The 57,671-nt window shown below is 37.5% G+C and carries 56 protein-coding genes and 2 riboswitches (2 of these 58 cut by a window edge); of the genes, 52 read left to right on the plus strand and 4 right to left on the minus strand.

Annotation, left to right across the window (positions count from 1 at the left end):
* The 32 genes from katG to QBE53_04705 form a co-directional block, all read left to right on the plus strand.
* Positions 1-17: the 3' portion of a catalase/peroxidase HPI gene (gene katG / locus QBE53_04550; protein ID WZL82380.1), read on the plus strand. The gene continues 2,167 nt to the left of window position 1, outside the view; the window shows 17 of its 2,184 coding nt (coding positions 2,168-2,184); the start codon falls outside the window, past its left edge; its stop codon occupies positions 15-17.
* A gap of 94 nt (positions 18-111) precedes the next feature.
* Positions 112-453 carry a zinc ribbon domain-containing protein YjdM gene (locus tag QBE53_04555; protein WZL83263.1) on the plus strand — a complete coding sequence of 114 codons (342 nt, stop codon included), beginning with the start codon at positions 112-114 and terminating at the stop codon, positions 451-453.
* 15 nt (positions 454-468) lie between these two features.
* Positions 469-1,395: a helix-turn-helix domain-containing protein gene (locus QBE53_04560; GenBank protein WZL82381.1), complete on the plus strand. Its 927-nt coding sequence runs from the start codon at positions 469-471 to the stop codon at positions 1,393-1,395.
* Between the two features lie 246 nt (positions 1,396-1,641).
* Positions 1,642-3,045 (plus strand): extracellular solute-binding protein, encoded by a 1,404-nt coding sequence (locus QBE53_04565; GenBank protein WZL82382.1) that lies wholly within the window; start codon positions 1,642-1,644, stop codon positions 3,043-3,045.
* Positions 3,046-3,101: 56 nt separating this feature from the next.
* Positions 3,102-3,995 carry a sugar ABC transporter permease gene (locus tag QBE53_04570; GenBank protein ID WZL82383.1) on the plus strand — a complete coding sequence of 298 codons (894 nt, stop codon included), beginning with the start codon at positions 3,102-3,104 and terminating at the stop codon, positions 3,993-3,995.
* Positions 3,992-4,834 carry a carbohydrate ABC transporter permease gene (locus QBE53_04575; GenBank protein ID WZL82384.1) on the plus strand — a complete coding sequence of 281 codons (843 nt, stop codon included), beginning with the start codon at positions 3,992-3,994 and terminating at the stop codon, positions 4,832-4,834. Before QBE53_04570 ends, QBE53_04575 begins: the two co-directional genes overlap by 4 nt.
* A 39-nt stretch (positions 4,835-4,873) precedes the next feature.
* Complete coding sequence (locus tag QBE53_04580; GenBank protein WZL82385.1) at positions 4,874-6,655, plus strand: glycoside hydrolase family 2 TIM barrel-domain containing protein; 1,782 nt, start codon at positions 4,874-4,876, stop codon at positions 6,653-6,655.
* A gap of 143 nt (positions 6,656-6,798) precedes the next feature.
* Entirely contained in the window at positions 6,799-7,911 is a 1,113-nt protein-coding gene (locus tag QBE53_04585) for an ABC transporter substrate-binding protein (GenBank protein WZL82386.1), read from the plus strand.
* A 60-nt stretch (positions 7,912-7,971) separates the two neighbouring features.
* On the plus strand, positions 7,972-9,681 hold the full coding sequence (locus tag QBE53_04590; GenBank protein ID WZL82387.1) for an iron ABC transporter permease: 1,710 nt from the start codon (positions 7,972-7,974) through the stop codon (positions 9,679-9,681).
* A gap of 9 nt (positions 9,682-9,690) precedes the next feature.
* The gene (locus QBE53_04595; protein ID WZL82388.1) at positions 9,691-10,758 is read left to right on the plus strand and encodes an ABC transporter ATP-binding protein; all 1,068 of its coding nucleotides are present in this window, start codon (positions 9,691-9,693) and stop codon (positions 10,756-10,758) included.
* A gap of 15 nt (positions 10,759-10,773) precedes the next feature.
* Complete coding sequence (locus tag QBE53_04600; protein WZL82389.1) at positions 10,774-11,463, plus strand: MgtC/SapB family protein; 690 nt, start codon at positions 10,774-10,776, stop codon at positions 11,461-11,463.
* Positions 11,464-11,542: 79 nt separating this feature from the next.
* Complete coding sequence (locus tag QBE53_04605; protein WZL82390.1) at positions 11,543-12,580, plus strand: extracellular solute-binding protein; 1,038 nt, start codon at positions 11,543-11,545, stop codon at positions 12,578-12,580.
* Positions 12,581-12,601: 21 nt separating this feature from the next.
* Positions 12,602-14,281 (plus strand): histidine kinase, encoded by a 1,680-nt coding sequence (locus QBE53_04610; protein WZL82391.1) that lies wholly within the window; start codon positions 12,602-12,604, stop codon positions 14,279-14,281.
* Between the two features lie 9 nt (positions 14,282-14,290).
* Positions 14,291-15,094: a response regulator gene (locus tag QBE53_04615; protein ID WZL82392.1), complete on the plus strand. Its 804-nt coding sequence runs from the start codon at positions 14,291-14,293 to the stop codon at positions 15,092-15,094.
* Between the two features lie 80 nt (positions 15,095-15,174).
* Entirely contained in the window at positions 15,175-15,612 is a 438-nt protein-coding gene (locus QBE53_04620; GenBank protein ID WZL82393.1) for an OsmC family protein, read from the plus strand.
* Between the two features lie 57 nt (positions 15,613-15,669).
* Positions 15,670-17,364 (plus strand): dihydrolipoyl dehydrogenase, encoded by a 1,695-nt coding sequence (lpdA, locus tag QBE53_04625; protein WZL82394.1) that lies wholly within the window; start codon positions 15,670-15,672, stop codon positions 17,362-17,364.
* Entirely contained in the window at positions 17,361-18,284 is a 924-nt protein-coding gene (locus QBE53_04630) for a lipoate--protein ligase (GenBank protein ID WZL82395.1), read from the plus strand. The genes lpdA and QBE53_04630 overlap by 4 nt, the downstream gene beginning before the upstream one ends.
* 86 nt (positions 18,285-18,370) lie before the next feature.
* A complete protein-coding gene (locus tag QBE53_04635) occupies positions 18,371-18,802 on the plus strand; it encodes a MarR family transcriptional regulator (protein WZL82396.1) in 432 nt (143 codons plus the stop codon).
* 187 nt (positions 18,803-18,989) lie between these two features.
* Positions 18,990-19,106, plus strand: a riboswitch (molybdenum cofactor riboswitch).
* A gap of 8 nt (positions 19,107-19,114) precedes the next feature.
* Positions 19,115-20,899, plus strand: a complete 1,785-nt coding sequence (locus tag QBE53_04640) for an aldehyde ferredoxin oxidoreductase C-terminal domain-containing protein (GenBank protein WZL83264.1) — start codon at positions 19,115-19,117, stop codon at positions 20,897-20,899.
* Entirely contained in the window at positions 20,877-21,239 is a 363-nt protein-coding gene (locus QBE53_04645) for a MoaD/ThiS family protein (protein ID WZL82397.1), read from the plus strand. Before QBE53_04640 ends, QBE53_04645 begins: the two co-directional genes overlap by 23 nt.
* Positions 21,239-21,463, plus strand: coding sequence for a MoaD/ThiS family protein (locus tag QBE53_04650; protein WZL82398.1), 225 nt, complete (start codon positions 21,239-21,241; stop codon positions 21,461-21,463). The genes QBE53_04645 and QBE53_04650 overlap by 1 nt, the downstream gene beginning before the upstream one ends.
* A complete protein-coding gene (locus QBE53_04655) occupies positions 21,460-22,146 on the plus strand; it encodes a HesA/MoeB/ThiF family protein (GenBank protein ID WZL82399.1) in 687 nt (228 codons plus the stop codon). Before QBE53_04650 ends, QBE53_04655 begins: the two co-directional genes overlap by 4 nt.
* Positions 22,147-22,150: 4 nt before the next feature.
* A riboswitch (molybdenum cofactor riboswitch) is annotated at positions 22,151-22,265 on the plus strand.
* 51 nt (positions 22,266-22,316) lie between these two features.
* On the plus strand, positions 22,317-22,805 hold the full coding sequence (locus tag QBE53_04660; protein WZL82400.1) for an FMN-binding protein: 489 nt from the start codon (positions 22,317-22,319) through the stop codon (positions 22,803-22,805).
* Between the two features lie 3 nt (positions 22,806-22,808).
* Positions 22,809-24,392 carry a hypothetical protein gene (locus QBE53_04665; GenBank protein WZL82401.1) on the plus strand — a complete coding sequence of 528 codons (1,584 nt, stop codon included), beginning with the start codon at positions 22,809-22,811 and terminating at the stop codon, positions 24,390-24,392.
* Positions 24,393-24,947, plus strand: coding sequence for an ECF transporter S component (locus QBE53_04670; GenBank protein WZL82402.1), 555 nt, complete (start codon positions 24,393-24,395; stop codon positions 24,945-24,947). It abuts the gene before it with no gap.
* On the plus strand, positions 24,937-26,325 hold the full coding sequence (locus QBE53_04675) for an alkaline phosphatase family protein (protein WZL83265.1): 1,389 nt from the start codon (positions 24,937-24,939) through the stop codon (positions 26,323-26,325). The genes QBE53_04670 and QBE53_04675 overlap by 11 nt, the downstream gene beginning before the upstream one ends.
* Positions 26,318-26,839, plus strand: coding sequence for a molybdopterin-dependent oxidoreductase (locus QBE53_04680; protein ID WZL82403.1), 522 nt, complete (start codon positions 26,318-26,320; stop codon positions 26,837-26,839). Before QBE53_04675 ends, QBE53_04680 begins: the two co-directional genes overlap by 8 nt.
* Positions 26,839-27,459, plus strand: coding sequence for an ABC transporter ATP-binding protein (locus QBE53_04685; protein WZL82404.1), 621 nt, complete (start codon positions 26,839-26,841; stop codon positions 27,457-27,459). Before QBE53_04680 ends, QBE53_04685 begins: the two co-directional genes overlap by 1 nt.
* A gap of 11 nt (positions 27,460-27,470) precedes the next feature.
* Entirely contained in the window at positions 27,471-28,136 is a 666-nt protein-coding gene (locus QBE53_04690; GenBank protein WZL82405.1) for an ABC transporter ATP-binding protein, read from the plus strand.
* The gene (locus QBE53_04695; protein ID WZL83266.1) at positions 28,120-28,848 is read left to right on the plus strand and encodes an energy-coupling factor transporter transmembrane component T; all 729 of its coding nucleotides are present in this window, start codon (positions 28,120-28,122) and stop codon (positions 28,846-28,848) included. The genes QBE53_04690 and QBE53_04695 overlap by 17 nt, the downstream gene beginning before the upstream one ends.
* Before the next feature lie 4 nt (positions 28,849-28,852).
* Entirely contained in the window at positions 28,853-29,614 is a 762-nt protein-coding gene (locus tag QBE53_04700) for a molybdopterin-guanine dinucleotide biosynthesis protein MobB (GenBank protein ID WZL82406.1), read from the plus strand.
* Entirely contained in the window at positions 29,601-30,185 is a 585-nt protein-coding gene (locus tag QBE53_04705; protein ID WZL82407.1) for a hypothetical protein, read from the plus strand. The genes QBE53_04700 and QBE53_04705 overlap by 14 nt, the downstream gene beginning before the upstream one ends.
* 16 nt (positions 30,186-30,201) lie before the next feature.
* On the opposite strand, the gene QBE53_04710 is transcribed toward QBE53_04705, so the two are convergent.
* On the minus strand, positions 30,202-30,696 hold the full coding sequence (locus QBE53_04710; protein ID WZL82408.1) for a DUF308 domain-containing protein: 495 nt from the start codon (positions 30,694-30,696) through the stop codon (positions 30,202-30,204).
* Between the two features lie 265 nt (positions 30,697-30,961).
* Here QBE53_04710 and QBE53_04715 point away from each other — a divergent pair, with 265 nt between their 5' ends.
* The 12 genes from QBE53_04715 (at position 30,962) to QBE53_04770 (ending at position 41,843) form a co-directional block, all read left to right on the plus strand.
* Positions 30,962-32,548 carry a diguanylate cyclase gene (locus QBE53_04715; GenBank protein WZL82409.1) on the plus strand — a complete coding sequence of 529 codons (1,587 nt, stop codon included), beginning with the start codon at positions 30,962-30,964 and terminating at the stop codon, positions 32,546-32,548.
* 86 nt (positions 32,549-32,634) lie between these two features.
* Positions 32,635-33,180 carry a DUF2202 domain-containing protein gene (locus QBE53_04720; GenBank protein ID WZL82410.1) on the plus strand — a complete coding sequence of 182 codons (546 nt, stop codon included), beginning with the start codon at positions 32,635-32,637 and terminating at the stop codon, positions 33,178-33,180.
* A gap of 106 nt (positions 33,181-33,286) precedes the next feature.
* A complete protein-coding gene (locus QBE53_04725; GenBank protein ID WZL82411.1) occupies positions 33,287-34,141 on the plus strand; it encodes a YitT family protein in 855 nt (284 codons plus the stop codon).
* A gap of 12 nt (positions 34,142-34,153) precedes the next feature.
* Entirely contained in the window at positions 34,154-35,824 is a 1,671-nt protein-coding gene (locus tag QBE53_04730) for a GGDEF domain-containing protein (protein ID WZL82412.1), read from the plus strand.
* A gap of 108 nt (positions 35,825-35,932) precedes the next feature.
* On the plus strand, positions 35,933-36,298 hold the full coding sequence (locus QBE53_04735; GenBank protein WZL82413.1) for a BlaI/MecI/CopY family transcriptional regulator: 366 nt from the start codon (positions 35,933-35,935) through the stop codon (positions 36,296-36,298).
* Between the two features lies 1 nt (position 36,299).
* Positions 36,300-38,144, plus strand: a complete 1,845-nt coding sequence (locus tag QBE53_04740) for a M56 family metallopeptidase (GenBank protein ID WZL82414.1) — start codon at positions 36,300-36,302, stop codon at positions 38,142-38,144.
* Positions 38,137-39,516 carry a hypothetical protein gene (locus QBE53_04745; GenBank protein WZL82415.1) on the plus strand — a complete coding sequence of 460 codons (1,380 nt, stop codon included), beginning with the start codon at positions 38,137-38,139 and terminating at the stop codon, positions 39,514-39,516. The genes QBE53_04740 and QBE53_04745 overlap by 8 nt, the downstream gene beginning before the upstream one ends.
* Before the next feature lie 78 nt (positions 39,517-39,594).
* On the plus strand, positions 39,595-40,086 hold the full coding sequence (locus QBE53_04750; GenBank protein WZL82416.1) for a GNAT family N-acetyltransferase: 492 nt from the start codon (positions 39,595-39,597) through the stop codon (positions 40,084-40,086).
* Positions 40,087-40,116: 30 nt separating this feature from the next.
* Positions 40,117-40,494 carry a BMC domain-containing protein gene (locus QBE53_04755; GenBank protein ID WZL82417.1) on the plus strand — a complete coding sequence of 126 codons (378 nt, stop codon included), beginning with the start codon at positions 40,117-40,119 and terminating at the stop codon, positions 40,492-40,494.
* A 16-nt stretch (positions 40,495-40,510) separates the two neighbouring features.
* Positions 40,511-40,957 (plus strand): EutP/PduV family microcompartment system protein, encoded by a 447-nt coding sequence (eutP, locus tag QBE53_04760; protein WZL82418.1) that lies wholly within the window; start codon positions 40,511-40,513, stop codon positions 40,955-40,957.
* Positions 40,958-40,978: 21 nt separating this feature from the next.
* On the plus strand, positions 40,979-41,362 hold the full coding sequence (locus QBE53_04765) for a DUF2500 domain-containing protein (GenBank protein ID WZL82419.1): 384 nt from the start codon (positions 40,979-40,981) through the stop codon (positions 41,360-41,362).
* Between the two features lies 1 nt (position 41,363).
* On the plus strand, positions 41,364-41,843 hold the full coding sequence (locus tag QBE53_04770) for a pyridoxamine 5'-phosphate oxidase family protein (GenBank protein WZL82420.1): 480 nt from the start codon (positions 41,364-41,366) through the stop codon (positions 41,841-41,843).
* Here the strand turns inward: QBE53_04770 and QBE53_04775 are convergent.
* The gene (locus QBE53_04775) at positions 41,840-43,411 is read right to left on the minus strand and encodes a response regulator (GenBank protein WZL82421.1); all 1,572 of its coding nucleotides are present in this window, start codon (positions 43,409-43,411) and stop codon (positions 41,840-41,842) included. The two genes, QBE53_04770 and QBE53_04775, sit on opposite strands and share 4 nt — an antisense overlap.
* Positions 43,389-45,158 carry a sensor histidine kinase gene (locus QBE53_04780; protein ID WZL82422.1) on the minus strand — a complete coding sequence of 590 codons (1,770 nt, stop codon included), beginning with the start codon at positions 45,156-45,158 and terminating at the stop codon, positions 43,389-43,391. Before QBE53_04780 ends, QBE53_04775 begins: the two co-directional genes overlap by 23 nt.
* Positions 45,159-45,352: 194 nt before the next feature.
* On the opposite strand from QBE53_04780, the gene QBE53_04785 reads away from it, so the two are divergent.
* From QBE53_04785 to QBE53_04800, 4 genes are all read left to right on the plus strand, one after another.
* Complete coding sequence (locus QBE53_04785) at positions 45,353-46,744, plus strand: extracellular solute-binding protein (protein ID WZL82423.1); 1,392 nt, start codon at positions 45,353-45,355, stop codon at positions 46,742-46,744.
* Between the two features lie 78 nt (positions 46,745-46,822).
* Positions 46,823-47,704, plus strand: a complete 882-nt coding sequence (locus QBE53_04790; protein ID WZL82424.1) for a sugar ABC transporter permease — start codon at positions 46,823-46,825, stop codon at positions 47,702-47,704.
* Between the two features lie 14 nt (positions 47,705-47,718).
* The gene (locus tag QBE53_04795; GenBank protein WZL82425.1) at positions 47,719-48,576 is read left to right on the plus strand and encodes a carbohydrate ABC transporter permease; all 858 of its coding nucleotides are present in this window, start codon (positions 47,719-47,721) and stop codon (positions 48,574-48,576) included.
* A gap of 4 nt (positions 48,577-48,580) precedes the next feature.
* Positions 48,581-50,491 (plus strand): beta-N-acetylhexosaminidase, encoded by a 1,911-nt coding sequence (locus QBE53_04800; protein ID WZL82426.1) that lies wholly within the window; start codon positions 48,581-48,583, stop codon positions 50,489-50,491.
* A 77-nt stretch (positions 50,492-50,568) separates the two neighbouring features.
* Here QBE53_04800 and QBE53_04805 read toward each other — a convergent pair whose 3' ends face one another.
* On the minus strand, positions 50,569-51,135 hold the full coding sequence (locus QBE53_04805; GenBank protein ID WZL82427.1) for a TetR/AcrR family transcriptional regulator C-terminal domain-containing protein: 567 nt from the start codon (positions 51,133-51,135) through the stop codon (positions 50,569-50,571).
* A gap of 157 nt (positions 51,136-51,292) precedes the next feature.
* Here QBE53_04805 and QBE53_04810 point away from each other — a divergent pair, with 157 nt between their 5' ends.
* From QBE53_04810 to QBE53_04825, 4 genes are all read left to right on the plus strand, one after another.
* Positions 51,293-52,609 carry an efflux RND transporter periplasmic adaptor subunit gene (locus QBE53_04810; GenBank protein ID WZL82428.1) on the plus strand — a complete coding sequence of 439 codons (1,317 nt, stop codon included), beginning with the start codon at positions 51,293-51,295 and terminating at the stop codon, positions 52,607-52,609.
* Positions 52,590-55,643 (plus strand): efflux RND transporter permease subunit, encoded by a 3,054-nt coding sequence (locus QBE53_04815; GenBank protein ID WZL82429.1) that lies wholly within the window; start codon positions 52,590-52,592, stop codon positions 55,641-55,643. Before QBE53_04810 ends, QBE53_04815 begins: the two co-directional genes overlap by 20 nt.
* A 76-nt stretch (positions 55,644-55,719) precedes the next feature.
* Positions 55,720-56,763: an RDD family protein gene (locus QBE53_04820; protein WZL82430.1), complete on the plus strand. Its 1,044-nt coding sequence runs from the start codon at positions 55,720-55,722 to the stop codon at positions 56,761-56,763.
* A gap of 19 nt (positions 56,764-56,782) precedes the next feature.
* Positions 56,783-57,671 carry the 5' portion of an NAD-dependent epimerase/dehydratase family protein gene (locus QBE53_04825; GenBank protein ID WZL82431.1) on the plus strand. 152 nt of this gene lie beyond the right edge of the window, so only the first 889 of its 1,041 coding nucleotides appear in the window; the start codon lies at positions 56,783-56,785; its stop codon lies beyond the right edge, outside the window.

A 57,671-nucleotide genomic window follows, 5' to 3' on the forward strand; every position in this document is an offset into this window, starting at 1 on the left:
GCTTTGATGTTTGCTAAAGGTACATGAAAAGCTAGGTGAACTTGACAGTTACAGGATAAGGGTATATTATATACGCGATTGATCAAAAGAATGTAATGTAAGGAGAACATGATGAATAATTTACCTAATTGTCCAAAATGCAACTCAGAGTATACCTATGAAGACGGAATGCTTATGGTATGTCCGGAGTGTGCTTACGAATGGTCTTTGACAGCATCAGAAGAAGCGGATGATGCGATTAAAGATGCGAAGGGCAATCTGCTTAGTGATGGAGATGCGGTGACCGTCATACGGGATCTGAAAGTTAAAGGAAGCTCATCTGCAATTAAACAAGGGACAAAAGTAAAAAGTATACGCCTTGTTCCAGATGCACCAGATGGACATAATATTGATTGTAAAATCGATGGTTTTGGCGCGATGAAGTTAAAGTCAGAATTCGTTAAAAAAGCATAAAAAGTTTTTGGAGGGATGAAGGTGTCAAAATTTTTAGAGCTGGATATGGAGGATCAAGAACTCATATGTAATGTTGGGAAAGCATTGTCGTCACCGATTCGTATTGAAATTTTAAAGCTGCTGTATGGAAAAAGCTTAATTATAGGTGAAATTGCCAATGCACTAGATATTCCGGCTTCGAGTGCTGCGATGCATGTTCGAACATTGGAAGCAGCTCAATTGATTCGTTTTGAAGAATTGCCGGGAACTAGGGGCAAGACAAAGCTTTGCCATCGAAAGCCCGATTTTATCAATATTAGTCTGTTAAGTAAAGACAGGAATGTGGATGAAATCGTTAGCGTTGAAATGCCTGTTGGCGCCTTTTGTTCTTGTGATGCTGTTCCAACATGTGGTTTAGCTGATATTGACGGAGTGATAGGAACAGAAGATGTCGTAAGTAGTTTTTATCTTCCGCAACGGGCGAATGCACAGTTACTATGGAGCTCGGGTGGTGTGATTACCTATCGTTTTCCAAACTTAGTGCCAAAAAAATACACACCTAAGCGGCTAAATCTAACGATGGAGATATGTTCTGAGGCTCCAAACTATCGGTTGGGTTGGAAGTCGGATATTACACTTTGGGTTAATGGAATTGACTGCGGATATTGGCAAAGTCCAAGTGACTATGGTGCTAGACGTGGTCGATTAAATCCGGCAAAATGGCCGGATGGCTCTACACAATATGGTGTCTTAGTGAGTTGGGAAGTCAATGAAAATGGCATATACATTAATAACGAACATATTCGTTCTTTAGATTTTGAAGCACTTAATATTATGGAGCAAGAATATATAGAAATCAAAATTGGCAATAAAGCCGATGCGCAATATGTGGGTGGATTTAATATCTTCGGAAAAAGATTCGGTGACTATGCGCAAGATTTGATTTTAAGTATTGAGTATTAAAAAGAGCCTAGTGAAAGCTGGGCTCTTTTTTTAGAATATTATAACAATAAAATTGTTGTAAAAATAAATAAAAAGAAAATAATAGGTGAAAAAATGTTGTAAAAGCATAAAAAGATTAAAGATGTACTTGACTTAATTGTATAATTATACTAATGTATAAAATATAAAAACAATATTATTGTTTATATATGCCGGCGATATAGGTCACTTGTCAATATCATACAATGTAAATAAAGGGAGGACAACATGAAGAAAAAAAGTATGTTTTTTTTAGTAATAGTATTCGTTATGTTATTCATCGTAGGTTGTGGGTCACAAAGCAATGATACAAATGCGTCAGGGAATGATTCGAGTGTTGATAGTGGAACGTCAGAATCAGATACATCCAAGACGCAAGATGAAACCTCAGAAAATGATGCTGATGTAAATGAGGACGGGACGGTTAATAATCCTGAAAATGTAGAAATAAAAGAAGGTAATCTAGTTTTTTGGTCTTTGTTTAGCGGTGGTGACGGCGGATTTATGGATGAGATTATCACAGACTATAATGCCACGCAACCAACTATGCAGGTGCAACCTATTATGCTGGTATGGGCTGATTACTATACAAAGCTTCAAACCGCAGTGGCGGCAGGAAAAGGGCCGGATATTGGAGTGGCACATGCATCGAAACTACCTGAGTTAGTAGAACAAGGCGCAGTAGTTCCTATTGATAGCTATCTAGAAGATATAGGTATCTCGATGTCAGATTTATACACACAAGGGTCTATCAACAGTGTGACCTTTAGCGAGCAGACATATGGCGTTCCATTAGATACACATGCAGAGATTATGTATTATAACAGAGATATCTTAGCCGAAGCAGGCGTTGAGTTAAACGCGGAAGGTAAGTTGGATATTCAAAGTGCTGATGCATTCCTTGCCATCTTAGATAAGATAAAAGCGGTTATTCCAGAAGGTTCTTCAGCCCTTGCGCTGACAAATTCAGGAGATGATCCATATCGTGTTTGGTGGGCGACCTATTTTCAAATGAACGGAACAGCAATACTTAGTGCTGATGCAACAGAAGTGACCTTAGATAAGAATGTTGCTATGGAAGCGGCAGAATTTGTTAAACGTTTGTATGAAGAAGGATATGTTCTTGAAGGTATCGATGACCATCAAGCCTTTTTCCAAAGTGGAAAAGCGGGGATTTTGTTTGGAGGAACATGGGCAACAGGAGCGTTTGAAAAAACAGATGGCTTAAACTTTGGTGCGCAAAACTTTCCAAAGCTATTTGACCAAGATGCGTGCTGGGCAGATGCGCATATAATGATGATTCCGTATTCAAAAGAACGCACAGATGAAGAAACCCTTGAAGCGGTTAGATTTATCGTTGCAGCAGCATCGGATGGAGGCGTAACATGGGCAAAGTCCGGTCAGATTCCATCCAATATTAATGTCGTCAATAGTCAAGAATATGCAGAGCTTGATTATCGAAGTGACTACAAAAATGCTTTGAATACAGCAGTGCTTCCGCCTCAAAGCTCAAGTTTTTATGCGATGAAAGCAGGGATGATTGATTCGCTTAATGCATACTGGACAGGGCAAAGTGATGTTGAGACAGCAATCAATGATTTATATAGTGAACTTGCATCAAACATATTCTAAATAAAACGATAAGGGAGTTTTATGCTCCCTTATTCTTTTAGAAAAGGAGCATAAGAATGGAGATTAAAAAGAAAAAAATCAGAGCTTATCTGACGCCTATAGGATTTATATTTCCTTTTTTTGCACTATATACTGTTTTTACCATATGGCCCGTTGTTCAAGGTATATATGTTAGCTTTCATCGATGGAGTTTGATGGGGAAGTTAGGTTTTGTTGGCTTTGAAAATTACTCGCGCTTTTTAGGGGATAAAAATTTTATAGGAGCGCTAAGCAATACGTTAAAATTCGTTATAATCACAGCACCTGCATTGGTAGTAGTAGCACTTGTTTTAGCTTTATTAGCTAATCGGGAATCGCGATTAAAAAAAATTCTTCGTATCAGTTATTATTTACCTAGTGTGTTGTCCGTTGCAGTGGCCTCGTTTATTGCACAATATATGTTTGCACCGTACCGAGGTTTTATTAATGGTTTTTTACATGCGATAGGTTCTTTGCCTGCAAATCAAGAGCTGCAATGGCTACAAGACCCTAGCTTGGTTTGGGTGACGATTACATCAATGACTGTATGGTGGACCGTTGGATTTAGTATGATGCTTTACTTGTCAGCATTACAAGACATCTCACCGCAAGTTTTGGAATCTGCAGAAATCGATGGTGCAAATGGCCGACAACGTTTGTTTTTTATTGTTATTCCCTTGTTAAAACCTACTACCTACTTGGTGTCATTGCTACAGCTTATTGCGTGTTTTAAAGTGTTTGGACAAATTTATCTCATAACAGGTGGAGGACCGGCTTCTTCAACACGTCCCATGATTCAATATATTTATGAGACCGCATTTACAAAAGGGCGAATGGGTTATGCAGCATCGATGTCGTATGTTCTTTTCGCGATTTTGGTCCTTTTGTCTCTTGTTCAGCAAATTATGCAAAAAAGGAGTGAAAAGGTATGATGCAATCATCAGGCATAAAAAAAAGACGTGTTGGAAATACGGCGTTGACAATAGTTTCAGGTGTGTTTGCACTGGTATTTTTGGCACCTATACTTTGGTCGTTAGCGGTGTCTTTTCAGATAGAGGGAAGGCAAATCCTAAGTGTGTGGGACTGGTTTAAACCACCATATACATTGCAAAATTATCCGGAGATTATTCTTAATAGTGAAGTACCGCTTTGGATGTTTAATAGCTTGTTTATTGCAGTTGTTGCGACAGTACTTACAGTATTTTTGTCGGCGATGGCAGCCTATGCAATTGCAAAAATTGAATTTAAAGGAAGTCGTTTGCTATTATTTTATTTTTTGCTGGGGCTAATGGTGCCTGGAGAAGCAACGATTGTTCCCCTATTTATAACCGTCAATGGGTTTGATTTAATTGATACATATCCTGGGTTGATTTTTCCTGCGATTGCAGGCTCTATGAATTTAATCATCATGGTTACATTTTTACGCAATATACCGAACGAATTAATTGAAGCAGTTAAAATAGATGGAGGCAACCATATGACCATTTTCTTTAAGATTGTATTGCCTTTATCAAAAGCTGTTTTGTCGACAGTAAGCATTTTTGCATTTATAGGAAGTTGGAATAATTATTTGTGGCCATTGCTATGTGCAATGAGCAGCTCAAAATTTACGCTTCCAATTGGAATACCAACGTTTGCAGGTACATACACCGTTGATTATGTGAAACCATTGACGGCTAACATGGTGGCATCCATACCAATGATTGTATTGTATATCATTTTTGAAAAACAAATTGTTCAGGGAATTACAATGACTGGAGTTAAAGGGTAGAAAATCTACGAACTAAAATATTATTACGGAGGAACGATTATGAAGACGTATATCAAAGATTATCCTAGACCACAAATGGTTAGACCACAGTGGGAGTGTTTGAACGGAGAATGGCTGTTTGCTTTTGATGATCAAAATATAGGTGAGCAAGAGGGGTGGAATCATGGCTTATCCAGTGATTTAAAGATTGTGGTACCTTTTACATATGAAACTCAATTGAGTGGTATTAACGCGCAAGAGCCTCATGAAGTGGTTTGGTATCAACGCAGCATATATTCAAAAGAACAAAAGCCAAGGCAGCGACAGCTATTGCACTTTGAAGGGAGCGACTATATTACAAAGGTGTGGGTCAACGGGCAATTTATTGGCAAGCATCAGGGCGGATATGCGAGGTTTTCATTTGATATTACCCACGCACTCCAGGAAGGGGAGAATATTCTTGTAGTAAAAGTTGAAGATACATATGATGTTCGTCAACCTCGTGGTAAGCAGCGATGGAAAAAATACAATTATGGATGTTGGTATGTTCAAACGACAGGGATTTGGAAAACGGTATGGTTGGAGAGTGTGTCCAGTGAACATATTAAAAAAACAAAAATCACACCGGACCTAGAAAAAAAAGAGATTGAACTTGAAGTTGAGTTTATTAAAGGAGAAGAACCGCTAAGAATAGAGACGCGTATAGAATTTGACGGTGTTTTGGTTAATACATCTTCCGCTCAAGTTTTTGATAATTATATAACCCTGCATTTGAATGTGCTATCTCTTGAGGTGAGTGAATGGGGAATAAAGACATGGTCGCCGAATGAACCTAACTTATACGACTTAAATATTCGCTTGATACAAGGGGATAAGATTATTGATGAAGTCGATTCATATTTTGGTATGAGAGAGATTCGAATTGAACATAGTGAAGTACTACTTAATGGGCAGCCCCTATATCAAAGATTACTGTTAGATCAAGGGTACTGGGAAAAATCTCACTTAACGCCTCCAAGCGAAGAGGCACTAATTGAAGATATTGATAAGACGTTGGAGCTTGGTTATAATGGAGTGCGAAAACATCAAAAGACAGAAGATGAGCGATTTTTATATTGGTGTGATGTGAAGGGGCTATTGGTTTGGAGTGAGTTTCCGGCGGCATATCATTTTACAGATTATGCAGTTGAATGTATGACTGGTGAATGGATGGAGATTGTCACGCAAAACTATAATCATCCAAGTATTATTACGTGGACGCCTTTTAATGAATCATGGGGGATTGCAGATATTAAAACCAATACAACGCAGCAAAAATTCACAGAGGCTATCTACTACTTTACAAAAACACTTGACCCTTACAGACCGGTGATTGTGAATGATGGTTGGGAACACACGATTTCAGATATTATTACGTTACATGATTACGAAGAATCAGGAGAAGTGTTTTATAATCGTTACAACGAATACAAGCAGGAAATTCTCGAAAATCGTACGTACCATAGTCGACATAAATCAGCGTTTGCTAATGGATATGGCTACAAAGGACAGCCGGTTTTAATTAGTGAGTATGGGGGGATTGCCTTCGATAATGACGAAAAGGGATGGGGATATGGCAACAAAGTAGCAACAGAAAAAGACTTCATTCAACGCTTTGAAGAAATAACAGAAGCGATAAAAAAGACACCTTACATATGTGGTTTTTGTTATACGCAACTTTCAGATGTGCAGCAAGAAATCAATGGATTAATGGACATCAAAAGAAACTTTAAGGTCGATCCGCAGCGAATTAGCGAAATAAATAAGCGGCAGACAGGGTATTGGAGAATGGATAATTATTAATAACAAAAATTAAAAGCGGTGTGCATTGAATATGCACCCGTTTTTTTATGTGATGTTTTTGTCTTTTTGTGGGATTGTTGAAATAGAAGACTAGGCGTAAGATTAAAGATGTTAATATCAATGAATATAGAGGAGGTTTTGTAATGAAAAAGTTATTATCTATGTTTTTAGTTGTTGCGTTAATCTTTAGTTTAACTGCATGCGGTAGTGAAGAGGCAGGGGAAGATCAAGGGGCAACAACATCGGGGGAAACAGAGCAAGCAGAAGAGACGACCAACGAACAAGACCAAGAGATGACAGAGAAAAAAGATCTTAAACTCACAGTATATGCAGGACTTCAAGAAGACCACGCTGCATTAGCTGTCAAAGAATTTGAAAAAGCAACAGGGGTTAAGACAGAGATGGTTCGTATGAGTGGTGGAGAAATTTTTGCACGTATCAAAGCAGAAAAAGATAATCCATCAGCTAGTATATGGTATGGTGGTGGAGCGTTAACATTTATGGCGGCAGATAATGAAGGGCTGCTTGAGGAATATAGCTCTCCGGAAAGTGAAAATATTGATGATCAGTTTAAAGACGCTGAAGGAGCTTGGACAGGTATTTATACAGGTATTCTTGGAATAGAAGGGAATCAAGCATGGCTTGAAGACAATAATCTTGAGCTTCCGACAACATGGGATGAACTATTAAAACCTGAATTTAAAGGCAATATTGTTATCGCACATCCAGCGTCTTCGAGTACGGCGTATAACTTTTTAGCGACTATTTTACAGTTAAAAGGGGAAGAAGAAGGATTTGCATATCTTCAAAAATTTAATGAGCAAGTCAGACAATACACAAAATCAGGAAGTGCACCTGGACGAATGGCAGGTCTTGGTGAAGCGCCGATTGCTATCGGGTTTTTACATGATGCGATTAAATATCAAGAAGAAGGATATAAGGATTTGATCTTTACAGCGCCAGAAGATGGAACAGGTTATGAAATCGGTGCTGTTGGAATTATTAAAGGTGGACCGGACCAAGAGGCAGCTAGAATGTTTGTGGATTGGAGTTTGTCAAAAGAAGCGCAAGAGTTAGGTAAAACTGTTGGTTCGTTCCAATTCTTAACCAACAATACTGCGGAACCGCCAGAACAAGCAAAATCACTTAAAGGTGCTAACCTCATCGACTATAAGTTTCAATGGGCAGCAGATAACCGAGAAGAATTTTTAGAAAAATTTATTGAACTGACAAAAAGTGAACCACCAACAGAATAGTAAGCTTGTTGCACCCTATCTGCAAGGCTTGATAGGGTGCAACCTTTAAGGAGGATTATTTTGAAAAAAAATACGAAGGTGGAAAAAACATATGGACTTCGCCTTGCGGCAGAAGTGAAAAATATGCGAAAAGTCTTTACAGATCCTATTCTTGTGGTGAGCATTCTCATTGTACTAGCGGTAGTTACCTTGTTCATCGTTATGCCGTTAGTCAATATATTAAAAGAAAGCTTTTTAAAAGATGGACAGTTCTCACTGGAACACTATAAAAAGATTTTTCGACTTTCATATAATTTAGAGATTATATTAAATACATTAAAACTCGGAGTTACAGTCAGTATCTTATCAACCGTCATAGGATTTATTTTTGCCTATGCATCAGCCTATGTAAAGATTGCCAACAAAAAAATCATGAATGCCATTGCAATTCTACCGATTATCTCACCGCCATTTGTCATTGGGCTTTCAGCTATTTTGCTCTTTGGACGAACAGGCTTGATTACGAGAAATCTCTTGGGTATGCAAAATGCAGAAATCTATGGATTTCATGGGCTCGTTTTAGTACAGACATTAACTTTTTTTCCGGTAGCTTATTTGGTTATGGTTGGACTTTTACAACGTATCGATCCATCCGTTGAGGAAGCGGCAAGAGACCTTGGGGCTTCAAGGTGGCAAGTCTTTAAGACAGTTACGTTACCTCTTATGGCACCCGGAATTGCTAATGCCGGATTACTTGTTTTTATCCAATCGGTTGCAGACTTTGGTAATCCAATGGTTGTTGGAGGCAATTACACGACCATGGCAGTCCAAATCTATATGCAGGGGATTGGAAGCTTAGATATGAGTGGAGCGACAGCGTTAGCCATTCTTTTGTTGTTAATCTCAGTATGCGCCTTCCTTTTTCAAAAATATTATATCGGGAAGAAGACATATATTACAGTAACTGGAAAAGTATCAAGAGAACGAGTTCTTATCGATGAACCGTATATAACCAAGCCTTTATCAGCCATTGTTATTTTGATTAGTATTTTTGTCGGTATGATGTATATTCTTATTCCGATTGGATCCTTCATCAAGTTATGGGGCGTAGATTATTCGTTTACATTAAATCATTTTAAATATGTATTTAATCTGGGAATAGAACCTATTGTAGATACACTGAGCTTAGCCTTAATTGCAACACCCATTACGGGAGTGTTATCAATGGTTATTGCATATCTAATTGTTCGAAGAAAATTTATTGGACGTGGATATATTGATTTTACAACGATGCTATCGATTGCTATACCCGGTACAGTTATTGGACTAGGATATGTATTGACCTATAATAAACCACCGATTGTTTTAACAGGGACAGGGATAATCTTAATTATCGCCTTTATTATGCGTTCGATGCCGGTAGGTATTCGCTCAGGGATTGCTTCACTTCATCAAATCGATCCATCGATTGAAGAGGCTGCCAATGTTCTTGGAGCTTCAAGTAAAAAAGTGTTTACATCGATTACATTACCAATGATTCGCCCGGCATTTTTCAGTGGATTGGTATATGCTTTTTCTAGAAGTATGACACTGGTCAGTACAATTATTTTCTTAGTATCTGCAAAATACAGTCTGTTGACGGTAGCGACAATGAGCCAGATTGATCAAGGTAGAATCGGCGTTGCCAGTGTATATTCCACACTACTTATTATCATTGTTGGCACAGGGATTGCCTTGATGAAGTTTATTTTAACGAAAATGGGAGCCAGTGCAGAGGATATAAAACTATAGGAGGCAAAGATGAAAAAAGGTATTTCAATAAAAAACTTATCCAAGATATTTGTCATTGACAGTACGTCAAAAGTTGTTGCAGTCAATAAGGTTAATCTAGAAATAGAACCGGGAGAATTTGTTACGTTACTTGGACCCTCTGGTTGTGGTAAGACCACGCTTTTGCGTATGGTTGCCGGTTTTGAAACATTGACAGAAGGCGAGATATATATAGGCAAGGAAAATGTAGCGTCATTGACACCGGATAAAAGGGACACATCGCTGGTTTTCCAAAACTACGCACTGTTTCCCCATATGAATGTATACAATAATATTGCCTATGGCTTAAAGTTGAAAAAACTGCCAAAAGCTGAAATTGATCAACGGGTACAGCGTATTCTTGATTTGATGAAGATGAATGATTTTGCACATCGAGTACCATCCCAAATGTCTGGAGGGCAACAACAACGTGTGTCACTTGCCAGAGCCTTGGTAATGGAACCGGGAGTGCTGTTATTTGATGAACCTCTTTCGAATCTGGATGCAAAACTTCGGGTGCATATGCGTGATGAAATACGTAAACTACAAAAAGAAGTAGGGATTACATCCTTATATGTAACCCATGACCAATCCGAAGCTATGGGATTATCCGACAAAGTCGTTATTATGAAAGATGGTAATATTGAACAGATTGGTAGTCCACGTGAAATCTATCAACAACCCGCCAATTCTTTTGTGGCTAACTTTATCGGTAAAGCCAATATCGTTAAAGGCGTCGTTGAAGGTGAAGGTGAAGATGGAGTGTATCAAGTCAATATTATGAATGTCATGTATATGGTGAGGTCGGAGCTGAAACTACAAAAAGACCAACGGGTTCAGCTGGTTATTCGACCTGAGAGCATTATCGTTGGAAAAAAAGATTATCAGACAAAAGTAACCAAAAGTATCTTTATGGGAGAATACCATGAATATGAAAGCGACTGGTTTGGACAAAACCTACAGATTTCAGATGAAAATCCCATCGGCAAAAAAATCTATGATGTAGAGGATACCATGTGGATTGGTTTTGACGACTCTGCACTACATATTATTGAGTAACAGGAGGTGTAAGTGATGGGCGTTGGTCAAATAACGCTTCGTATTCTATTAGCGATTGTTGTCGGAGGAAGTATTGGATACGAGCGAGAAATGCGAAATCGACCGGCTGGATTTATCACACACACACTGGTATGCGTCGGTGCAACGGTTGTTTCTCTTATGCAAATGGAGATGGTTCATCAGACAATTCTACTTATTGAAGCTAATCCTGTACTTGCACAATCGATGAAGGCTGACCTTGGTCGAGTTGTTGCACAAGTGGTTACAGGTGTCGGATTCTTAGGTGCCGGAACAATTATTGTTGATAAACGTTCAGTAAAAGGGTTAACAACAGCTACAACCATATGGGTTGTAGCTTGCATTGGTTTAACCATTGGTATGGGGTATTATGCGATTGCAATTATTGCAACCGTTAGTATCTTTTTTGTGATGATTACTCTTCGTCGATTTGAGAGTATGGCAAAGGATAGGATGTACCAAGTCAAACTTACGGTTTCATATAAGGACCAAGAGTTTTTAGAAGAGCTTCTTCAATTTATCCACAAAAAGAAAGTGCAGATACGTGATATTAAGACGGATACCGAGCCTGAAAAAGGCTTGTTTCAGTGTAAGTTGATCTTGTACTTTGGGATGAGTCAAAAGAGGGAGCGGTTTTTTGAAGAGTTGGTCAGCTATGAAGAAGTGGTTTACATAAAACGGGGATAAGCGTCTTTTCGATTAGATGATGAAGGAAAAGTTGCAATTGCACATAAATGGCTATATAGTGTAATAAGGAGATGAAGTTATGAATAAACGTAAAAATTTCTTTGGAGGGCTATGGCTTTTCATAATTATTAGCTTTGTGGCTGTTGCATGTGTTGATGACGAACCAAAAGAACGAGGACTCGTCATCTATTCCCCGCATCCTATTGAATTTATTGACCCGATTATTGCAGAATTTGAAAAAGAAACGGGTATTCTTGTGGAGATTGTTCGAAATGGTACGGGAGAATTAATCTCAAAAATACAACATGAACAAGAAGAAGAAAATTATATTGGAGATGTGCTATGGGGTGGATCAATAGCTACGTTGATGAATAAAAAAGAGGTCCTGTTTGAACCCTACCAATCACAAAATGAAGCTTTTTTGCGGTTTAAAAATACGGATGGATATATGACGCGGTTTTCACTTATGCCAAGTGTTATTATGGTTAATTCTCACTTGGTTGGTCCAGGTGAAATACAAGGATATCAAGATTTGCTTAAGCCGGAGTATAAAGGGGAGATAGCTTTTGCTAATCCGGAGCTATCAGCATCTTCATATGAGCAGTTGCTTAATCAGCTATGGGCAATGGGGGATATGGAACCGGATGCTGGATGGGACTATGTAAAGGCTTTAATTGATCAACTGGATGGTCAACTTCAAAGCCGTTCGCAAGATGTCTATAATGGGGTCACAGAGGGCAAGTATAAGATTGGATTAACTTTTGAAGAACCGGCAGCTAAGTTTAAGGACAATGGAGCTCCGGTGGAACTGATTTATCCTATTGAAGGGACAATAGTCAGACCGGATAGTGTTGCCATAATTAAGCATAGTGATAAAGTGGACGAAGCGAGACAATTTATCGATTTTGTCACAAGTTATGAGATTCAAGAGCTTATCGCCACAGAGTTGAGTCGAAGACCTGTGCGACAGGATGTGGAGGCGTCGGCAACATTGTTAGATTTTGACGCTATGATTGTGATTAATGATGACCTGGATTGGTCTGCAAGCCAAAAAGAAACGCTGGTGAATCGATTCCTAAGCTTATATGAAGAGACGCTAAGTTCCAAAGAACAATAAGTCGGCAAGGATGGTGCCCATTTGAAAAAGCATATATATCGCGATGAGCTTCGCCATTTGCTAATTACATATACCATTGTTTTTATTCTCGTGAGTATAGTGCTGATGATTATTTTTGTTGGTGTTTATACTAATATTATTGTGCGTAGACAAACCGTTGAATCCAATGATGCCATTAGCGAGGTGTTAACTTATGAGATGGAAGCGTATGTTCAATTTTTGGAAAATGTGGATGCCCATTCAAGTGTTGTTCAATTATTTGAAGACGGACGTACGGAACCGATTTATGAAAGCTTATATGACTTTAATAACAGCCGCGAGATTCAAAGCGTCTTTTATATTGTAAACCCAGCCGGAGAAACAATCATCTCCAATAACAACAATAATTCACCCTATAATTCTATCGATATTTTTTTGTCGGGCATTTTTAAAGAGATGTCAGAGACAAGGGATATCGTCTTTGATAATAACAAAGTACAAATTGATTTATCAAAGCGTACGGTATATTCTCTTGGAAAAGCGATATACATAGATGATACGCTGCAAGGGTATCTTTTGTTTGAATTAATCGAGCAAGATCTTTTGAATAACATCGAAAACTTATCTGTAGATATCTTTACCATTACAGACCAATATTATAACAGCATACTAACGAACAATGCTTCAATTCTAGATGATATCGGTAAACTTACGATTGTGAAAAAATATGAAGATAAGATTACATTTAAAAATACGGATTATTATTTTTATGAAGCTCAATACTTAGAGTATAATATTCGGGTATTTACCTTTTCACAACTGAATTTTATCAATGAATTGCTGGTGACAACGTCACTTTTTATGATGTTGGCTATGATTATTGTGGTAATAATTGTTGTCAAAATCTCGGATATTTTAGCCCAAAGAAAAACAAAATCTATTCAAGAGATTATCCAGTTTATTGATATTGTCAAGGAAGGGAACTTAGATGCACGGATTGAGCTTAAAACTAACGACGAGTTTGAGATTATTGCTAATCAACTTAATCGCATGCTTGAACGCATAGGGCGCCAAGTCAAGGTGAACGAAGAACTGGGAGAGCGCAATAAGACGGCGGTTATCAAGCAGTTAGAAGCACAGTTTAATCCACACTTTATTTTTAATACATTAGAAACATTAAAATATTTAATCCAATTTGATGCGGGAAAATCGATGGAAATGATTATTCATTTTGCCAAAATCCTTAGATACAGCATTGATTATGAACAGGACAACATACAGCTAAAAGATGACCTAGATTATCTGCGAAGCTATTTGCAGATTCAAAAATATCGCTATAATAAACGACTGACATATACTATTAAATATGATGATGAATTGGCTCAGGCAATTGTACCGAAGTTAATTTTACAACCGATTGTAGAAAACTGTATTGTACATGGGTACAAAAACAAAGAAAACCTACACATTGACATTATGATTGAAGAAATCGATAAAGCCATGGTGATGTATGTAAAAGATAATGGGGATGGTATCAGTGAAGAGTCCATGCAACAGATCAAAGCCAATATACAGCAGGTAAATAATCATTCGAGTAGCATTGGCGTGAATAATGTCCACCAACGTTTGCAATTATTGTATGGTGGAAATTATGGAGTGGACATTAAGAGCGTGTTTGGAGAAGGTACTATAGTCGTTGTTCGTATTCCGATAGAAATGTAGGGGGTTAATATGATAAAAGTGCTGATAGTTGAAGATGAAGATCTTATTCGCAAGGGATTAGCCTATGCCTTTGATTGGCTAAAATATGATTGTGTCATTGTTGGGGAAGCGACCAATGGTCAACAAGGGATTGAGCGGATTAAAGAATGTCAACCGGACATTGTTATCACAGATATCCGTATGCCGATTATGGATGGCCTGGAAATGATCAAGTATTTTACAGATAGAAAGTTTGAAGTGGTCATTGTTAGTGGATATGCGGAGTTTGAATATGCAAAAAAAGCAATCGAATATAATGTGAGCGAGTATCTATTAAAACCAATCGACCATAGTAAGCTTGAAGAAACAGTTCAGCTTTTGGTTGAACAGATTAACAAAAAAAAGATTATAGAGCATATCCAGGAAAGAATGAGAAAAATTGAAGAATTTCAATTAATGGATATGGAGATTTATGTTTCTGCCAATAAACATATTCATAAAGAAACAAATGAAATTATTGCATATATCAAAGAAAACTATTATAAAAAAATATCACTTGATCAACTTGCAGAAGGTATCGAGATTAGCACATCAAAAGCAAAGGCGATATTTAAAGAAGATACAGGACATACGTTTAATGATTTTTTGAATAAATATCGAATTCAAATGGCTTTAAAGCTAATCAATGAATCTAGCTTAAAGATATACGAAATAGCCGATGAGGTGGGCTTTGCAGAGTACAAATACTTTTCCAAAGTCTTTAAAAGTTATACGGGATTTTCGCCAAGTGAATTTTTAAATCAAAAGGTTATTCTACATACATTGAATCAATAAAAAACTTGCTTAGCTAACTATTGATTTTTTCATATAGCTATGTTATTATTATAACAAACATATGAAAAGGAGATAAAACCATGGAAACTTTTAAGGCAGTAGTGAAAAAAACAAAAACAGGATTACAGTGTGAAGCAAATTCAAGAGGATTCAAAATGATCTTAGATGAGCCAGAAGAATTAGGCGGAACAGACACAGGAATGAATCCAGTAGAAGCAGTTATCTGTGCACTTGGTGGATGCCAAGCAATTGTTGCAGCAGCATTTGCAGAAGGCGAAGGCTTTGAGTTTGAAGAGTTTTATGTTGAGATAGAGGGAGATCTTGATCCAGCTGGATTTATGGGAGATGAAAGCATCCGACCTGGATATCAAGAAATTCGTTACAAAATGCACTTTAAAACAAATGAAACACAAGAACGTGCAGAAGAATTTGCAAAATTCATTGAAAAAAGATGCCCAGTTGGTGATTGCTTAACTAATGGTGTCAAGATGGTATCTACAGGGGTAGTAAGAGACTAAAGAGATTTAAGGGGATTGCAGATGCAATCCCCTTCAGTTTGAAGGAGATATGGCGTTATGGAAATAAAAATGACAAAAATTCCAGGTGGAAAAAAAGGTACTGTTGGTAAGATAAGCGTTAAAATTGGTGAAACGGTTGAACCCGGAGCGGTATTAGCTCAAGTAGAAACCGCTAAAGGCAATAAGCAAGTTAAAGCTGCTGAGGCTGGAAGTATCGTAGAGATTTTTCATGAAGAAGGACAAGAGGTCGCGTCAGAAGAGACCATGTTTATCATGCAAGCAGATGTAGCTGCACAAGATACAGAAGTATCCCCAGTTTTAGATGAAGAGACAGCTAAGACAGGAAACGCTGCAGAAGAAGTAAAAGCAGATGTATTGATTATTGGTGGTGGCCCAGGAGGCTATGTGGCAGCTATTAATGGAGCAAAGCGTGGCTTAAAGGTTATCCTTGTTGAAAAGGATAGTTTAGGTGGAACCTGCTTAAATCGAGGATGTATCCCTACAAAAGCCTTAGTAAAATCTTCGGAAATCTGTCACAATGTAAAACATGCTGAACTATTTGGCATTGAAGGGGAAACGTCACCGATCGTTAATATGAAAAAAGTGATAGCCCGTAAAAATGATGTTGTCGATAAATTGGTCTCAGGTGTTGAATATTTAATGGAAAAAAATAGTATTCAAGTGATTAAAGGACATGCTCGGTTCATATCCGAGACTTTAGTAGCAGTCTCAGGAGAAAAAGACTATACAATTGATGCAAAGGATATTATCATTGCCACCGGTTCAAAATGCTCAAAAGTAAATATTCCTGGAATCGATCTTCCTTTTGTGATGAACAGTACGACGGCTTTAGAATATGATGAATTACCAAAATCCATAACAATTATTGGTGGTGGAGTTATTGGGATGGAGTTTGCATTTATTTATCGTAATTTTGGTGTAGAGGTACATGTTATCGAATTTATGGATCGATTATTGACAATGGTCGATGAAGAAGTTTCAGAAGAAATTAAAAACATTGCGATTGAAGCAGGCATTGATGTATGTACAGGAGCAAAAGTTACGAATATCCAGAACTCGACAGATGGAAAAGCCGTGGTAACGTATGAATGTAATCAAGGTAGCAAGCTTGTCGTTAGTGAAAAAGTTATTGTAGCTATTGGACGCGAGCCAAACATTGAAGGGCTTGACGTTGAAAAAGCAGGGGTTAAGTTCAATGGAAATGGTAGAGGTATTCAGGTAGATGGACATATGCGTACCAATGTAGAACACATCTATGCAATTGGTGACGTGAACAATATCATGCAATTAGCCCATGTAGCTTCACATCAAGGAATAGTAGCTATTGATAATATACTTGGTGAAGATAAGTCAATGGATTATACAGCTGTTCCCAATGTTATCTTTACTGAGCCAGAGATTGCAAGCGTCGGATTGACAGAAGATGTATGCAAAGCGCAAAGCATAGACTATAAAGTAGGGCGATTTGACTTTATGGGAAATGGGAAAGCCTTGACAATGGAACAAACTAAAGGTTTTATCAAACTAATTAAAGATAAAGAGACAAATAAAATTATCGGAGGAACAATTATTGGAGCAGAAGCTTCATCCCTTATCTCTGCGGTGACAGTTGCTATTGCCAATGGATTGACCGATGAAAATATTCGTGAGACAATTTTTGCCCATCCAACAACAGCAGAAGTGATTCATGAAGCTGCATATGGCCTTGGAATAGGAGTGTTGCATCAGTGATTGGACGTATCTATATATCCGATGAAAATGACCCATACTTTAATGTGTCGAGTGAGCATGCACTGTTTTTAAAATCAACAGAAACAACGCAATTATATTTGTGGCAAAATAGCTCATGTATAGTCTGCGGACGTAATCAAAATGTTCATGCAGAGTGCAACATGGAATTTTTGAAGAAAAATAATATCTTGCCTGTGCGAAGATTTTCAGGTGGTGGTGCGGTTTATCATGACCTTGGTAACCTAAACTTTACTTTTATTACACGAGAAAAAAATGCAGATGTAGATAAGTACCTTCGTGTTATTAAGAAAGCGATGCATTCTATAAATGTTCACTGTGAATTTAGTGGAAGAAATGACTTGCTTACGGATGGAAAGAAATTTTCAGGGCATGCATATTACTCCGATGAGGGGAATTATCTCTATCATGGCACGATTATGGTAGATGTGGATATGGAGACGTTAACTCAGGCGCTTAATCCTTCAAAGTTGAAGATGAAGTCCAAGGGAATTGATTCTGTTCGAAGCCGTGTCGTTAACTTAAGACAAATCCGTGAAGACATTACAATTGATACCGTTAAAAATGCTATGATTCAGGCTTTTCAAGAGATTTTTCACGGAGAATACAACCTAGAGCACATCAACAAAGACAATTTTACACCACCATTGTATGAAAAAATACAAAGCGATGGATGGATTTTTGGTGAATCGCCTGAATTTAGTCTTGGAGTCGAGCGTAAATTAGCTCAGGGCAATGTAGCTATTTCTGTAGATGTTTTGGACGGGAAGATTAATCATATGACCATTCAGACAGACAGTCTAGAGCCATATGACTTTGCAGATTGCATAAACGGGTTAATAGGAACTTTTTATGATGAAGATCTTGTATTTGAACATGTAGAAAACTTCATGATGCAGTAGTTAAGTCGGTGGTGGATTGTTAATAAATGAAAAGTATGATAAAATAAGTAACTAGATTAACAAAGATTAGTTTGGTTGGTGAGAATATGTTTAATTTAGATGATTGCTTTGCTCTTATTATCAGTCGTAGTGGAAAAGTATTTGCAGAAGCTTTAGAAAAAGATTTAAAACCCCATAATATTACAAGACCTCAATGGATTGCTATGTACTATATCTACGATAGCACTACCTTAACACAAAAACAACTTGCAGATAAGATGGCAACAAAAGAACCCACAGTTGTTCGTTTATTGCAAAAGCTAGAATATGAAGGAATGGTTCGAAGAGAGACGAGTAAGGAAGATAAGAGGGTTAATTTTATTTATCTTACTGAAAGCGGAACAAAACTATGTGTCAAACTGACACCTATCGTTGAAAAGTTCAAGGATAATATCATTCGCGGAATCAGTTTAGATGATCTTGAGATTCTTAAAAGATCTTTGGATAAAATGGTTGAAAATGCGACTAATGATGTATAGCTTTTACAACGGCATAAGAAGGACAAGCGAACAAAGATGCAAAATCCCATACGCAGTTATCTGCGTATGGGATTTTTATGTACTAAATGATATTAATTATTCATATATTTACATTCAAAAACATGAAAAAAATGAACATATTGCACTAAAATAATTGAACTTGGAGTATAAAAATGTTATAATTATATCAAGTGAACAAATCCGAGTTAGCGTATCTAAGGCTGTGCTATGAGCGTTAACCGATGGGTATTAGAGAAATCGAATTGCCTCCCGCTATTTGGAAAGGGTTTGATTGACGGTGTTGTTTTTTCAATGTCGTTTATTCGGCTGTCTTTTAAATTAAAGGAGGTATTTTTTGTGAACAAATTTATTCGGGTTAACATGGAGACACTAGAAGTAACCGTTGGAACAGTGCCCGAGAAGTACGCGGGACTGGGAGGAAGAGCGTTAACATCCAACTTTGTTAATGATGAGGTAAAGCCAACATGCCATCCACTAGGAAAAAATAACAAGGTGATTATTGCTCCGGGATTATTAAGTGGAACCACAGCGCCAAACTCAGGAAGGCTCTCAGTAGGAGCAAAAAGTCCGTTGACAGGAACCATCAAAGAATCCAACACAGGAGGATCTTCATCACAAATGCTGGCTAAGATGGGAATTAAGGCTTTAGTCATTGAAGGAATGCCTAAAGAAGATAAGTTCTATATTATTAAGGTCACCATGGATGGAGTTACTATTGAGGAAGCCCCTAGCCAAATACTTGGTGGATGTGGCAATTATGAAGCGATTAAAGTGCTCAATGAAAAGTATGGCAACCATGTGGGTATGGCATTAACGGGACCGGCAGGAGAGTATCGTCTGCCATCAGCTAACATATCATTTAAAGATCCTGATGGAAATATTCGTAGTGCCGGACGTGGTGGTTTAGGTGCAGTTCTTGGCTCGAAAAAGGTGAAGGGAATCGTCATTGATTCTACAGGAGCTTCTTCAGTACCTATCGCTGATCCGGAAAAATTCAAAGCAGCATCCAAAGTCTTTGCAAAAGCATTGCTAGACCATCCGGTTGCGGGACAAGGGCTAGCCGCATATGGAACCGATGTACTTGTTAATATTTTAAATGAGGCAGGAGGTCTTCCGGCGAACAACTTTACAGCAGGTCGTATTGATCATAATGACAATATATCCGGCGAGACAATGAACGCAACGATTACAGAACGAGGTGGAGAAGGAAAAGTCTCCCATGGATGTCATAAGGGATGTATTATTCGATGCTCCCAATGGTATCCGGATAAGCAAGGAAAATACATCACCAGTGGTTTTGAATACGAGACCATTTGGGGATTAGGTGCTGATGGCGGAATTAAAGATTTAGATATTATTGCCTATATCGACCGGGCAATGGATGATGTCGGAGTCGACAGTATTGAGACAGCTGTAGCGGTAGCAACTGCAATGGACGGAGGCTTGATTCCTTGGGGGGATGGAGAGGCAGTTCTTAAAATTGTTCAAGAGATGGCAAAGCCAACACCGCTTGCACGAATTATTGCCAGTGGAACGTCTGTGGTAGGTAAGGTATGTGGATTATTTAGAGTTCCTGTGGTTAAAGATCAAGGAATACCCGCATATGACCCACGTTCAGTCAAAGGGATTGGATTAACATATGCCACAACAACAATGGGAGCCGATCATACGGCAGGTTATTGTATTTCAGGGAATATCCTAAAAGTTGGTGCAGACATTGATCCGCTAAAAAAAGAAGGTCAAGTTGAATATGCAAGAGCCATGCAGATTGGAACAGCGGCAATTGACAGTTCGGGAATGTGTCTATTTGTATACTTTGGAATCGCAGACAATCCGGGTGGATATCAAGCATTGATTGATATGATTAATGCCCAATATGGATTGGAATTGACTGCCGATGATTTGGATACATTAGGAAAAGCTGTACTTAAAGTAGAAAAAGATTTTAATACACGTGCCGGGTTTACTAATCATCATGATCGACTTCCTGAATTTATGGAGTATGAGCCTTTGCCACCACATAATGAAGTGTGGAACTTTACACCGGAAGAGATTGACGAAGTCTGGAACTTTTGACCCAATGACCGATGAAAAAAAACAATTGGAAATTCGTGGGTTTTTGCAATTAGATGCTTTTCTTAAAAAGAAATATGGAACAATGCCTGTGTTTTATGAGATTGACGGACCGATAACAGGAATAGAATTGGCAAAAGAACTGGGAATTAAACGAGAAGACATCGAAGTGATTTTTGTTAATGGGTTTGTCCAGGAGGTGAACTATACCTTAAATCCCGGAGACCGTATGGCTTTTTTACCTCCGGGGTGTCCTGGACCCTATAGAATTGCACTGGGATTTTATGGTAAGAATCAAGACAATGCAGCAAATTTTAAGATTCAGCGAAAGGATTCCAAATAATGAAGATTACAGTCAAGCTATTTGCAACCTTAAGAAACTATGGTGAGAACATATGTGAGATGGAGGTTAGTGACGATGCAACGCCGTTATCGGTGATGCATATGATGCGCATCCCTCCTCAGGAAGTATCGATTGTCATGATTAACGGCAAGCGAGTGAACGAACAGACGCCGTTAAAGCAGGCAGATACCGTTGCGTTATTCCCACCAGTAGGAGGTGGATGATGCGCTATGCTCGTAATGGTATCTTCACAGAGCAAGAGATGGTACGACTAAAGCATGCCCGTGTATGCATTGTCGGATGTGGAGGTCTGGGAGGATATATACTTGAGATGATGACGCGAGTGGGCGTTGGATATCTTAGGGTTATTGATGGGGATTGCTTTAGTCCAAGTAATCTTAACCGTCAAATACTCTCACGAGAAGATAATATGGGGCAGGCAAAAGTACATGCTGCAAAAGAACGGGTTCAAGAGATTAACAAAGAAGTTGAGATTGACTGTATCGCAGACTATCTGGATGAGCAAAATGCAGAGACAATGCTAGAAGGGCATGATCTTGTTATGGATGCACTGGATTCTATAGCAAGTAGATATGTATTACAAAAAACTTGTGAAGCATTAGAGATTCCTCTGGTCCATGGAGCTATTGCCGGATGGTATGGTCAAGTTGCAGTTATCTTTCCAGGCGATAGACTATTAGATTTAGTCTACAAAAGTCCGTTTGATGGAGTACAGCCCCCCGGAATAGAAACAAAACTTGGCAACCCTTCCTTTAGTCCGGCGACGATAGCATCTATTCAAGTATCAGAAGGATTAAAGGTTTTGCTTCAGAGGGGGACGGTTTTAAGAAAAAAATTATTGTATATTGATCTTTTAGATAATGAATTTCATATTATAAACTTATAGTAATTAAATAGTATAATTCCGAGTCAGCGACCCTAAGGGAAACTATGGATCGATGACCTGGGTTAGGGGAGAAATCCGCTAGCCTCCCGTGTTTGGAAAGGAAGACTTGTTAAGGGTACTTCTATGTCTGAAGTACTCTTTTTCTTTATATTATAGGAAGGAGGAGTGTGTTGAAACGAGGGATATTCATAATAATCTGTATACTTTTGGGTCTTTGGACAACAGGGTGCCAACAACAAGAAGACTTTGGCAACAATACGGTGAATACATATATATTAGACCTTGATGAAAACTTTGAGCGTGTAGAAGAAAAAGAAGATGAAAATATTTTAAGAGTATATGACTTAGGCAAGCAGACATATAGTGTTGTAACTAAGGTTATGGGATTTGAAGGCATGATTTTCATAGATGTGAGACTGGAAGACCAAGCAATCCATGAAGTGAAGATTATTCATGAAAATGAATCGGAAGGTTATGGACATTATATTGTTGAATCTTGGTTTTTGGAACGGTTTCAAATATCTGGTTATGAAGAACTTAAGTTGACAAAGTATTTTAAAGAGCAGGAAGATGAAGTTGTTGCAGTTACAGGTGCGACAATTTCAAGTCAAGCGGTACTTGATGCAGTTAATAATACATTGGATATTATAGGAGGGTAGTCTATGCAAATGGGTAAGAAGGTACTAATCATATTTTTTACGATGGTGTTGATAATGACAGGATGTAAGTCAGGCTCAGCAGAACAAGAAGCGATAACAGATGTGGATCAAGGGTCGGCTAGTGGAGGACAAGAGCAGGAACAGGCGCTAACATATGAGGGAGAACTGTCTTTTGAAGGAGAAGCTGAGTTTTCCATAGCATATGATGAGATTTATGGAATGGACGCAGTGGAAAGAACCGTCAAACATATTTCCTCGAGTGGAGAAGAGACCACCAATACGGTAAAAGGGGTCTTGCTTTCGGAGATTCTATCAGCGCATGGAATTGACCAGCAAATGTTGGGCTCCATACGATTTAGTGCAGGTGATGGGTATGCAATTGATGTTCCTCAAGATATTGTTCGCGAAAAAGAGATTGTATTAGCGTGGATGTTTGATGGAGAAATGCTTGATGAACGAAAAATGCCTCTTCGTGTGGCAATTGATGATGTGCGCTCTATGTATTATGCTTCGAATTTATCCAAAGTAATCCTTGGAGAAGCAAAAGAAGTTGTCGAAGAACAAAATGAAGCAATAGAGAAAAAAATCGTGATGCTCGATACGGCCATCGCAGGCTTAGAAAAACTTCCATATGTATATTATGAGAGTCAAGACATGGCGATTAATGTCAAAGAGCTTTTTGGTGCATTTAGTTCAAACCCCTCGGATACAGTGTCTTTTGTTGCCATAGACGGATATGAAAAAACAGAAAGTTATGATGTGGTTAGTGAAGGGTTCATCAAATATACAGGTGAGGACGCACCACTTTTTACAGGACGAGATCTTCCCAAAGGAATGAATGTAAAATATATCTTATCTCTTAGTACAGAAGATGTAACCTATCTATCTGTAATGGGGGCTATGGATAAGCTAAACGTCGAGATGATTGATGGGAATATGGGCGTTAATCTAAAAGAAGTCGTGGACTTGATTGGGTGGTCGGCACAGACATATATTTTGACAGCGGCAGACGGCTATGAAAAGCAAGTGAGTGCACAAGATCTTGAGATAGGCATCGCATACCTTGAGGAGGATGCAACGGTAACAGCCATATTTAATGTGGATAATCCGGGAAAATCAAAGGTCAAGGAGCTTATATCTATTCGAGCAGAAAATAGTGAAAAAGCTGACACTTTAACAGAAGATGAGAATCAGATGGAAGGTGTCAATTGGGTCGTTACCATTGATGGATTAAGCGATGGTTCCTTTGAATTTGATCGAGAACGAGCTGAACGAAAATTAACATTAATTGACCTCCATACAGAAAAAATGAAAAATGATGAAAAAATTCCTGAGGACTGGCAGGGATATCGAGTTTTAGACATCCTTGAATTTTTAAAGGTAGACGATTTTGAGAGCATTGTTGTTACTGCGCAAGATGGATATGAAGTAGAACTATCTAAAGATTTAGTGGATGGCGAGACGATTCTTGCCGTTGTAAAAGATGGAGAAGCGATGACTGAAGAAGATAATTTGGTTCAGTTGGTACAAAACACAGAGTTTGCAACAACTTGGGTGAAGGGTGTTGCAAGGATTACGGTCAAATAAATGATAAATCTAAAACGTTTTTCAGTTTTTGAACTTGTAGTTATGGCCTTGCTTGCGTCCATTGGTCTTGCTGCAAAACCAGTTGTTGTACCCTTAGCACATATGATTACAGTACCTCTGGGAATTCCCGGAGGTGCAATTGCCGGGGGGCTATATATGTTTTGGATTGTACTGGCAGGTGGTTTGGTAAAAAAAAGAGGCGCAGCGACAATAACGGCTTTCACCCAAGCAATTATTGTTATGGTGACGGGACTTATGGGAAGTCATGGGCTATTAAGTATTATTACCTATACATTGCCCGGTTTAATCATTGATGTGTACTTAATTATTTTTCGAAGACACTTAAGTACGTCAACAGATTTTTTTGTTGCAGGTATCCTTGCTAATATGGCGGGAGCCTATATGACGATATTAGTATTTTTTCGCTTACCTTTAATTCCTACGTTAACTAGCCTTTCAGCAGCTGTTTTTTCTGGAGGGATTGGCGGTTTGATTGCCTATCGGCTATATCTAAGTATTATGAGTACGGGGGTGATTTCAAGTGATGATACGTAAGTTTTTAGGTCTTATGCTATTGGCCGGGCTACTAACGGGATGTCAAAGGGAAGTTGCAACAGAGCCATTTGAGGTTAAAGGGGATATCGAAACATGGACAATTATTGAAGATACAACGAAGCCTCTAGATACCATGGAGTTGATTAACGCACTGACGCCTTTATATGGGACATTTGATCTGGTGATTAGTTCAAGAGATGGATTTTCCATCCGATTAAGTGGAGAGACCATTGATAATACATCCCTTAAGTATTCACCTTCAACAGGCTGGATGTTTGTCTCTGAGCATCATCCGGTCAATAGCCGCGTGAAGTGGATTAGTGAAGTTATCGTGGTCAAGAAAAAACAGGAGGAGCCTAACTTTAGCGCAGGTCTTAATATTATCCGAGACGATCAAAACATCCATAAATCTTTAGGTGAGCTTTTATCAATGGAGTATGGTATGCGCTTTCATATTGACGGAACAACAGAGCAAGAAGGCAATTCAATTGATGTTATGAAGAAAGTGCGTTTTTTCCCGTTAAAAACATGGATAGAAGAAGGCTATGACTGGCTTTTAGTTATGGATGGAAGTGGAGAACATCACTATATCCGAGAAGGGGACTACTCGATCGAAATGCAAAATAGGCAATTGAACTTACGCGGTGTTCATGGACAGGAGATAGAGGATGTGGTTGGAGTCATCGTTGACCCACCTGCACAGACAGTGATGGATAATTATTATGATGCAATGAATTATATAGAAAAAGGGATTCCCGTGCTCACAATCTTTATTGATGGATTTGCTTTTGAACAATGGGAACAAGTAAAAGAAGAATATCCAAGCTTATACATATCCAAGCAGAAATTTTCAAAAGCGAGTACAGTATATACACCGGTAACAAATGCGGGATTTGCAGCGATGATATCTGGACAAGTTCCAAAGCAAACAGGAATTATGGACCGTTCGGTTCGTCGTCCGGCATGTGATACGATATATAATCAGGTGGAAGAAGGTGTTCTTATAGATGGTCTTGTCAAAATTCTAGATGTTCCTTGTAAACTATATTTAGAAAATGATGAAGATGATGATGGGTACACAGATGAAGAAGTATATGTAAAAGCCCTGGATATTCCAAGTGAGAAATATATGCTCGTACATTTTAATGGTGTTGATGAAGCGGGACATGATTATGGACCGTATGATGAAAAAACAATAAATAAAATTATTGAAGTGGATGGTTATGTCGAGGAACTTGCCAATCGCTGGCCTGGAAAAGTGATTATCCTTGCAGACCATGGCATGCATAAGACAAGTGAAGGCGGCGATCATGGGGAGTTTCGAGTGGAGGATATGTTTATTCCTTATCTGATAATTGATGGAGGACAATATGAGTAAACAGATGAAAGGTATTGTGATAGTTTTAGTTATCGTAGGGCTTGTATTAGGGGTAAGCATCTATATGGGCAAGGACGATTTGGCACTTAGGACACAATTAAATAATGATGCAGTATTTGAGATTTTTGACCAAGGCAATGCGGTAGCTACGTATACAATGGAAGAGATAGAAGCATTAGGCGCATCAGAGTTTAAGGCGCATCTAAAATCTAGTGGTCAGGCTGCAGTTGAATATACCTATCAAGGGGTTCTGATGAAAACGATTTTAGAGGATGCAGGAGTGGATTTTGAAGGAAAAGATTCAGCCATCGTTACAGCGGTAGATGGATATGCTGTATCGGTTGGCATGGATAAGTTAATGGATGATGATAATGTATATCTAGCATATATGCGTGAAGGGGAACTGCTTGGAACGTATGAAGATGGCGGAAGGGGACCTTATATGATGATTATACGTAAAGACCAGTTTAGCCAATATTGGTGTAAGTATGCCTACCGAGTGGAGTTACAATAATGATTGTACTTAATAGAGTTGCTTTTTCATATAAAAAAGTACAACCGCTTTTGCGAGAAATCAATCTTGTGATTAATCGAGGTGAGCATATTGGTATAATGGGCTCAAGTGGTTCGGGTAAGTCAACACTTTTAAAAATCATTAATGGAACGATTGACATTCAAAGGGTTCAAGGAGAATATCATCGACCGGATGAGCTGACCTTTGGAAGTGTGTATCAAAATTTAGATAACCAGATTATTTTTCCCAACGTGTTGGATGAGATTGTATTTGGCATGGAGAACTTGTGTTATTCGAAGAAGCAAATGGATGAAAAACTCATTGAAGTTACACAGATACTTGATATTGAGCATTTGCTCGCAGAAGAGACGAGGCATTTATCCGGGGGCGAAAAGCAATTGGTTATAATGGCATCGATTCTTTGTCTAGATGTAGATGTACTGATTTTAGATGAATGCATGAGCCAAGTAGATGAACGAGGCAAGGCATTGATTTTAAAGGCGATTGATGCACTAAAAATAAAGGCAACGACGGTTATTATGGTGGATCATGAGAAGGCGCATCTAGAAAATATGGACCGGTTGTACCAAGTGAAGGATGGCCAGTTAATGATTATATGAGAGGTGTATATATGGAAGCAATCATCCGATTAGATGGAGTATCCTATAGAGTAAAAGAAAAAGATATCTTATCGAATATCAACCTATCCTTATATAAAGGAGAGATTGTTGCTTTGACAGGTCCTAATGGTGCCGGTAAAACTACGCTCTCAAAAGTTATGATGGGGGTATTACAGCCAACACAAGGAAAAGCATATATTGAAGAGCAAGATTTAGAGACGATGAAGCTATTTGAAGTAGGGCGTAAGATAGGCTATATGTTTCAAAATCCTACACACCAGATTTTTATGGCGACGGTGAAAGAGGAACTGAGTTTTGCTATGCGATATAACAAGTGCTCCAAAGAGAAGATAAGAGAAGAAACAAATACTATGATGAACGTATTTAACTTGAATATCATACAAGAGCATTTGACCTATCATTTGAGTCAAGGGGAAAAGCAGCGTGTAGCGCTTGCAACAATATTGATGAACAGACCACAATACCTAATACTTGATGAACCGTTTAAAGGATTAGACGAAGAACATAAACATCAAATGATAAACTACTTAAAGACAATCCATAGACAGGGGGTTGGGATTTTGATTATTACCCATAATCAATACATCATTAAGACATTGGCAGATCGAGTGCTTTTTATGGGAGGTGGTTACATTGAGCATGACAAAAGTGTTTGATCCTCGAACAAAGATTATTTTCGTCTTTTTCTTTACAGCGGTTGCGATTTTCTTTGGAAATATGATGGTGTTAAATATTACCTTAGTGATTGGCGTTTGCTTTGCATTATTTTTTCGCGTTCGCCTTGTTCCTCTGTTCAAACGTATGCAGAAGTTCCTTCGCTTTTTTTTGGTATTGATTATTATTCAAAGTATTTTTGTTGCCGAAGGAGAGGTCATCTTTCGGCTCTTTGGCGTGAAACTATTGACGGATGTGGGGATTATCCGTGGTGTTCAGTATCTTTATCGGATGTTGGTAGTTATCCTATCTGGAGCCATTATCTCAACATCAGGTCTTAAAGATAACTTACAAGCCTTAGTCCAGCTAGGACTTCCCTATGATGTAGGGTTTATGTGTGCTATTGGCATTCGATTTTTGCCGATTTTCATGGAAGATATTAAAAATACTCAGATGGCTCTAGGGTTACGAGGGATTGATTTTGAATCGTTAAAGCTTACGGACCGTATTCAAATGGTCACGACACTTTTTTTGCCAACGGTTGTAGGTGCACTACAAAGAGCCAAAGAACTATCATTATCAGCAGAGGCTAGAGGCTATAAGATACAAAGCAAGCGAAGCTATTATCGATGGTTGAAGTTTTCGGCCATGGATTATGGAATGATTGTGATGGTTATGGTTCTATTTATTGGTTTAGTGGTTTGGAAAGGATAAAAAGATGAAGGTGTTTTCAGTATGTGGATTTACATCAACAGGAAAAACAACAACAGTTGAAGGAATTATCAAAGAACTAAAGCGACGTAACTATTCAGTAGGCTCGGTCAAAGATATTCATTTTGAAGACTTTCGAATAGATACTCAAGGAAGCAATACCCATCGACATCGTATGGCAGGTGCAGAACTAGTGACAGCTAGAGGGCTTCACGAGACGGATATTTTATTTCCAAGGCAGTTGAATATTTATGAGATACAAGCGTTTTATGATGTGGATTATTTGGTAATAGAAGGAATGTGTGATGCAAATATTGCGCATATACTTACAGGTAAGACAAAGCAGGACTTAGAGAATAAGTATAATGACCGCGTCTTTATGATTTCAGGGAAAATAGCTGATACGATTACAGAATATAAAGGACTTCCGGCAATAAGTATTTTTGATGACCCTAAGAGAATGGTAGACTTGATTGAGGAAAAAACGTTTGAATTGTTGCCTGATTTTGATGAAAAATGTTGTGGAGCTTGTGGAATGGATTGCAGACAGTTTTGTGCATCTGTAATACACGAAAATAGAGATATAAGAGAGTGTGTGCTTTATTCTAGTGATGTTCAGATGAAAATTAATGGTCAGTCCATAGAGATGGTTCCCTTTGTACAGAAAATATTAAAAAATGCTGTGATAGGTGTTGCAAGTGAACTTGATGGATGGACGTCTAATGGCAAATTAGAGATTACTATAGGTAGGGATTATGCAGATAGATAAAAACTTTCATTCTAAAAGAAACTGTGTTAGGCTAATTCAAGATAATGAACATATATATGTAGAGAAGAAGTTTTTTAACCTCATGGATTATAGAACAGAGTGTGAATGGTATATGATGCTTAGAAAAAGGGGGTTTTATATTCCGAAGCTTCTAAACAGCAACACAGATACATTGACACTTCAGATGGAATATATTCAAGGGATAACGTTATTAGAACATTTGGAGATTCTGGAAGCTATGAATGACCAAGAAGGTGCCATACTTTGGATGAGTCGTTTGTTTGAGAACTTTAAGAGGCTTAACCAACAAGTGGGATGCTATTATTCAGATGTGAACTTGCGTAATTTTTTAGTTCTTGGGGATCGATTATATCTTTTGGACTTTGAAGCGATCCGTAGTGGTAAAGAATTGCCCATTGCAAAGACATTAGCATTTTATCTTTTATATAGACCGATGAAGACTTCATTTAAGCAAAAGGTAGTTAAAATGTGCCTTTGCAATAACATGCAAGGGCACATAGAACCCAAAGTGTGGGAATGGGTTGAACATATAGAACAAAGGCGTCTGTGAGGTGACCTAAGTTATATTATACTTTCGTTAGTTTGTGTTCGGATATTATGTAGGATACGCCGTTAATGATGACAAAAACAGCAAGAATTTTTGCCAATGTATTGGCAGCAGTGATCGGTCTAAAGAGCATAATAAAGCCATAAAGGACAGCTAAGCTTGCAATGATGATATAGAGAATATTGGTTTTTTCCCTGTTATGCATAAAATTATAAAGAGATAAAATGGAAGTCGCTAAAAAGGCAAAGATAAAAATCCAAAGAATAATTCCTAGAGATAGTAAAGGCAACGAAAGGATTACGATGCCTATGAGTGCAGATATTATAATGCTGGCATATGGAATCGGCTTCATTTTATTGGTAACAAAAACAATGAGGGCTACAATGGCTGTCGTAAGTTGAATAAGACCAAGATATAGTGAGTATGATATGAGTGTTTCAGCAGGATGTGTCCACAAATAAATACCAAAAATGATAAAAAGTGCACCAACGATGATTCGTAATAATTTTAACATATTATCCTCTCCTTTAATCAATATCATGGATGTTGACAGGCAGTATTTTATTACTATTTTCATTTTATAGCATAATAAAAAGCGAGAATATAGGTATATATGTCTATATATGTACTAGAAAAGACTTAATGTAAAAAAGTATAGTCGAATAGACATTTACACGTATATCTTAAAGTGGTAGAATGATTTTAGCAATTTCATGTGTGTTATTAAAATTTATCTGTAGGCAAGAGTGCACATAATTATTTAGCGGAGGTAAGCCTAGATGAAGATATATCAGTTAAAATATTATATAGGTTCATTTGTGGTGTTTTTTATACTGTCTTTTTTTGTGCTATTTTTTTTAGAGCAAGAAGTACGTAAAGCCCATATTGAAGAGTTACAGAACCATGAAATCAATGTCGTCAAATTAGAAAGTGATTTTTTAGGACGAGAATTTGGTATGTTGGTTTCAGACTTAAACTATCTACATCATGCGTATAACGAACAGTTCATTGGAGGTAATAGCTTTGATGAGTTGACGAATCATTGGATTGAGTTTTCAACACATAGACGTGTCTATGATCAGATACGCTATATTGATGTTCATGGAGATGAAAAGATACGCATTAATTTTGATGGTAACCATGGATATGCAGTACCAACACAAGAACTTCAAAATAAAAGTGATCGAACGTATTTTACAGAATCTATTGGTCTTGAAGAAAACCTTGTCTATATCTCTCCGGTGGATTTAAATATAGAACAAGGACAGGTGGAAGAGCCCTATAAACCGATGATACGACTAGCGACGCCGATATACGATGATATGAAGAATGTACAAGGTGTGCTTGTATTAAACTATCTTGCAGAAAATACGTTGTTAAACTTTAGACAATTAGCAGAAAACAGTCGTGGCGAACTTATTTTAATTAATTCCGATGGATACCGATTATCTTCAGCCGATCCGATCCAGGATTGGAATTTTATGTTTGAAGAAAAAAAGGGCGACACTTTCAAAAAAGAGTATCCAAAGGAATGGGAATGGATTGAGACAAACAGTGAAGGACAGACCAATACAGACAATGGTTTGTTTACAACTATGGAAGTTGACTTGAGTCAAAAATACGCAATCAATTCAAAAAACATGACGGAGAGTGGCGTTGTATTTGGGGATGGAAACTGGCAGATCGTGTCTGTTTTTTTGCGAAATGAAGAAAATAGTGCCTATTTTAATGACAATGCGCTAATGATTATGCGTGATGTATTGAAGCAAAATATGTCCTACTTTATATTATTGGCGCTTGCCTCTGGCGTGATCGGGTTTTTAATTCACGTCAATCGAAAGACTTATCTACGTATAAAATACTATTCAGAGTATGACCCATTAACCAAAGCGTTGAATCGGCGGGCCGGAATCGCTAAACTGCAAAAACTAACTCCTGTCAGTGAGCGAAGGGATATTCAAGTTAGTTTGTGCTTTTTAGATATTAATGGATTAAAAGAAGTTAATGATACATTAGGGCATGCCATAGGAGATGAGCTGATAAAAAGTGTCTCGGATACCATTTATTCAGAAATACGCGAACAAGACTTTTTGATTCGCTTAGGTGGAGATGAATTTTTAATTGTCTTTGAAGGAATTGGTGAAGACAAAACAGAAATTATATGGAAACGTATTGTCAACTGTTATGACCAGATTAACCAAAATGAAGCAAGAAAATATAACATTAGTGTCAGTCACGGAATCGTGGTCTTTGAAGGTAAAGGTAAAACCCATTTGGATGATTTGATTAGCGAAGCCGATGAGAAAATGTATCAAGAGAAAAAGATTATCAAAGCCGGATTAAACATTATCAAAGAAATTACATAATTCTATCACAAAGTCGTCACATAAACTTTCTACACTATATATATAATCAATCAGTCAAACATATAGGATATGAAAGGAAGATGACAATGAAAAAGATAGGAAAAGTATTTGGAGTAGCATTATTGATAATGAGTTTTTTTACAGTAGCCAGTTGGGCTCAAGAAGAAAGTATTGGCTCAGCCGCAGCCTTTGAACAAGACACATTTACATTAGAGCAGATGTTGACATATGCACTTGAAGACGAAGTGATGGCAGAAGCAGAATATGCTGCGATTATCAAGGAGTTTGGTGTTGGGACGCCATTTACTAATATTATTAAGGCGGAGGTGACGCATCAAGAAGCGGTATTAAGTTTGTTTGAGGCGAGAGATATTGAAATTCCTGAATTTGAGGAAGAAGACTATATTGTGTTGCCGGATACATTGGCAGAAATATATACAGTTGGAATCCAAGCTGAGATCAATAATATTGCCATGTATGATATGTTTCTTGAACAAGATTTAGATATGGATGTACGTCAGGTTTTTGAAGCGTTGCGTAATGCTTCTCTAAATCATCAAGCAGCTTTTGAACGTGCAAGCCAACGTAGTGCAGGCATAGGATATGGGAATCGGAATCGAAAGTTTCGTTAATCTAAGAATAATATCTCGTTGAGATAACGTGACATAGTTTCTGTGTTCTGTTAAAATAAAAAAGAAATTTATTTGCAGTAAAAATAGTATAGCGAAAGAGGACAACATGGATATTGAAAGAATGCGAACACTGATGAAACGGATTATCATGATATTTATAGGAACCTTAATTTCAAGTATAAGTATCAATGGGCTATATATTCCCAATAATATTCTCTCGGGAGGATTTACAGGAATTGCTATTTTATTAAATCTTTCATTAGGATTTGACATTTCACTGAGTATCATTCTTTTAAATATTCCTATTTTCATTCTTGGGTATAAGCTGATTAATCGTGAATATATTTTTTACAGCTTGGTTGGGATGATGTCGCTCTCTCTTTGTCTGACATTGACAAAAGGAGTGTCGTTTCATTCGGACCAGATGCTAACAACCCTACTTCTAGGTGGGATCTTAAATGGAGTGGGGTTTGCCCTTGTTTTTAAGTCAGAAGGTTCTACAGGCGGCAATGACATTATTGCAAAGATTGTCCATAAGCGGTATATGTACAGTATTGCTTCCGTAGGCTTTGGATTTAACATTATTATTATTAGTTTATCGGCCATTTTTTTTGGAATTGATATTGCAATCACAACGCTAGTTGCAATGTATGTTACGTCAACGACGATTAAGTACTTGATGGAAGGATTAAACTATAAAAGGACTGTGTTTATTATTACAAGCCAAGAACATGCCGTATCAAAAGCAATTAACCGTGAGATGCGACGTGGATGCACACTTATTAAAGGGATGGGTTCATATACCAAGAAAAACACTTATGTGCTATATACGGTCATAAGTATCGGCCAACTTGGAGCACTCAAACGGATTGTTAGCGATATTGATCCGAAAGCTTTAATTAATGTAATGGAATCACATATGGTGTTTGGTAATGGTTTTCTTAATATTCATGATGAATAGGAGAAAGCAATTATGCTAGAGAGGCTTCGAAAGCAATTTGATGTGAATAAGGTTTATATTGTAACGATTATAGTCATTTGTGTAATCGTGATTTTAGCGTTTTTTTCTCCGGAGAAAACGTTGTTTTTGGTGGATAAACCTGTATATGAATTGAATACACCATGGACGGTATCTACACAACATAGGACCTATGAGGATGTAAAATTGCCCTATCGTTTTGTAAAAGATGAGCGCAGTGCCTTGTTTACAGCATCCACAAGGCTTCCAAAGGATTTGGGGCAAGGGCAGTCCCTTTTAATTAGAGCTTCGATGCAAGATATTACAGTGTATATTAATGATGAGGTTATTTTTGAGAACAAACGTGTCCGTGAAGGGCTTTTAACCTATCCAGAAGTCAGCATGTGGCATTTGATTACACTTCCAGTAGATGCACAAGGACAACAACTTAGACTTGAGTATTATAGTCAGGTGAATGTATTCCAAGGTGTCATCAATGAAGTGCGTTACGGAACCGGAGATGCATTAGTATTTGCGGTTATGGATGAACATTTGATTGGACTTATTGTAGCAGGATTTATGATGCTCATAGGGCTTATCGTTATTGTGGCTTCCTTTTTTTTAAAGAACTTAGGGGATCAGCGTTTGTTTTACCTAGGGGGCTTTTCTATTGGAACGAGTATATGGATGATATCGGAAATGCGGGTTTTGCAGTGGGTTACAGGCAACCGATTTATCCTTGGAGGTATTAGTTACTTGATGATTGCCCTGTTCCCGCTGGCATTGATTCGTTACCTTGAAGTCGCGGTTTTAAGTGCATATAAAAAAGCGATTGACCGATTTGTTCGCATCTTCTATATCCTGTTTTGGGGAACGTTAGTTCTTCAGATGTTAGGAGTCGTTCCGTTTATACAATCGGCTTTAGTGGTCAATGGAGTGATGGGCGTGAGCATTATATGGGTTGGTCTGACGCTGGTATTTGAGAGCTTTGTTAGACGTAGCCGTGTCGCAAAAAAATATTTTATGTATTATAGTGTCCTATTGATGACGGGCTTTATAGAAATTATTTTTTTCTTTAGCCAGGATTTTGATAAAATTATGCAATACAACAAAATAGGATTTGCTTTGTTTTTGACCTTTCAATTTATTGAGACAGTTCTATATGTCAAGAATCTTCTCATAATACAAAATGAGGCGAATTATCTTGAACAAATGGCCTATCAAGATGCTTTGACAAAAGCGAAAAATCGAGCAGCCTATGAAAAAGAGTTGGATAGGCTTTTACTTAAAGAAAATACAGACAATTTTCGACTGGTTCTTGCAGATATTAATCAGTTAAAAATCATTAATGATACATATGGGCACACCATGGGTGATGCGGCTATTATAGCATGTTATGAATGCCTGGTGATAGCCTTTGGTGATATGGGCTCTTGTTATCGCTTAGGTGGAGATGAGTTTGCCTGCTTGTTGATTGACATTGATCAAGAGCGTTTTATAAACGCCAAAAGGCACTTTTACCAATTGGTTGATGAAGTAAATCTAAAATGTGAATATCCGTTTAGTGTAGCTTTAGGACACGAGCTCTATCCACATACGACGTATGCAAGAGGCGAAAACTTTGGGGAGTTTTTTCATTGTGTCGATACGATGATGTATGATATGAAAGCAAAAATGAAATGTTGATATATAAATAAAAACCTTGACAAAACAGCGATTACAGATGTAATATTTAATAAAGATTACATCTGTAATCGCTGTTTTTATATGATGACATTAAAATGAGGTGAAATAATGCAAGAGAAGATATCGCCTTCAGAATGGAAGGTTATGGAAATATTGTGGCAACAACCCGGAGCATTGGCAGCAGAAATCGTTGAGGCATTAGAAGAGACAGCGTGGCAAGAAAAAACTATAAAAACACTGATTAATCGTTTGGTAAAAAAAGGGAATGTACGCTTTGAAAAAGATGGAAAGGCGTACCGCTATTTTCCGGTGACAGAGCGTGAGGTTATTCGAGCGAAGGAGAGCCAAGACTTTATTCAACGTATTTTTGGGGGATCAGTTAAAGCCTTTATGACAAATATGATAAAAGCAGAAGCCCTTAGTGAGGAAGAGATTAGTGATCTCAAACGCTTGCTGGATAGAGGAAAGGATTGATATGGAAATACTTAGAGGAATACTTGAACGCTTGTTTTATATTTCGTTGGTAAGTTCAATGATGTTTGGTATTATCGTCATAGTACGCTTGCTTTTTTTACGAAGAATTAAGGCGAAATTCATGTATTTTTTATGGATTTTATTTTTAATACGATTAATTTTTCTATGGGAGATACCCCTTCAAACCAGTATCGAAAATTATGTGCCTATCGTCTTTGAAGAATTCCAAGAATCAAGAGAAATTATTGCAAATCCACAGGTGAATCAGAAGTTAATTACATATGGAGCGCTGGAAAAAGAAGTCTATCAAAGTCCTAATTGGAGTACAAGAGTGATGGATATACTTGTATATATATGGCTGTTTGGTGTCTTTTCTATTATGTTGTTTCCATTGGTCAGTTATTTAACCTTGATGAAGGCACTTGAAGATGATGAATGTTCAACAGACCCACGCATCGATGTGTTGGCATATCGAGCGGCAAAACATGCAAAAGTTGAGCGACTGCAAATAAGGTATAGTTATTATATGGATACGCCGGCCCTTATTGGTGTCATCCATCCGATGATTATATTACCCTATGAAGTCTTAGACTATGATGATGAAGTGATCTATCAGATTCTTCTTCATGAGTTAGTCCATTTTGGCAGTCAACATCTGATTATGCAATGGGGATTTTGGATTGTCAAAGCCATATATTGGTTTAATCCTATTATATGGATCGCGCATGAATGGATGAAGATGGATGCTGAATATGCGTGTGATGATGAAGTCATCGCGATCATGGGAGAAAAAAAATACCAAAACTATGGCAATACATTAATTCAATTAGCATCTCATCAAGGAAAAAAGAATTATGCCATCCATGCTTCAGGACTTGTCAATAGTAAAAAAGAATTGTATAGAAGGATAGGACGCATCAGTAACGGCAAAAAAAACTGGCGAGGACTAGAGTATGTCACGGTAATTGTCCTTATTGTGATGCTTCCGATTTTTTTTACGGTTGAAGCCCAAAATGTGAAGATGAATGTCTGGAGAATTGAACAAGCCATGAATAAAAAAGTAAGTGTAGGTGATACACTTTCTCTTGAAGCGAAGGGGTATAGTTATGATAGTTTGACAAAGGAGTTTCGCATTGTTATGGACTATACTATTGCAAAGTGGCTTAGAGAAGAAATCGACAATAATGCATATGCGTTAAGTTTTGGGCTGATTTTTCCTGAAAGTTATAATAAACAAATTCGAGAAACAGCGGCACTAGAAAGAGTAGAGCTTAGTGAAACGATGCAATCGGGGGAACCGTTTGTGTTGACATTTAATATTGACGATTACAATCTAGAGGGGCATGGACGACCTTTGCTTGTGTTTTTAGGGTATGAATTTAGTTATAACCTTATGGAAAACGAGCAGATTCAAGTGAATCTACTTCAAGAAGAGTTCCCTATAAAGATTGAGGTGAATCAATATTTGACACTTGAAATCATAGATGCAGACATTACTCAAGATAATAGTTATGAAATCCGCTATGCTTATGAGGCGGATGCGCCAATTTTATTAGACACAGATACACCTGCATATATTAGCCTTTGGGATGAACTTTATATGTATAATTCTCAAGGAGAAGAAGTAAAAACAAGTGGAAGCTCCGGTTCAAGTAATGATAAGTATATTACAAAAACAATTCACTTGCGCGAAAGTGCTGATGTTAATACGGTGATTCTAGCAATCTATGGATATCAGATATATCAAGAGAATCATTTGCTATATGGAACAAGAAGCTATCAAGACATTCCCCAAAGGCATACATGGAGCTTACCTATTAATGAGGAGGATATAATTTATGAATAAAGATAAGGCAAAAGAGGAACTTCAAAAAAAAATTAGAAGAAATATAAAGCTTGTATTAAAAATAATTGCCATATTAATTATTGTTATAGCAGTCACGAACTTTTTTTGGCAAAAATTTCGTGAAGAGATCTATGAAGATAAAGAAAAAATCATGCAAATGAATCAGGTGCTTGTCCAAGAGGGGCTTGATAGTCTAGAAAACCTTAATACCTTGATGAAGGGATTAATCTATGAGGTTAAACCGGAAGCATATTTGCTAGAACAAAGGTTTCTGTATTATGATCAACTGCTTCGCTTAACGGAGTTTCGTTATAATTATAAAGACTATCAAATAGACACTTGGAAGCTTCGTGACATCATTTATAATGAACGTGAAGCCATTGAATATGCCCTTAACCAACAAAGACTGTCACCAGAGGCCAAAGAGGGACTTGCAAACCTTATCATATTTAATCAACATATCATTGATGATATTAATGGGATTCAAAAAGAATATATATATCAAGAAAAAGATGACGACAAAAAGAAGACGATTCAATATTTATATTTCTATGAAGGCGAATTGTTTTATCTGTTATATAATGCAATGGAAACATATAAAGCACATATTGATTTTGGATTTATTCAGTATGATGATACACAGGAGCTGATACGCGATACACATATTGATCGCGTGGCAAGTGAAGACGATTTTTATTATCTAAGTATTCTAAGTCAATGGGTTTATGGGGAAACTGTTGAATTTGCATTGAATACGCAGGAGAGTTCTTATGAAGAAGGTGAGGTAGACACAAGCCTAAAACGCTACGAGACTGTTGGTGAACCCGAGGGTAGTGTAAGTATCTACGAACATCAGACCTTGGATTATTCTAGAAATTTACGGACAGAAGATATTAAAGATAAACCGATTCTTACCCAGGATAAAGTGCGCCGATTGGCAGATGAATTTATACAACAGCTAGGGATGAAGACATTGACACTCGATAGTGCAAGAGCAAATGTAGCTGTGAAAATCGATGGAGAGTTTGTTGAAGAAGGATATTATTTTTCCTATATGATCAATGAACCACACTATTTGGACCAACAGGCAGTGATAAATCTTGGTTACCATACATCCGGTACGCTATCGACAATTAGTATAGGTGACATGCGGCTAATGGATGGGCAATATAATTCTGAGGCGATTGCCAAAGCATTTATAACAAAAGAAGAAGCACTAAAGGCGATGCCGCATGAGGCTATAGAAGACGTTACCGGGATTTGGCTGGACGTAACGGCAAATCCTGTGTATAAGGTCACTGTACATGCATATGAGCAAGAGTTTGTTTTTATTATTGATGGTATGCGTAAAGAGCTACTCCGCGTTGAATAAAAAGATGGCATATAGTATAAAATTTAAAAGTATGATATACTTTTTGGTGAAATTATTAATGCATCACGAGGAGGGCGTATGACGCGTAAAGCAAAGATTGAGGATATCGCTCAAGTGTTAGCCATCTATAATGCAAATATTGATGCGGGTACAGCTTCTTTTGAAGAAGAACCCTTTACATATGAAGAAGGTATGGAATGGTTTCTTGAACATCAAGGAAACTATCCGTTATGGGTATTTGAAAGTGAAGGTAACATCCGCGGATTTGCAACGTTATCTAGATATGGGCATCGACGCGAGACGGCATATCGATGTGCAGAAGTTTCTATATATGTCGATCAACAGGCGCAAGGACAAGGTGTCGGAAGTCGTTTGATGGACACACTTATTGAAGAAGCCAAGGCATTACCTAAGATAGATCAACTTATTTCTTTAATCACTAAAGGAAATCAAGGAAGCATTGCACTCCACGAAAAAAAAGGGTTTCGCTATATGGGGGAACTTACAAACGTGGCACAAAAATATGGTCATCGACTGGGGCTTGTATTTTATCAAAGGAATGTAGAGTAAGACAAACAATGACTAATAAAGGAGACAGTTATGGCGATGAATAATTTCCCGTCTGAGGGAGAAAAAATGCGGATTGTTCAAGAAATCGTACCTGGAAAACAGATTACATTGGCACATATTATTGCTAATCCAGATGAAGTTATCTATCAAAAGCTAGGATTAAACCCAGATATAGATTACTCAAAACTAGCTATTGGAATACTAACAATGAGCCCGGCAGAGACTGCGGTTATCGCAGGAGATGTTGCGATTAAAAATGCAAATGTAGAGCTTGGCTTTGTTGACCGATTTAGCGGAACATTAATTGTGACGGGGTTAGTGTCAGAAGTCGAAGCAGCGATGCATGCAATCGTAAACTATTGTGAAGAAAAGCTTAAATTTACCATCTGCGACGTAACGAAGACGTGATTATGGGATGAAGAAAATGAATAAACGAAAAATCATGTTAGTTGGACGAAGCGAAAGTGGTAAGACAACCCTAAAACAAGCTCTTCGAGGAGAAAAAATTCATTACCATAAAACCCAATATGTCAATCACTATGAGCAAGTCATTGATACTCCAGGAGAATATGCTCAAAACAGTAATTTAGGCGGAGCGTTGGCACTTTATTCTTATGAGGCGGATATGATAGGGCTGCTTATGAGTGCGGTGGAACCTTTTTCTCTATATCCACCAAATGTAACGGCGATGGCCAATCGTGAAGTTATTGGTATTGTAACGCAGATTGACCGAGAAGGAGCCAATATACATCAAGCTATTGAGTGGCTCAAACTAGCAGGATGCCAAAAGATTTTTCAAGTGAGTGCACATCAGCACAAAGGAATTGATGAGCTCATTGCATATATTAATAAAGTAGAATACACAGGATGATGACTAAATAGGAGGCTGTATATGTATTATTCAAATCCATTGGAAAGTTTTATGTTTGGTGGAGGATTTAGTATTATATTTTTCTTAGTTTTTTTTATTGTTATTACCATGTTTGTTGTGATCTTGGTAAAAGGAATTACTCAATGGAATAAAAATAACCATTCCCCCCGTTTGGCTGTTAAAGCAACGGTGGTCTCAAAGCGTCAAAATGTCAGTCGACATCATCATGGCAATAACCATCATACCTCTTCAAGTACATCCTATTATGTGACGTTTGAATTTGAAAGCAGAGATAGACTTGAATTGCATGTAAGTAGCCAAGAATATGGATACTTAGTTGAAGCAGATGTAGGGACACTGACGTTTCAAGGAACAAGGTATCTAGGTTTTGAAAGGAATATATAATATGTTCAGAGATTTACGTCGGAAAAAGCAACAAATGTCTATTGAACTTACGCATAAGGTTTTAAGCAATGGATCCCATGGGATTTTGGCATGTCATGGTGAGGATGGGTACCCCTATACTGTTGCACTCAACTATGTCTATACGGATGGAAAAATTTATTTTCACTCAGCTAAAGAAGGACATAAAATTGATGCGATTCAAAAAAACAGTAAGGTCGCCTTTACAGTTGTTGGCGAAGATACCATTGTGAGTGAAGAGTATACATCCTATTATCGAAGTGTTGTTGCATTTGGAAGAGCGCGAGTGGTGGAGGATGAACAAGAATGGTTTGAAGCCTTTGAAATCCTTGTAGAAAAATATGCAAAAGATCGACCAACAGATGAAAAAATGCGAACGATAAAAGGATGTAACCGAGCTTTGGTTATTGCAATTGATATTGAGCACATGACGGGAAAACAAGCAAGAGGACTAGCACATTAGTGTAATAGTCCTTTTTTATATTCGGATGGAGTCATATGCATATATTGTTTGAATTTTTTTGAGAAATATTTTTCACTTTTATAGCCGACCATTGTTGCAATATCATAGGTTTTTAATGTTGTATCTTTGAGTAAAGTACAGGCGTTTTCGATGCGGATAATATTAAGGTAATCGACATAATTGACTTCCATGACCTGCTTAAATAATTGACTTAGATATCCAGGCGAGATGTGGGCGATGGAGGCAACTTTTTCTAAGCTGATATTACTATCGTAGTTTTCTTTGATGTATTTTACACAAATATTAATGGTATTATTCGTGTGCTGACGTTTATGTATTTCTTCGTGGGTCATTTGTATTAATGAGGATGTCTTTTCAACGACCTCGTACTTTTGAGATGCACCGGTATCAGATAGAAAATTCAAAGCAAAATTATGAATATCATCACTAAGGACAAGGCTTCGCTCACTGCAAACTTGAAAGATAGAAAGTATTAGTGTATAACAATGTTGATTAAACATACCATTATGAAGAGCGGTTTCTTTTAGTGATGCGATAAAACGCTTAAAATGATAACTAACATCTTCTGGAGTGCCATTAAACAAAGCATTAATGAGTTCAGACTGTATTGTGATGGGATAATCGAGCTTTTTAAGATGATCTGAAAAGTCGAGTTGATATTGAACAATGCTTTGTTTTCCCATAAAATAGCACTGATCAAGAGCCATAGAAGCTTGTCGATAGGATGGAGCCATATTGGAAAGGGTAGCTTTGTCACGGCTGATACCTATAGAGACAGAGATATCAAACTGTTTTTTTAAATATAATTGAAGATGGCGAAACTGAGGAATGATTTCACATTGCAATTTGTTTATCTTGTCATTGCACAGTAAGATAACCTGTTGATTGTAGGTTATAATTTCACAAGGATAAGCATGCAAAAAGATTTCCTCTGCAATATTTATGATACAAAAATTAATGAGGCTCATATCTTGTCCAATAACATTTTCCTTGGTATCTAATCCAAGAATAAATACCAAAATATTCTCGGGATGGATAGATAGATTGATTGACGGGATGTGAACGGGTGGATTGCCTTCAATACATTGAATGAGGTAACGGTCTTTTAAGAGAGAATTCTTGTGCTTGACTTGGTTATATAGCTCAGCTATTTTTTGCTCTTTTGCACTTGCCGATTCAATGGAAGCAATTATTTTTAATACGGCATCCAGTATCTGGGCTGGACGGCTGGGTTTAAGCAAGTAAGATTGAACACCAAGAGCCATTGCCTGTTGAGCATAGCTAAACTCATCATAGCTAGAAAGGACAATAGCATGAAATGGCGTGTTTTGTTCTTTCAATACTTTTAACAGTTCCAAACCATCCATTTTAGGCATTCGTATGTCAACAAGAATAATATCAGGGCGAATCTCATCAATTAAACTTAAGGCTTCAATTCCGTTAGAAGCCTCTGCGCAAACCGTGATGTTATTTGCCTCCCACTGTATTACATTTTTTATCCCTTTTCTTATCTCGGGCTCGTCATCAATGATTAATAGTTTGTACATTATTATCTCCTTTGTAGGGAATCTTTAGTATAACGCGGGTTCCAGAAGGTTGGTTGGGGTGAATGGTCAATTCATAGCTTGGATAGATAAGGGACAAACGCTCCTTAATATTGTCAATAGCGTATCCGGAACTTGTTTTTTGTGTCTTGGTATCTGGTGTATATCCAACCCCGTCATCAATGATTTTAAAGATGATCTGATCATTGGATAGATAACCTTCAACACAAACTTTTCCGGGAGTATCTAGCGGCTCAATACCGTGTATAATTGCATTTTCAACAAAGGGTTGAATAATAAGTTTGGGAATCATTTGCTCTTTTATCGTATCATCAAGATGAATGGTATAATTTAGCTTATCGTTAAAGCGCATTTTTTGAAGCGTAAGATAATGTCTTACAAGTTCGAATTCCTTGGTGATCTGTATACGATCATTGCCGCGACTTAGCGATAATCTAAAAATCTGTGATAGCGAAAAGAGCATCTCAGCGATAACCTCTTGGTCATTTGACAATGCCTTCCAGTAGATGGAATCTAAAGCATTGTATAAAAAGTGTGGGTTGATTCCTGCTTGCAAAGCCTTAAGTTCGGCTTCTTTTTCTTGGAGTTTAAGAACATAGACTTCATCAATAAGCGACTTTATATTTATAACCATTTTGTTATAGCTCTCACTTAATATACCGATTTCATCGTAGGTTTTTACAGGAACACTGACACTAAAATCCCCTTCTTCAAAATGCTTCATTGATTGCAAGAGGCGTTTAATAGGGGCACTGATATAGGTGGATAAAACGAGGGATAAGGGCAATGTAATGGCAATACATGCTATAATAATAAATAGCCAAACCGTTGAATCTCTCGTATAAGATTCGGTATAATAATCTCTGTTGGTGATGGAATAGATGGTCCAATCAGTTTGTGGCAAGTGCTGATTTGAAACAATAAACTGTTTGTCGACATATTGTGTATCTTCAGTCATTGTTTGAAGCCAATCAAACTCCGTGTTTTCATTTTCATAAGATGCGCCAAAGGCATATATTTTTTCGCCGGAATCAGAGTAAATGACGATACGTTCTTGCTCGGTATTAATAATAGATGATAAACTCTTATCAATCACATCATGATTAAATGTAATGGTTAAAAATCCATGATAATAAAACTCTTTACTTAGCGGATTGACAATGACGCGAGATAGGGCAAATTTGTCAAAGGAATTATTCAGAATGATATCCTTGTTGTTGGTATCAAGCAGATGCCAATAGGGCTTACCATTAAGATTCTTACAGATGTTGTATAAATCGGTAGATTTAATCTGGCTAAACGCATTGTTATCGGTGCTTTCATCGGTATATACAAAAAATAAAGGTGCTTCACGATGTCCATAGATAATAACAGAAGAAATGTATGACTTTGAAGCGATGAGTTTATAGATGAATTTAAGGTTGTTTTGATTATATAATGTGTCAGTCTCAACTTCACGATTGGCTTCTATGACATTTTGCAGATCAGAATTAATAATCAGATAAGTGGAGATATCTCTTAGATCATCTTGAATAAACGATAGGTCGGATGCAATTTGATGAAGGGTGGTTGAGTGTTGCGTGGTAATAATATCGGTCAAACGCTGGTTATGTCGATTTTGAAAATACAAAGAAATAAAGATTGTGACCATTAGGATAATACTATAAAAAAAGAGTAAAATTTTGTTGCGAATACTTAGACGATTGATTTTATTGATTAATAATTTCATTATTTCTCCAAGCCGATTGTCATATAGTGTTGAAAAAATTCTTACATAAGAGTATCTTAAATCATATCATTTTTGGTGTCAATCGCGTAGAGATTAATATATAAAAAAAGGGACGAATCTAAAAAATGAGCCCTAGTTCTATGTTAAATCCTAGGATATGATGAGAACACAAATCAAATAGGAGGATAAGTATTATGAAAAAGCAAATGAAACATGTATTGACCATGTTCTTACTTGTTGCAATGTTAACAAGTCTTGTAGCATGTGGAGCACCAGAGGGGGATACAGCAGAGGGGGAACAATCTGGAGCAGCTCAATCCGAGCAAAGTGATGCGAAAGAAACAGAAAGTGAATCAAGTGATAGTGATGATGCAGTTGAAGAAATTGAACTTTCAGTATTTACTCACTTACCAGACAGAACAACGGGGTTAGGACTTTTGGAGCAAACGGTTTTTGACCAGTATACTGCTGAAAACCCACATGTAAAGTTGAAAATCGAAGCATTAGAAGGTGAAACATATAAACAAAAGATTACAGCATACCTATCATCAAATGAATTGCCTGATTTGTTCAATGCATGGGGAAGCTCGACATTTTTTGACCCAATTACAACCAATGGATATGCAGCGGAATTAAACATTGAAGATTTTGAAGATTATAATTTTATTCCGGGATCACTTGATGGATTCATGAAAGATGGAAAATTATATGGTCTTCCTAAAATCTTGGACTTTATGGTTTTATACTATAATGAAGACCTTCTTGCAAGCAACAATGTTGAAGTTCCAGGTACATGGGAAGACATTATCGAATCAGTACCTGCTTTTCGTGAAGCGGGACTTTCTCCGGTATCTTTTGATGGTCGTGATGGATGGCCGCTGGGTGTGTTATTACAAGAGATATTAGTTAAGCAAACAGGTAATCAGCAGTTAATTTATGATATTGTAGACCAAAAAGTAGATGTGACAACATCAGAAGAGTTTTTAAAGGCAGCAGCTACATTACAAGATATAACAGCTAACAATGTTTTCCAAGATTCGTATTTAAGCGCAGATTATGGTGCGGCACTGAATCTATTTGGTCAGGAAAAAGCGGCGATGTACTATATGGGTTCTTGGGAAGTTGGTCTAGCTAAAAGTGAAGCTTACAGTGAGAGCTTTAGAGAAAATGTTGCAGTAATGCCTGTACCTGGATTTGAAGATGGTGAAGGCTCAATTGAGAACTTGCTTTGTTGGTATGGTGGTGGATTTGCAGTTTCAGAACATTCTGAAAATAAAGAAGAGGCTATTAAAATGCTAAAATTCATTATGCAGCCAGAGGTATGGGCAAAAGCTGCATGGCAAACAGGCATTGCAATGCCGGCTCAAGAATTTAGTGGGTATTTTACAGGTGATGAGACACAAATGCAAAAAGATGTTGTTGCCATCTTAGAAAATGGTGTCGACACAAGTGGTACGGTTTGGATAGATTATTCCTCGCCTTCTTTTAAGACAGATGTTATGAATCTTACACAAGAGCTTGCTGTTGGAGTAATCTCTCCAGAAGAATATGTGGAAGGTATTGCTAAAGCTATTGAGGACAGATAAGCGTTACTGTAATGAAGTTGTTTTTTAAATGAAGAAAGAAAGGGAGGGGATTTCCCTCCCTTTAATATAGAGGTGTATATGAAAAAAGTATTAGAAAACAAATGGGTGATAGCATCGCTGTTGATTCCTGGAATGCTCTTATTTGCTTTTGCTGTGATTATTCCAATTATCTATAGTGTCTATCTTGGATCAACGGATTGGAAAGGTATTGGAAAAGCAAATTTTGTTGGAATTGAAAATTATATTGAGATTTTGACGGATGATAAAGTATTTGTTAAGTCGGTGCTTAATGCAATGCTTTTAGGGGTGGTCTTAATCGTCGTACAGCATCCTTTTGCAATATTTATGGCAGCGTTGGTAGATAAAGTCGGAGGACGTTGGGAACGGATTTTTAGAACAATTTTCTTTATTCCGTGTGTTATTTCTATTGTTGTAACAGCAAAGATGTGGGTATCTTTTTTAGATCCACAATATGGATTTGTTAATGCAATCCTTGGTTCGGTCGGATTGGGAGATCTTGGTCGGGCATGGTTATCAGATCCGCTTACTGCGCGTTGGTCCATTATCTTTATAGTTATGTGGCAAGGGTTTGGATGGGCATTTTTGTTTTACTATTCCGGGCTTAAAGGGATTGGTGTAGAGATGTATGAAGCGGCAAAAATTGATGGGGCTAATCCGTTACAAGTCTATATACATGTAGTCTTGCCGCTAATTAAGCCGATTATAAAAGTATGTATGCTTATAGCAATTATATCCGCTTTTAAACAAATGGAAACGGTTTACCTGACTACCAATGGCGGACCGGGAAATATGACGCAATTTGTTGCAAATTATCTATATATTACAGCATTTAATTCCTATGAATATGGTTATGCGAATGCGATTTCAGTTGTATTTGTTCTTATTTGTTTGATAGTTACTGGTGGATTTAACAAGATATTTAAGACAGAAGATTATTAAGGAGTGATGGAACAATGAGAACAATATCAAATAGTCGATCGGTTCAACAAAAAAGGATAAACAAAAGTGTAACATTTATTATTTTGATGCTAATTACAATTGGTCAGTTATTTCCCTTAGTATGGCTAGTGGTTTTCTCGTTAAACAAAAGTGGGGATTTATTCGGTTCACATCTATTGAAGTGGCCTAATCCACCTCAGTGGATTAACTATGAGTTGGCATGGACACAGGGGAATATACCGTCGTATTTATTTAATAGTATTTTAGTTACATTCTTTACCATTAGTCTTACGGTTATTTTGTCAAGTATGCTTGGTTATGTGTTTGCTAGAATGCAGTGGAAGCTTAAGGAAGTTGTCTTTACTATTTTGCTTCTGGGAATGATGATTCCGATTCACGCAACGTTATTACCGAACTTTGTTATCTTTAAAAATATAGGTTTATATGATACGTATTCAGGGTTAATTATTCCTTATGTTGCTTTTCAGTTACCGATATCTACCCTTATTATGCGTGGATTTATGTCGACACTTCCCAAAGCACTAGAAGAAGCGGCGGTTATTGATGGATGTAATATTTACCAGATTATCTTTAAAATTATATTGCCGATAACAAAACCGGCTATGGTCACAGTTTCAGTGATGACATTTATTGCAGCGTGGAATGAATTCATCATGGCAGCGACTTTTTTAGGGAGTGAAAATAAAAAGACGTTAGCTTTTTCCGTATTTAACTTTACAGGGCAATATAGTTCAAATTATGCGGTTCAGTTTGCCGTGATGACATTAGTAGCGATACCATCGGTTATTGTGTATATTATTCTAAGTGAACAAGTGGCGCGTGGTGTGACAGAAGGCGCTGTGAAAGGATAAGATTATGAGGCTTCAGTTAATAGGTGAGATACAACATTTAATACAAGGATGTCGATACCTTGCAGATGAGCTGGGAATTGATATCATTGCGCAAGACAAAGGGGACATCTCAGCCGATAAAGTCTATGTATATGAAGTTCAAGGGGACTTGGAAGTGGTCAAGGAACGAGAGGGAACCTACATTATCAAATACGAAAAAGCCCATCATTTTTTTAGAGCGCTGGGGATTTTGGTTGAACATAGTCAACAAAGCACATTTCACATTGTAGAACACCCTAGATTTGAACGTATGGGTCCTATGGTTGACGTGTCAAGAAATGCCGTGATGAAAGTAGAAACCATACAGCAGTTTTTGCGTAAAATGGCACTTATGGGGCTTAATCAATTTGCATTATACATGGAAGATACATTTACAATTGAAGAACGGCCATATTTTGGATATAAACGGGGAAGATATTCCTATGATGAATTAAAAGCATGTGATGATTATGCCCATGCGTTAGGGATTGAAATATTCCCTTGTATTCAGACATTGGCACATTTAGGAGAAGTGCTTAAGTGGGATTGGACGCAATCTATTAAAGATACACCTAAAAACCTTCTTGTTGGGGAAGCAAAAACCTATGCGTTTGTAGAACAAATGATTGTCGCAGCAACAAAACCCTTTAGATCCAATAGAATCAATATAGGTATGGATGAAGCGCATTTACTAGGTACAGGTAAGTACCTGGAAAATAATGGCTATCATACACGTACCCATATTATGCGTCGGCATCTAAAAGCTGTTATGGAGATTGTTCAAAAGCATAAGCTTTGTGCGTCCATGTGGAGTGACATGTTTTTTCGAGCATTGACAGATACGGAGAATCACTATGTTCTAGATAAAGAAGTATCTCAAGAAATTGTTGAGAGTAAACCCAAAGATATACGATTAGTCTATTGGGATTATTATCACCACAATCAAGAGTTCTATGAGCAGTGTATTGATCGGCATATGGCTTTTGGTGAAGTACCGATTTTTGCCGGTGGAGTCTGGACTTGGAATGGGCCTGCTGTCAATTACAATAAAGTTTTTTTGACAGCCAATGCATATATGGAGGCATGTAAGAAAAAAAAGGTGCAGGAAGTTTTAATTACTGCTTGGGGAGATGACGGCAATGAAGCCAATATCTTTGGAACGTTGCTTGGGATGCAATTGCATAGTGAGCATGGGTATACGGACACCGTTGATACGGAGCATTTAAAACGAAGGTTTGAAGCCTGTGTAGGCGAGTCTTTTGACGCGTTTTTGGCGATGGGTCAATTTGATGGGACACCGGGTACGGATTATACCGCGAGTCATACATCTGTATACAATCCTTCAAAATACATTTTGTGGCAAGAGTTGCTTGGCGGTCTTTTTGATTGTCATGTGCAAGGGCTTGATTTGCCTAAACATTATGAACAACTCAAGGAGACGCTTGAAAAACATACGACAAAATCTCAGTATCCTTTACTTATGGAGTTTTATAAAAACTTGGCAGAAGTATTAAGCATTAAAGCTGAACTAGGCATACATATATCTAAGGCGTATAAAGCTAAAGATATGAAAGGTTTACGTAAGATGATTGATAGGGAACTTCCGGACTTACGTGAAGCAATAGAGCGCTTAAATGTAAGTCACCGTGAATTATGGTATAGTACTTATAAAGCATTTGGATTTGAAGTGTTAGATATACGCTATGGTGGGTTAAAGCAAAGAGTAGATACAACCATATATAGACTGGAAGGTTTTATCGAAGGACGTATTACAGCGCTTGAAGAAATTGAAGAGGAGAGTTTAATCTTTGACGGTGGAGAAAAAGAACCAGGGGTAGAGTTGATAAATTTCAACCAATACCTAAGAATTGCATCAGCTGGCGTTATGGGATTTTAATGATAAAACGTGCTAAAAATATGAAAAGCTGTAATCAATATAGTGATTACAGCTTTTTTATGTGCTTTTTGAATGCGCTAGTTATCAATGCGTTCAAAATAACTGACGAGAGTATTAATGTCAACAGGTTGATGGTTAAGTAACCACCACTTGGTCAAGGAAATGAGTGCACCGGTATAGTAGAGTGAGATAATGTGTATAGGCACATCAAAGTGAACATTATAATGCGTTGAATCATTTTCCAGACGCTTAATCAGATACGAAGAAACTGTTTTTTCAAACACTTGATTGACATAGTTGTTTTCTTGATAAAAAATCCCATTTAAAAAAAAATCGTTTTCTTGGGAGATAAATTCAAGGATAGAACGAAAGGCATTAAGATAATACGACTTTATATCAGACATGGCAGCGTCATATGCAGGGAAAAAGTCATCAAATTTTTGTTCGATATCTAATAATGTAAATTCAAGTAATTGATATTTATCTTCGAAGTGTTTGTAAAAAGTTGTACGATGGATTTGTGCTTGTGTACAGATATCTATAACGGTTATCTTTGAAAAAGCTTCTTTTTTCATTAAATCAATTAAAGCTTTTGTAATCATTTTTTGAGTTGTTCGAATACGGATATCTTGTGGTTTAGACATAATAAATACCTCCAAAATCTACAGTTTCAACAATATGTAGTTTTAATATACATATGTAGAAATCTGATTCTTGTTTTGTCCTCAAGAGTATTTTATACTAAAAATCATCATGTGTAAAGTTAAACTACAGGTGTATATTTAAGGAGGACATAATGCTATGAAAAAAAATCAAAGACACATAAAAAACATATTGGTACTAGGCTGCATATTTTTGCTGATGGGGTGTGCAAAGCATCCCAATGCTCAAATAGTGGATAAAAAAACAGTGGGCATTGAGACGGTGGATACTACGGTGAGTGCACATCAAGTGACAATGAGCGGTAATGTGAAACCTGTGGAAACCATGAAACTTTCTTTTGAATTAGCAGGAGTTGTGGAGAATGTTTTATTTGAAGAAGGGGAACGTATACAGACAGGCGATGTTATAGCAAAGCTTGATACGGTGAATTACCAATTAGCTGAAAATGTAGCACAGGCTGACTTGCATATGGCAGGCATCAGTGTCAATAACGCTCAGCTACAATATGAAATTGCAAAAGCAGAATATGAAGCTGTAAAGCTTCAGGCTGATACGGAGATTCCATCAAAAATTGAACAGGCAAAAGCACAATATGACTTGTTGGAGACCAATTATCAGCGAATGCAAGAATTATATGATGAAGGTGCTGTGGCAAAAAGTGAATTGGAACAAATGTTGACAAAGTATACCGTGGCAAAAGAGACTTATCAACAAGCACTTGATGCTCAAGAGATTACTCAGGTCAAGCTTAATGGAGCGAAACAAAAAGTGGATGCCTATGCGCTTCAGATTAATGCTTCGGTGGAACAAGAGAACAAAGCGCAAAATTCAATCCAAAAAGCTTCTAATGATATGGAGGATACATTTTTAAAAAGTCCGATTGAAGGGGTTATATTAAAAAAAGTTGTCAATACCAATGAAACAGTAAGTGCGGGATACCCGATTGTTGTTGTAGGACGCACAGACCAGATGTATGTAGAATTTGGTGTATCGGATGCTTATATTAATAAAATAAAAAAAGGACAAAAAGTTGCGGTTAAAGTCTATGCAAGTGATCAGCTAATGGAAGGCAGCATTGAACAGATTGGCATGATGTCAGATCCGGCAACACGTATGTTTCCGGTAAAAGTGCTTCTAGACAATAAAGATGAGATGTTAAAAGCAGGCATGATTGTTGAGGTTGCATTAGAACTGAATGAAGAGGATGTTGTTTTGGTACCCATCGAAGCAGTTATTCGATTATCAGCGGCAGATAAAGTATTTATCTACAATAAAGAAAATGAAACAGTGGAAGAAAGAATAGTCAAAACAGGCGAAATCCTAGAGGACCGTATCCAGATTCTTGAAGGACTTGACACGGGAGAAATATTGGTGGTCGAAGGCAACTTCTTGCTCAATGATGGAGATAAAGTTCTTGTGGAAGGAGGCGAAGACAGTGGCGAAGTGGAGTATTAATCATAAAAGTATATTAGCTTTATTATCAATTATTGTATTGATTTTTGGTGGGTTTTCTCTAGTTCAAATGGAACGTCAGGAAAACCCGGCGGTTGTTAGTCCAATCTGTACAATTAAAACGATATACCCAGGAGCAAGTTCGCAAGATGTTGAAAAGCAGATTATCAAACCCATAGAAGATGAAGTGGGGACATTAAGTGAAATCAAACACATAGAAAGCTATGCCATGGATTCAGTTGGTATTATCAAGGTCACATTAAAAGATATGAGTGATGCTGATATAAATACTTCATGGGATAAAGTACGAGAAAAAGTGGATTTGGTTAAAACAGAGCTGCCTGCTGCGGCTGAAGAACCCAAAGTGGAAACGGACTTTACAAGTTCATATGGCTTGATTATCGGTATATCTTCGGAGCAATATCACTATAAAGATATGATTGATAATGGGAATATGCTTGCAGATGCCATAAAAAAAATTGATACTGTAAAAGCGGTGGATATTGATGGTGCTGTAGAAGAGCAGATTGTTGTAGAATTGAATATGACAAAACTCATGACGTATAAAATCTCACCTAAAACCATTCAACAAGTTATTCAGGCAAGAAATATTAATATCCCGGGCGGTAATCTAAAGGTAGATGAGAATAAAGTTCCTGTTCAGATTACGGGAGAATATGAATCGATAGATGAGCTGAAAAACACTATTGTCGATGTCTCGAGAGAATCAGGGACGCCTGTTTATCTAAAAGATATTGCACAGATTAACATCGTAGAAGAGTCGGATGTAGCAACAACTTATATTAATGGAGAAAAAGGAATCCTTGTAGGGGTTCAGTACATGGATGGGGTCAATGTTATAAGAGAAGAACAACGAGTTCAAGAGGTGGTTCAATCTTTTATAGACACGCAGTTGTACGCTGGAATGCATATGAATGAAGTGTATAATGAAGTGGATTTTGTTCAAGAATCCATTAGCCTATTTTCCAATAACCTTTTATCCGCAATTTTCTTAATACTTATCGTTGTATTAATCACAATGGGAGTTCGAAGTGCTATTGTTGTAGCGCTCCCGATTCCGCTAATTACATGTATCGTTCTTGGGTATATGTATATAAGCGGCATTCCGTTACACCAAGTTTCAATTGCTTCTTTGATTATATCCCTAAGCTTAATGGTAGCTAACGGAATTGTGGTTAATGATAATATACAGTTATACTTACAAGAAGGAAAAACTAGAGAACAGGCATGTACAGATGGTGTAGAAGATGTAAAAATACCTATTCTTACCTCCACATTAACGACGATTGCTTCCTTCTTGCCGTTAGCGATGATGCAAGGATCAGCCGGAAAATTTGTTAATTCCCTTCCAATTCTCGTTGCAGTTGCATTAATAGGTTCTTTAGTAACATCCATATCTATTGTTCCTGCACTTGGATATTCACTGACAAAATCAGAGAGTGAAGTGAACATTCAATGGATGGCTAAAATAAAGGAACGATTGCACCTAGACCATGTCATGAACCGATTTCAAAAACGTTATGGGCAGGTGTTAAAACGTTCATTGGCACATCCTAAAAAAGTGCTTTTACTTTTCGGGGGGATTTTTATCCTGTCGCTAGTGATCATAAAAACACTCAGTATACAACTTTTTCCTCCGGTAGAACGCGAACAATATGTGTTGAATATAACGACAAGCAACAGCGCAACCATATCAAATACTGAAAATATTTGTCAAGAAATCGCCCAAGTACTTGATCAGGAATCATCGGTCAATGACTTTTCGTATAAAGTGGGAGATGGGTATATGAAATACTATATTACTTTTTTCCCAAATGACTTGGCAAGTAACAAGGCGCAGTTCTTAATTGATGGGACACGCAGTGAAGCAAAAAATGTTGAAAAAAGAATTCAAGAAGCGGTTCCGGGAGTACTGACCAATATAAAATATCTGGAGATTAACTTACCATCCAACTATCCGATAGAGGTGCGCATATCCGGTCCGGACATCAATCAGCTACGTCATATTGCCGAAGACATGGAGCCGTATTTTCGTAGTGTTGAAGGATTAAAAAATATAGAGAATAACTTTGGATACAATGGGTACAAGCTTAATATACAAGTAAATGAAGAAAAAGCAAATATGGTAGGTATCTCAAATTATGAAATCGCATCGACGGTTCGAATGGCAGTTAATGGCTTGGAAATATCTGAGCTTAAACAAAAAGATATCAAAAAAGACCCCTTGCCTATCATTTTAAAAATGGAAGAAGAAAATAAAGGGGAAGTTGAACGGCTACAGACAATTTTTATTTCTTCACAATTGACCAATGAGAACATACCGTTAACAGAGATTGCGACAATTGATACCGATACATCTTTTGGAAAAATTATTCGTCGTGATGGCGAACGAACGATTACAGTTGGAGCGTTCGTTAATGAAGGATATAATACTAATAGCTGTATGCAGCAATTACAGGCAAAATTAGAGACATACTCTCTACCCGATGGATATTCTATGGTCTATGGTGGTGAAAATGAAACAAGTGAAGAAGCATTTTCTTCAATGAAAGTGCCTACAGTCATCGCCTGTATACTCATATATTTAATTTTAGTCTTCCAGTTTGGAGATTTAAGGGAGCCTTTTCTTATCATGGGCACAATACCATTATCCTTTATCGGAATCATCTGGGGATTAAAAATTATGAAATATCCAATTGGATTTATGGCACTTCTTGGAGGTATAAGTCTGATGGGTGTGGTAGTAAACAATGGAATCGTACTTCTTGATTATATTAAAGTCAAGGTGCAACAAGAAGATAACCGGGTGGATGCAATTACACAAGCGTGTAAAACACGTCTTCGACCCATTATGATTGGTATGATTACTACGGTCATCTCTTTATTGCCACTAATGATCTCAGGAGGAGCATTATGGGCACCGATGGCGACATCGATTATTTTTGGAATGCTTCTGTCTTCGGTATTGACACTCATTGTTATACCATGTGGATATTTAGTGTTGGTCAAAGAATAATTTGGGGAAAATTGGACATAGCTACAGATATAGATTAGAATAGAAAGGAGTAAAATTTTGTAAGGAGGGGAGAGAATTGGAAGAGGAACAACAGGCTTTTTATCCAGGGCGACGTTTTTTTGCACGTATGTTTGACTTGACGCTATATTCAACCTTATGGTCGATGATACTTGCCCTTGGATTTCGCATCAATATATCCAAAAGAAGTAGTGGAGGAGAATTTTTAGATTTAGTGGTAACAATGGTGATAATGCTTGCACTAGAGCCTCTTTTACTACAGTTGTTTGCAACAACACCAGGAAAGGCTATTCTTGGACTTCGCCTGACACAAAAAAATGGCGAAAAGCTTTCATACGCCCATGCAGTTGAACGCATGTGGAAGGTTTTTGGAAGTGGAATGGGGTACCATATACCTATTTATAATTTAATTCGACTTTGGAAAAGTTACAAACTATGTGCGCAAAAAATAATATTGCCCTGGGATGAAGAGGTTGCATACACCATTAAGGACAGGAAAACATACAGAACGATTCTCTGGATAGCTTTATATGTGGGAATAATTGTCGGACTTTTTCTGACCATGTTATCACAACTTATTGCACCAAACACTGGGGCGTTGACGATTAAAGAATTTGCAGAAAATCATAATTATTATGCAGCGTACTACGGAATAGATTTTGACAATTCTTTTTTAGATGAAAATGGAAAGTGGACTAAGAAGCCATCGTATGGAAGCGTAGAGATTCAAATCGGACATACCCAAAATCCGGAGTATCATTTTGAACTTCGTGAGGGAAAAATCACTCAGGTCTCCTATTCCGTGAGCCAAACACCGGGGGAACAGTGGGTTGGCGGATATACTAACCATATGATTATAGATACGCTTGCCTTTGTCGGTGCATTAAATGATGAAATAATGTTTTCCAAGGTGACCCAACGCATTGTAACACATATTCATCAGAATCCTTTTGAAGATTTTTCGTTTGTTGAATCAGGGGTGAGGGTTACCGGTGATTATGAATATAAAGGTTATGAACATGCTTTTGACAACCTGCTAGTACTAGAAGAAGAGGCAGATGAAAGTTATTTTGAACTAAACTTTTCTATGAAGATAGAGTAAAAGGAAAGAAGGGATTTATGTGAGTAAAGCAATTGTTACGGTAACTGGTGGAAGTGGCTATATCGCCTCTTGGATTATCCATGATTTGCTACAAGAAGGACATGAAGTGCGTACGACAGTTCGAGACAAATCCAAAGTAGAAAAATACAAACATCTTTTAGCACTGGAAGAACAATCACCTGGTACGTTAAGGGTCTATGAAGCCAACTTAACTCATGAAGGTTCTTTTGACGAAGCGGTTGCAGGAGCACAAATCGTTATACATACAGCGTCACCTTTTTTCTTAGATGATAAGAATGACCCACAAAAAAATTTGATTGATCCTGCAGTTGAGGGAACGAAGAATGTACTTAATGCGGTGAACAAATCAGATACGGTGACGAGAGTAGTGCTTACAAGTAGCCTTGCAGCAATATATGGGGATAACCAAGATTTGCACAATAGCCGAATGGGTGCCCTTAATGAAGAAATGTGGAACACAACAAGTACACTTAAACACAATGCGTATAGTCTATCAAAAACGGAAGCGGAAAAAGTGGCATGGGCAATGGAGAAAGAGCAGCTTCGATGGCGATTAGTCACGATTCATCCGGGATTTGTGCTAGGTCCATCATTGACCACGCGAAAAGATTCAACGAGTATAGAAACCCTTCTACGTATGTTACGCGGAGACATCAGTATGGGGGCGCCTGAATTGTCTTTTATCTATTCGGATGTGAGAGATGTGGCAAGAGGACATGTGTTAGCAGCCTTTTCATTAGAAGCAAAAGGACGCTATATTATTGCAAATGAGGCAGGCGATTTACTCGATCTTAGTCGAATCATCGAGAAAAATTATCCCGCACAATATAAATTGCCAAAGCGATATGTTGCAAAGTGGATTCTGTGGATTATCGCACCAACAATTG

The sequence above is a fragment of the Vallitaleaceae bacterium 9-2 genome, from assembly GCA_038396585.1.
In the GTDB taxonomy this organism is placed as follows: domain Bacteria; phylum Bacillota; class Clostridia; order Lachnospirales; family Vallitaleaceae; genus UBA1351.

What these genes read in the sequence shown, in the direction of transcription:
- QBE53_04785 (WZL82423.1), top strand. Translation starts at nt 45,353, where the DNA reads ATGAAAAAGCAAATGAAACATGTATTGACCATGTTCTTACTTGTTGCA.
- QBE53_04675 (WZL83265.1), top strand. Translation starts at nt 24,937, where the DNA reads ATGATACGTAAGTTTTTAGGTCTTATGCTATTGGCCGGGCTACTAACG.
- QBE53_04560 (WZL82381.1), top strand. Translation starts at nt 469, where the DNA reads ATGAAGGTGTCAAAATTTTTAGAGCTGGATATGGAGGATCAAGAACTC.
- QBE53_04790 (WZL82424.1), top strand. Translation starts at nt 46,823, where the DNA reads ATGAAAAAAGTATTAGAAAACAAATGGGTGATAGCATCGCTGTTGATT.
- QBE53_04800 (WZL82426.1), top strand. Translation starts at nt 48,581, where the DNA reads ATGAGGCTTCAGTTAATAGGTGAGATACAACATTTAATACAAGGATGT.
- QBE53_04655 (WZL82399.1), top strand. Translation starts at nt 21,460, where the DNA reads ATGATGCGCTATGCTCGTAATGGTATCTTCACAGAGCAAGAGATGGTA.
- QBE53_04750 (WZL82416.1), top strand. Translation starts at nt 39,595, where the DNA reads ATGACGCGTAAAGCAAAGATTGAGGATATCGCTCAAGTGTTAGCCATC.
- QBE53_04620 (WZL82393.1), top strand. Translation starts at nt 15,175, where the DNA reads ATGGAAACTTTTAAGGCAGTAGTGAAAAAAACAAAAACAGGATTACAG.
- QBE53_04595 (WZL82388.1), top strand. Translation starts at nt 9,691, where the DNA reads ATGAAAAAAGGTATTTCAATAAAAAACTTATCCAAGATATTTGTCATT.
- QBE53_04670 (WZL82402.1), top strand. Translation starts at nt 24,393, where the DNA reads ATGATAAATCTAAAACGTTTTTCAGTTTTTGAACTTGTAGTTATGGCC.
- QBE53_04665 (WZL82401.1), top strand. Translation starts at nt 22,809, where the DNA reads ATGCAAATGGGTAAGAAGGTACTAATCATATTTTTTACGATGGTGTTG.
- QBE53_04570 (WZL82383.1), top strand. Translation starts at nt 3,102, where the DNA reads ATGGAGATTAAAAAGAAAAAAATCAGAGCTTATCTGACGCCTATAGGA.
- QBE53_04725 (WZL82411.1), top strand. Translation starts at nt 33,287, where the DNA reads ATGGATATTGAAAGAATGCGAACACTGATGAAACGGATTATCATGATA.
- QBE53_04555 (WZL83263.1), top strand. Translation starts at nt 112, where the DNA reads ATGAATAATTTACCTAATTGTCCAAAATGCAACTCAGAGTATACCTAT.
- QBE53_04710 (WZL82408.1), bottom strand. Translation starts at nt 30,696, where the DNA reads ATGTTAAAATTATTACGAATCATCGTTGGTGCACTTTTTATCATTTTT.
- eutP (WZL82418.1), top strand. Translation starts at nt 40,511, where the DNA reads ATGAATAAACGAAAAATCATGTTAGTTGGACGAAGCGAAAGTGGTAAG.
- QBE53_04775 (WZL82421.1), bottom strand. Translation starts at nt 43,411, where the DNA reads ATGTACAAACTATTAATCATTGATGACGAGCCCGAGATAAGAAAAGGG.
- QBE53_04745 (WZL82415.1), top strand. Translation starts at nt 38,137, where the DNA reads ATGAATAAAGATAAGGCAAAAGAGGAACTTCAAAAAAAAATTAGAAGA.
- QBE53_04780 (WZL82422.1), bottom strand. Translation starts at nt 45,158, where the DNA reads ATGAAATTATTAATCAATAAAATCAATCGTCTAAGTATTCGCAACAAA.
- QBE53_04680 (WZL82403.1), top strand. Translation starts at nt 26,318, where the DNA reads ATGAGTAAACAGATGAAAGGTATTGTGATAGTTTTAGTTATCGTAGGG.
- QBE53_04600 (WZL82389.1), top strand. Translation starts at nt 10,774, where the DNA reads ATGGGCGTTGGTCAAATAACGCTTCGTATTCTATTAGCGATTGTTGTC.
- QBE53_04755 (WZL82417.1), top strand. Translation starts at nt 40,117, where the DNA reads ATGGCGATGAATAATTTCCCGTCTGAGGGAGAAAAAATGCGGATTGTT.
- QBE53_04805 (WZL82427.1), bottom strand. Translation starts at nt 51,135, where the DNA reads ATGTCTAAACCACAAGATATCCGTATTCGAACAACTCAAAAAATGATT.
- QBE53_04715 (WZL82409.1), top strand. Translation starts at nt 30,962, where the DNA reads ATGAAGATATATCAGTTAAAATATTATATAGGTTCATTTGTGGTGTTT.
- QBE53_04640 (WZL83264.1), top strand. Translation starts at nt 19,115, where the DNA reads ATGTCGTTTATTCGGCTGTCTTTTAAATTAAAGGAGGTATTTTTTGTG.
- QBE53_04695 (WZL83266.1), top strand. Translation starts at nt 28,120, where the DNA reads ATGACAAAAGTGTTTGATCCTCGAACAAAGATTATTTTCGTCTTTTTC.
- QBE53_04635 (WZL82396.1), top strand. Translation starts at nt 18,371, where the DNA reads ATGTTTAATTTAGATGATTGCTTTGCTCTTATTATCAGTCGTAGTGGA.
- QBE53_04735 (WZL82413.1), top strand. Translation starts at nt 35,933, where the DNA reads ATGCAAGAGAAGATATCGCCTTCAGAATGGAAGGTTATGGAAATATTG.
- QBE53_04705 (WZL82407.1), top strand. Translation starts at nt 29,601, where the DNA reads ATGCAGATAGATAAAAACTTTCATTCTAAAAGAAACTGTGTTAGGCTA.
- QBE53_04685 (WZL82404.1), top strand. Translation starts at nt 26,839, where the DNA reads ATGATTGTACTTAATAGAGTTGCTTTTTCATATAAAAAAGTACAACCG.
- QBE53_04795 (WZL82425.1), top strand. Translation starts at nt 47,719, where the DNA reads ATGAGAACAATATCAAATAGTCGATCGGTTCAACAAAAAAGGATAAAC.
- QBE53_04580 (WZL82385.1), top strand. Translation starts at nt 4,874, where the DNA reads ATGAAGACGTATATCAAAGATTATCCTAGACCACAAATGGTTAGACCA.
- QBE53_04700 (WZL82406.1), top strand. Translation starts at nt 28,853, where the DNA reads ATGAAGGTGTTTTCAGTATGTGGATTTACATCAACAGGAAAAACAACA.
- QBE53_04730 (WZL82412.1), top strand. Translation starts at nt 34,154, where the DNA reads ATGCTAGAGAGGCTTCGAAAGCAATTTGATGTGAATAAGGTTTATATT.
- QBE53_04605 (WZL82390.1), top strand. Translation starts at nt 11,543, where the DNA reads ATGAATAAACGTAAAAATTTCTTTGGAGGGCTATGGCTTTTCATAATT.
- QBE53_04810 (WZL82428.1), top strand. Translation starts at nt 51,293, where the DNA reads ATGAAAAAAAATCAAAGACACATAAAAAACATATTGGTACTAGGCTGC.
- QBE53_04765 (WZL82419.1), top strand. Translation starts at nt 40,979, where the DNA reads ATGTATTATTCAAATCCATTGGAAAGTTTTATGTTTGGTGGAGGATTT.
- QBE53_04690 (WZL82405.1), top strand. Translation starts at nt 27,471, where the DNA reads ATGGAAGCAATCATCCGATTAGATGGAGTATCCTATAGAGTAAAAGAA.
- QBE53_04740 (WZL82414.1), top strand. Translation starts at nt 36,300, where the DNA reads ATGGAAATACTTAGAGGAATACTTGAACGCTTGTTTTATATTTCGTTG.
- QBE53_04770 (WZL82420.1), top strand. Translation starts at nt 41,364, where the DNA reads ATGTTCAGAGATTTACGTCGGAAAAAGCAACAAATGTCTATTGAACTT.
- QBE53_04575 (WZL82384.1), top strand. Translation starts at nt 3,992, where the DNA reads ATGATGCAATCATCAGGCATAAAAAAAAGACGTGTTGGAAATACGGCG.
- QBE53_04720 (WZL82410.1), top strand. Translation starts at nt 32,635, where the DNA reads ATGAAAAAGATAGGAAAAGTATTTGGAGTAGCATTATTGATAATGAGT.
- lpdA (WZL82394.1), top strand. Translation starts at nt 15,670, where the DNA reads ATGGAAATAAAAATGACAAAAATTCCAGGTGGAAAAAAAGGTACTGTT.
- QBE53_04585 (WZL82386.1), top strand. Translation starts at nt 6,799, where the DNA reads ATGAAAAAGTTATTATCTATGTTTTTAGTTGTTGCGTTAATCTTTAGT.
- QBE53_04565 (WZL82382.1), top strand. Translation starts at nt 1,642, where the DNA reads ATGAAGAAAAAAAGTATGTTTTTTTTAGTAATAGTATTCGTTATGTTA.
- QBE53_04615 (WZL82392.1), top strand. Translation starts at nt 14,291, where the DNA reads ATGATAAAAGTGCTGATAGTTGAAGATGAAGATCTTATTCGCAAGGGA.
- QBE53_04650 (WZL82398.1), top strand. Translation starts at nt 21,239, where the DNA reads ATGAAGATTACAGTCAAGCTATTTGCAACCTTAAGAAACTATGGTGAG.